At 64.0% G+C, this 42,630-nt stretch carries 51 protein-coding genes and 2 tRNA genes; 28 read left to right on the top strand and 25 right to left on the bottom strand.

From position 1 onward, the window contains the following. Positions 1–226: 226 nt before the first annotated feature. The 4 genes from EKH81_RS13775 to EKH81_RS13790 all read right to left on the bottom strand — a co-directional run bounded on the left by EKH81_RS13775 (position 227) and on the right by EKH81_RS13790 (position 2,066). On the bottom strand, positions 227–715 hold the full coding sequence (locus tag EKH81_RS13775) for a Tfx family DNA-binding protein (RefSeq protein WP_238392190.1): 489 nt from the start codon (positions 713–715) through the stop codon (positions 227–229). Between the two features lie 163 nt (positions 716–878). Beyond that, positions 879–1,346: a TRAM domain-containing protein gene (locus tag EKH81_RS13780; protein ID WP_132059021.1), complete on the bottom strand. Its 468-nt coding sequence runs from the start codon at positions 1,344–1,346 to the stop codon at positions 879–881. A gap of 217 nt (positions 1,347–1,563) precedes the next feature. Next, a complete protein-coding gene (locus EKH81_RS13785) occupies positions 1,564–1,746 on the bottom strand; it encodes a hypothetical protein (RefSeq protein WP_132059022.1) in 183 nt (60 codons plus the stop codon). 110 nt (positions 1,747–1,856) lie between these two features. Next, positions 1,857–2,066, bottom strand: coding sequence for a DUF6684 family protein (locus EKH81_RS13790; protein WP_132059023.1), 210 nt, complete (start codon positions 2,064–2,066; stop codon positions 1,857–1,859). A gap of 293 nt (positions 2,067–2,359) precedes the next feature. Here EKH81_RS13790 and EKH81_RS13795 point away from each other — a divergent pair, with 293 nt between their 5' ends. Further along, a complete protein-coding gene (locus EKH81_RS13795) occupies positions 2,360–2,668 on the top strand; it encodes a hypothetical protein (RefSeq protein WP_132059024.1) in 309 nt (102 codons plus the stop codon). Between the two features lie 60 nt (positions 2,669–2,728). Here the strand turns inward: EKH81_RS13795 and EKH81_RS13800 are convergent, their stop codons facing one another. After that, on the bottom strand, positions 2,729–3,076 hold the full coding sequence (locus tag EKH81_RS13800) for a hypothetical protein (RefSeq protein WP_238392191.1): 348 nt from the start codon (positions 3,074–3,076) through the stop codon (positions 2,729–2,731). Positions 3,077–3,295: 219 nt separating this feature from the next. Here EKH81_RS13800 and EKH81_RS13805 point away from each other — a divergent pair, with 219 nt between their 5' ends. Further along, complete coding sequence (locus EKH81_RS13805; protein WP_132059026.1) at positions 3,296–4,081, top strand: SDR family oxidoreductase; 786 nt, start codon at positions 3,296–3,298, stop codon at positions 4,079–4,081. Next, complete coding sequence (locus EKH81_RS13810) at positions 4,082–4,753, top strand: adenine nucleotide alpha hydrolase (protein WP_132059027.1); 672 nt, start codon at positions 4,082–4,084, stop codon at positions 4,751–4,753. A gap of 23 nt (positions 4,754–4,776) precedes the next feature. On the opposite strand, the gene EKH81_RS13815 is transcribed toward EKH81_RS13810, so the two are convergent. From EKH81_RS13815 to EKH81_RS13825, 3 genes are read right to left on the bottom strand one after another with little or no spacing between them, the layout of a single operon-like run. Further along, positions 4,777–5,046 (bottom strand): hypothetical protein, encoded by a 270-nt coding sequence (locus EKH81_RS13815; RefSeq protein WP_132059028.1) that lies wholly within the window; start codon positions 5,044–5,046, stop codon positions 4,777–4,779. A 60-nt stretch (positions 5,047–5,106) separates the two neighbouring features. Continuing rightward, positions 5,107–6,114, bottom strand: coding sequence for a mannose-1-phosphate guanylyltransferase (locus EKH81_RS13820; RefSeq protein ID WP_132059029.1), 1,008 nt, complete (start codon positions 6,112–6,114; stop codon positions 5,107–5,109). A gap of 6 nt (positions 6,115–6,120) precedes the next feature. Then, positions 6,121–6,399: a DUF7091 family protein gene (locus EKH81_RS13825; RefSeq protein ID WP_132059030.1), complete on the bottom strand. Its 279-nt coding sequence runs from the start codon at positions 6,397–6,399 to the stop codon at positions 6,121–6,123. 128 nt (positions 6,400–6,527) lie between these two features. Between EKH81_RS13825 and EKH81_RS13830 the strand changes: the two genes are divergently transcribed. Beyond that, entirely contained in the window at positions 6,528–8,684 is a 2,157-nt protein-coding gene (locus EKH81_RS13830) for an alpha-amylase family glycosyl hydrolase (RefSeq protein ID WP_202935149.1), read from the top strand. A gap of 66 nt (positions 8,685–8,750) precedes the next feature. On the opposite strand, the gene EKH81_RS13835 is transcribed toward EKH81_RS13830, so the two are convergent. Further along, the gene (locus tag EKH81_RS13835) at positions 8,751–9,002 is read right to left on the bottom strand and encodes a DUF7322 domain-containing protein (protein ID WP_132059031.1); all 252 of its coding nucleotides are present in this window, start codon (positions 9,000–9,002) and stop codon (positions 8,751–8,753) included. Between the two features lie 226 nt (positions 9,003–9,228). Here EKH81_RS13835 and EKH81_RS13840 point away from each other — a divergent pair, with 226 nt between their 5' ends. From EKH81_RS13840 to EKH81_RS13850, 3 genes are all read left to right on the top strand, one after another. Beyond that, positions 9,229–10,164 (top strand): replication factor A, encoded by a 936-nt coding sequence (locus EKH81_RS13840; RefSeq protein WP_132059032.1) that lies wholly within the window; start codon positions 9,229–9,231, stop codon positions 10,162–10,164. After that, positions 10,165–10,797, top strand: a complete 633-nt coding sequence (locus EKH81_RS13845) for an RPA family protein (protein ID WP_132059033.1) — start codon at positions 10,165–10,167, stop codon at positions 10,795–10,797. 534 nt (positions 10,798–11,331) lie between these two features. Next, positions 11,332–11,562, top strand: a complete 231-nt coding sequence (locus EKH81_RS13850; protein WP_132059034.1) for a hypothetical protein — start codon at positions 11,332–11,334, stop codon at positions 11,560–11,562. Between the two features lie 36 nt (positions 11,563–11,598). Here the strand turns inward: EKH81_RS13850 and EKH81_RS13855 are convergent, their stop codons facing one another. Further along, on the bottom strand, positions 11,599–12,021 hold the full coding sequence (locus tag EKH81_RS13855) for a universal stress protein (RefSeq protein ID WP_132059035.1): 423 nt from the start codon (positions 12,019–12,021) through the stop codon (positions 11,599–11,601). A gap of 167 nt (positions 12,022–12,188) precedes the next feature. Here EKH81_RS13855 and EKH81_RS13860 point away from each other — a divergent pair, with 167 nt between their 5' ends. Both EKH81_RS13860 and EKH81_RS13865 read left to right on the top strand, forming a co-directional pair. Continuing rightward, positions 12,189–12,719: a DoxX family protein gene (locus EKH81_RS13860; RefSeq protein WP_132059036.1), complete on the top strand. Its 531-nt coding sequence runs from the start codon at positions 12,189–12,191 to the stop codon at positions 12,717–12,719. A 10-nt stretch (positions 12,720–12,729) separates the two neighbouring features. Beyond that, a complete protein-coding gene (locus EKH81_RS13865) occupies positions 12,730–13,023 on the top strand; it encodes a DUF7521 family protein (RefSeq protein WP_132059037.1) in 294 nt (97 codons plus the stop codon). A gap of 1 nt (position 13,024) precedes the next feature. On the opposite strand, the gene hutH is transcribed toward EKH81_RS13865, so the two are convergent. From hutH to hutU, 4 genes are read right to left on the bottom strand one after another with little or no spacing between them, the layout of a single operon-like run. Next, positions 13,025–14,599: a histidine ammonia-lyase gene (gene hutH, locus EKH81_RS13870; RefSeq protein ID WP_132059038.1), complete on the bottom strand. Its 1,575-nt coding sequence runs from the start codon at positions 14,597–14,599 to the stop codon at positions 13,025–13,027. Next, positions 14,592–15,812, bottom strand: a complete 1,221-nt coding sequence (gene hutI, locus EKH81_RS13875) for an imidazolonepropionase (RefSeq protein WP_132059039.1) — start codon at positions 15,810–15,812, stop codon at positions 14,592–14,594. The genes hutH and hutI overlap by 8 nt, the downstream gene beginning before the upstream one ends. Beyond that, positions 15,809–16,753 (bottom strand): formimidoylglutamase, encoded by a 945-nt coding sequence (gene hutG, locus EKH81_RS13880; RefSeq protein ID WP_132059040.1) that lies wholly within the window; start codon positions 16,751–16,753, stop codon positions 15,809–15,811. Before hutG ends, hutI begins: the two co-directional genes overlap by 4 nt. Then, positions 16,750–18,522, bottom strand: a complete 1,773-nt coding sequence (gene hutU / locus EKH81_RS13885; protein WP_132059041.1) for a urocanate hydratase — start codon at positions 18,520–18,522, stop codon at positions 16,750–16,752. The genes hutG and hutU overlap by 4 nt, the downstream gene beginning before the upstream one ends. Before the next feature lie 93 nt (positions 18,523–18,615). On the opposite strand from hutU, the gene EKH81_RS13890 reads away from it, so the two are divergent. Then, complete coding sequence (locus EKH81_RS13890; protein WP_132059042.1) at positions 18,616–19,260, top strand: helix-turn-helix domain-containing protein; 645 nt, start codon at positions 18,616–18,618, stop codon at positions 19,258–19,260. A 27-nt stretch (positions 19,261–19,287) separates the two neighbouring features. Here the strand turns inward: EKH81_RS13890 and EKH81_RS13895 are convergent, their stop codons facing one another. The 3 genes from EKH81_RS13895 to EKH81_RS13905 are packed head-to-tail and all read right to left on the bottom strand — an operon-like array spanning position 19,288 to position 22,531. Continuing rightward, positions 19,288–20,106, bottom strand: a complete 819-nt coding sequence (locus EKH81_RS13895) for a mechanosensitive ion channel family protein (RefSeq protein ID WP_162224631.1) — start codon at positions 20,104–20,106, stop codon at positions 19,288–19,290. A gap of 42 nt (positions 20,107–20,148) precedes the next feature. Beyond that, positions 20,149–21,102: a cytochrome d ubiquinol oxidase subunit II gene (locus EKH81_RS13900; RefSeq protein ID WP_132059044.1), complete on the bottom strand. Its 954-nt coding sequence runs from the start codon at positions 21,100–21,102 to the stop codon at positions 20,149–20,151. After that, positions 21,095–22,531: a cytochrome ubiquinol oxidase subunit I gene (locus EKH81_RS13905; RefSeq protein ID WP_132059045.1), complete on the bottom strand. Its 1,437-nt coding sequence runs from the start codon at positions 22,529–22,531 to the stop codon at positions 21,095–21,097. The genes EKH81_RS13900 and EKH81_RS13905 overlap by 8 nt, the downstream gene beginning before the upstream one ends. Before the next feature lie 254 nt (positions 22,532–22,785). Between EKH81_RS13905 and EKH81_RS13910 the strand changes: the two genes are divergently transcribed. Then, on the top strand, positions 22,786–23,196 hold the full coding sequence (locus EKH81_RS13910) for a DUF8146 domain-containing protein (protein ID WP_132059046.1): 411 nt from the start codon (positions 22,786–22,788) through the stop codon (positions 23,194–23,196). 24 nt (positions 23,197–23,220) lie between these two features. On the opposite strand, the gene EKH81_RS13915 is transcribed toward EKH81_RS13910, so the two are convergent. Continuing rightward, entirely contained in the window at positions 23,221–23,676 is a 456-nt protein-coding gene (locus tag EKH81_RS13915; RefSeq protein WP_132059047.1) for a DUF5814 domain-containing protein, read from the bottom strand. A gap of 140 nt (positions 23,677–23,816) precedes the next feature. Between EKH81_RS13915 and EKH81_RS13920 the strand changes: the two genes are divergently transcribed. Both EKH81_RS13920 and EKH81_RS13925 read left to right on the top strand, forming a co-directional pair. Then, positions 23,817–23,889, top strand: a tRNA-His gene (locus tag EKH81_RS13920). 170 nt (positions 23,890–24,059) lie between these two features. Then, positions 24,060–24,287, top strand: coding sequence for a hypothetical protein (locus tag EKH81_RS13925; RefSeq protein ID WP_132059048.1), 228 nt, complete (start codon positions 24,060–24,062; stop codon positions 24,285–24,287). 157 nt (positions 24,288–24,444) lie between these two features. Here the strand turns inward: EKH81_RS13925 and EKH81_RS13930 are convergent, their stop codons facing one another. Both EKH81_RS13930 and EKH81_RS13935 read right to left on the bottom strand, forming a co-directional pair. Beyond that, entirely contained in the window at positions 24,445–25,065 is a 621-nt protein-coding gene (locus EKH81_RS13930; RefSeq protein WP_132059049.1) for a hypothetical protein, read from the bottom strand. A 3-nt stretch (positions 25,066–25,068) separates the two neighbouring features. Beyond that, positions 25,069–25,524, bottom strand: a complete 456-nt coding sequence (locus tag EKH81_RS13935) for an ArsR/SmtB family transcription factor (RefSeq protein ID WP_132059050.1) — start codon at positions 25,522–25,524, stop codon at positions 25,069–25,071. A 137-nt stretch (positions 25,525–25,661) separates the two neighbouring features. Between EKH81_RS13935 and EKH81_RS13940 the strand changes: the two genes are divergently transcribed. Continuing rightward, a complete protein-coding gene (locus EKH81_RS13940) occupies positions 25,662–25,916 on the top strand; it encodes a vWA domain-containing protein (protein WP_132059051.1) in 255 nt (84 codons plus the stop codon). 45 nt (positions 25,917–25,961) lie between these two features. Here EKH81_RS13940 and EKH81_RS13945 read toward each other — a convergent pair whose 3' ends face one another. Next, entirely contained in the window at positions 25,962–26,453 is a 492-nt protein-coding gene (locus EKH81_RS13945; RefSeq protein ID WP_132059052.1) for a hypothetical protein, read from the bottom strand. Positions 26,454–26,855: 402 nt separating this feature from the next. Between EKH81_RS13945 and eif1A the strand changes: the two genes are divergently transcribed. Then, positions 26,856–27,140 carry a translation initiation factor eIF-1A gene (gene eif1A / locus EKH81_RS13950; protein WP_132059053.1) on the top strand — a complete coding sequence of 95 codons (285 nt, stop codon included), beginning with the start codon at positions 26,856–26,858 and terminating at the stop codon, positions 27,138–27,140. Positions 27,141–27,462: 322 nt separating this feature from the next. Here the strand turns inward: eif1A and EKH81_RS13955 are convergent, their stop codons facing one another. After that, complete coding sequence (locus EKH81_RS13955; protein WP_132059054.1) at positions 27,463–28,161, bottom strand: SOS response-associated peptidase; 699 nt, start codon at positions 28,159–28,161, stop codon at positions 27,463–27,465. 17 nt (positions 28,162–28,178) lie between these two features. Continuing rightward, positions 28,179–29,366, bottom strand: coding sequence for a CBS domain-containing protein (locus EKH81_RS13960; RefSeq protein WP_132059055.1), 1,188 nt, complete (start codon positions 29,364–29,366; stop codon positions 28,179–28,181). 165 nt (positions 29,367–29,531) lie between these two features. Between EKH81_RS13960 and EKH81_RS13965 the strand changes: the two genes are divergently transcribed. From EKH81_RS13965 to EKH81_RS13975, 3 genes are all read left to right on the top strand, one after another. Further along, on the top strand, positions 29,532–30,740 hold the full coding sequence (locus EKH81_RS13965) for an RNA-guided endonuclease InsQ/TnpB family protein (protein WP_132059056.1): 1,209 nt from the start codon (positions 29,532–29,534) through the stop codon (positions 30,738–30,740). 78 nt (positions 30,741–30,818) lie between these two features. Beyond that, on the top strand, positions 30,819–31,757 hold the full coding sequence (locus EKH81_RS13970) for an ATP-grasp domain-containing protein (RefSeq protein ID WP_162224632.1): 939 nt from the start codon (positions 30,819–30,821) through the stop codon (positions 31,755–31,757). 334 nt (positions 31,758–32,091) lie between these two features. After that, positions 32,092–32,466, top strand: coding sequence for a cupin domain-containing protein (locus EKH81_RS13975; RefSeq protein WP_132059058.1), 375 nt, complete (start codon positions 32,092–32,094; stop codon positions 32,464–32,466). Here the strand turns inward: EKH81_RS13975 and EKH81_RS19405 are convergent, their stop codons facing one another. Further along, positions 32,467–32,640 carry a hypothetical protein gene (locus EKH81_RS19405; protein ID WP_202935150.1) on the bottom strand — a complete coding sequence of 58 codons (174 nt, stop codon included), beginning with the start codon at positions 32,638–32,640 and terminating at the stop codon, positions 32,467–32,469. Between the two features lie 205 nt (positions 32,641–32,845). Here EKH81_RS19405 and EKH81_RS13980 point away from each other — a divergent pair, with 205 nt between their 5' ends. Next, the gene (locus EKH81_RS13980) at positions 32,846–34,900 is read left to right on the top strand and encodes a DEAD/DEAH box helicase (RefSeq protein WP_132059059.1); all 2,055 of its coding nucleotides are present in this window, start codon (positions 32,846–32,848) and stop codon (positions 34,898–34,900) included. Between the two features lie 49 nt (positions 34,901–34,949). Here the strand turns inward: EKH81_RS13980 and EKH81_RS13985 are convergent, their stop codons facing one another. Beyond that, positions 34,950–35,171, bottom strand: a complete 222-nt coding sequence (locus EKH81_RS13985; protein ID WP_132059060.1) for a hypothetical protein — start codon at positions 35,169–35,171, stop codon at positions 34,950–34,952. A 107-nt stretch (positions 35,172–35,278) separates the two neighbouring features. Here EKH81_RS13985 and EKH81_RS13990 point away from each other — a divergent pair, with 107 nt between their 5' ends. The 9 genes from EKH81_RS13990 to EKH81_RS14030 form a co-directional block, all read left to right on the top strand. After that, positions 35,279–35,578 (top strand): HalOD1 output domain-containing protein, encoded by a 300-nt coding sequence (locus EKH81_RS13990; protein ID WP_162224633.1) that lies wholly within the window; start codon positions 35,279–35,281, stop codon positions 35,576–35,578. A 134-nt stretch (positions 35,579–35,712) separates the two neighbouring features. Next, positions 35,713–37,524 carry an SLC13 family permease gene (locus tag EKH81_RS13995; RefSeq protein ID WP_368407715.1) on the top strand — a complete coding sequence of 604 codons (1,812 nt, stop codon included), beginning with the start codon at positions 35,713–35,715 and terminating at the stop codon, positions 37,522–37,524. A gap of 94 nt (positions 37,525–37,618) precedes the next feature. Beyond that, positions 37,619–37,691: transfer RNA gene (locus EKH81_RS14000), tRNA-Pro, on the top strand. A gap of 124 nt (positions 37,692–37,815) precedes the next feature. Continuing rightward, positions 37,816–39,912 carry a minichromosome maintenance protein MCM gene (locus EKH81_RS14005; protein WP_132059061.1) on the top strand — a complete coding sequence of 699 codons (2,097 nt, stop codon included), beginning with the start codon at positions 37,816–37,818 and terminating at the stop codon, positions 39,910–39,912. Further along, positions 39,913–40,242, top strand: a complete 330-nt coding sequence (locus EKH81_RS14010) for a DUF7854 family protein (RefSeq protein WP_238392192.1) — start codon at positions 39,913–39,915, stop codon at positions 40,240–40,242. A gap of 119 nt (positions 40,243–40,361) precedes the next feature. Beyond that, positions 40,362–40,994 (top strand): DUF7504 family protein, encoded by a 633-nt coding sequence (locus EKH81_RS14015; protein ID WP_238392193.1) that lies wholly within the window; start codon positions 40,362–40,364, stop codon positions 40,992–40,994. Positions 40,995–41,030: 36 nt separating this feature from the next. Then, complete coding sequence (locus EKH81_RS14020; RefSeq protein WP_132059062.1) at positions 41,031–41,369, top strand: DUF7855 family protein; 339 nt, start codon at positions 41,031–41,033, stop codon at positions 41,367–41,369. Continuing rightward, positions 41,366–42,205: a DUF7856 family protein gene (locus EKH81_RS14025; protein ID WP_132059063.1), complete on the top strand. Its 840-nt coding sequence runs from the start codon at positions 41,366–41,368 to the stop codon at positions 42,203–42,205. The genes EKH81_RS14020 and EKH81_RS14025 overlap by 4 nt, the downstream gene beginning before the upstream one ends. A gap of 32 nt (positions 42,206–42,237) precedes the next feature. Next, a partial coding sequence (locus EKH81_RS14030) for a DUF7857 domain-containing protein (RefSeq protein WP_449405108.1) occupies positions 42,238–42,630 on the top strand: 393 nt, incomplete at its 3' end.

The raw sequence follows: 42,630 nt of genomic DNA on the forward strand, positions 1-42,630 counted from the left end.
GTGGGCTCTGGTTTTTTTCTGTTTTGTCGGGGGGGGGGTGCGGGGGGGGGGGGGCGCCCCCCCGGGGGGGGGGGCCCCCCCCGCCACTGATTCGACACTGCTGGCTGACTCGCCAGCTATCTGCTCGCAACCGCGGGAGGACAGTTCGTCCTCCGCGCGAAACGTCCAGTTCGGGTTGGTCCCGGCTTCGTATGTAAAATTTCGTGTACGGTACGAAACGGGAAACTCACCGCTCGCGACTCGCGTCCATAGATTTCCGAACCGTCATCTCGCCGTCGGTCGTGACGCCGAGGAGGAGGTCCTCGCGGACCGCCCGGTTCTCGACCGCGCTTCCGGCCTCGTCGCTGACGCGTTTCATCAGTTCCGGCGCGGCGTGGTTGACCTTCACGCCCGCCTCGTCGCAGGCGTCGTACACCCGAGAGGGAACGTCGTAGAGGTCGGTTCCCGCCTCGACCACGATTCGGACCGGTGCGTGGAGCGCCTCCGAGAACGCCACCGTCTCGCGCGCCTTCCGGACGTTTTCGCGCGCGCTCGCCTCGATACTGGAGACGTTCGCGCGCGAGGTGCCGAGGCGGTCGGCGATGGCGGCCTGCGCGGCCCCGCGCTCGCGGAGCGCCAGCACCTCGGCCTGTCGGCGGGTCAGGACGTTCGTCTCGGCGTCGAAGCCCGCACGGTCGAGGAGTTCGTCGGGGTCGAGGTCGGAATCGTGGCTCACGGTCGGCCCTCCGAGCTTCGAAGTCGATTCATGCTCTCTCCTACGCGCTCGGACTGAAAAAACCCGCGGCGTGAAACGCCGTCGGTTCGGGTGCATGACCCCGTTCGAGTGCAGGCGCGAAACGCAGTTCGGACTGTCCACCCGTCCCGCACTCGAACGGAAGCTAGCTTCCCCAGAAGTTGTCGCGGCTTCCGAGTTGAGGCCGCGACGGCCCGTCGTCGCGCTCGGTCTCGTCCGTCTCGGCGTCGGTCGAGTCGTCGGCGTCCTCGGTCGTGTCGGTCTCGGCGTCCTCCTCGTCCATCGGGAGACGCTCGATGGGGTCGGCGCGGGCGTGATTGCTGTGGACGTTCGTTATCTCCACCTTCGCGCGGGCATCGGGCAGGATGCCATCGACCATGACGATGAAGCCGTCCTCGGTTCGACCGACGCCCGCACCGCTCTCGTGGATGTCGTCGATGTCCACGACGACCTCCTCACCCAACTTGACAGGCGCGGTCTTGAGTTCCTTGATTGGCTGGCTGTAATGGCTGCACCACTCGGCCCCGCCGCGGTCGCCGTAGTGTTGGCACCCCATCCCCTCGATTCGCTCCTGAAAGCTCGGGCATTCGTCGGCGAGTGGACAGTCCGGCATGGCTGTGGCTACTTGCCCGGTGGCCTAAACTGTTACGTACCGCCTTTTACTGCGGTTCGGGCTGCGCTTTGCGCGGCCCGCCGCCGGGAAAAGCTGTCTTGCCGAGCGTAGCGAGGCAAGGCTCGTCAGAACTTTGCTCTGACGGTGGACCAAAAACCACCGGCAGAGCTTCGCTCGCGGTATGACCCCCTGAATGTGCGACCGCACCGCCAGCGGCCTACTCTCCTGCGACGAGGAACGTCTTGCCGCCCTTGTGTTCGAGGTGGACGTCGGGAACGTCGGCGAACCACTCGACGGCGTACTTCTCGACGCGCTCGGTTTCGACGCCGGACACGTCGAGTACCGCAGGGCCGCCGTCGTCGGCTTGGGTCCGTTCTCCGTGAGCGAACTCAGCTATCATACCTACGACTTATCGGGTACACTAATGAAACTCATCCATCCGGAGTGAAAGTGAAACTGTACGACAGAGGCCCTGTGCAAACAGCTATCACGGGAGAGACGGGATTGGATTCAGATGTAGTGGGCCGCGACGTAGGTCAGGAGCGCGAGAAGTACGAACGGAATTACGTGAAGCATGAGGCTGATGACCACCACGAACGGGTCCGGCGGCCACGCCGACCCGACGAGAAGCATCACCACGAAGAACGCGATGATGAAGAGCGGGATGATGTTGACCGAGATGTCGAGCAGCGTCTCGCGGTCGAACACGGAGTCTGCCATGCTCCATCGAAACCACGGCATCCGGGATAACGACATCGGCCGCTTCGGCCCGAAGACGTCCGTTTCGGCACCGAGGAGAGCGACGAGTTCGGACGTGTTTTTCTATCTGAAACACCAGTATGAAAATACAAATAGGATAATCCGGCATCCTGGCCCCTCCTCTCTTATATCACCTAATTTTAAAATACCGATTCTATATTCTCACAAATACTAATTTTTGCACAGATTTCGCCACTATCTCTCTGCAGAAAACTTTTACGGCTATAAATTATAATTGAAGCCGGTACTACACCATGACCAATACGAATACACGCATACTCGGAGTCCTCCTCGGTTTCGTCGTACTCGGACTCGCGTTCACCGGAGGGGCGACCGCCGCCCCGATTACCGCCGAGGCTCCCGGTGCGGAGGCGACTCCGATTACTCACGACCGACCGATTACGCAGTCGCCGATTACGGGTCCCATCACGGCTGACGGACCGATTACGGCCGACGCTCCGATTACCCACGACGTGCCCATTACCCAGGATGGGCCAATCACGCAAGACGGACCAATCACCCACGACGCCCCCATCACTCAGGGCGCGCCGATTACCCGGTAATTTCGAACCGCCGCCACTGTCCCCTTTTTTCCGACGCTCGCCGAGTCCGGTCTCGGTTCCTCAGAGGAAATCCCGCACGTCCGAGTACCACATGTCGTGGCTGTCCACGGCATCGACTCGCCGGGCGATGGCGACCGCGATGACGTGCCAGCAGAGGTCGGTGGGGTCGTCGGGGTCGAGGTTGTACTCGCTGTCCCGACACCCACAGCCTTGCCCCTCTACGACGTACTCGTCATCGTGGCCCACGACGACCGTGAAGTCGCGGTACTCCTTGACCCGTCCCTCGGAAACCGCCTCGATAGCCTGTGCGCCGCGGTCGTCGTGGACCGACAGAATCCGGTCGGTGACGTCCGGCGTCAACTGTCCGGCCGCCGCGAGGTCCGTCTGCCACTCTTCGACCTCGCTCACGGACACCGCCTCCCGCGAGAGTGCGAACGGTCGCGTTCGGTGGCGTGGGCCGGGAACACGGACGGGTGATTTGCAGGGTGCGCGTAAACACGTTCCGGTGTCCCGCGTTCGTCCGTCTCGCCCTCGCTCGATATCTTCGCCCTCGTTCGGCCGTCTGCGTTCCGAGCAAGCGCGTCCGGGTCCCCGAGAGCTTTGAGGGTGGCCCGCCAACGACCCGACATGGACCTCGGATTAGCGGGCGATTCGGCACTGGTGACGGCGAGTTCGAGCGGTCTCGGCCGGGCCTCGGCGAAGGCCCTCGCGGCCGAAGGCGCGAACGTCGCACTCTGTTCGCGCGGCGGCGAGAAACTCACCGACGCCGAGAAGGAAATCGACGCCGCGGGCGACGGCGACGTGCTCGCGGTCGAGTGCGACATCACCGACCCCGACGAAATCGAGGCGCTGGTCGAGGCGACCGTCTCGGAGTTCGGCGGCTTGGACCACGTCGTGACCTCGGCGGGCGGCCCGCCGAGCGGGTCGTTCCTCGACACCACCGAGCGCGACTGGTACGAGGCCTACGACCTGCTCGTGATGAGCGTGGTCTGGCTGAGCAAGGCCGCCCATCCCCACCTCGTCGAGAGCGATTCGGGCACCATCGTCAACGTCACGTCCACGAGCGTCCGGGAGGCCATCGACGGTCTCGTCCTCTCGAACGCGGTCCGCCGGGGCGTCATCGGCCTGATGAAGACCCAGGCCCGCGAGTGGGCTCCCGACGTGCGGGTCAACGCGGTCCTCCCCGGCGCACACGAGACGCCCCGAATCACCGACCTCGTGGACGCCGCGGTCGAGCGCGGCGAGTACGACACCTACGACGAGGGGCTCGCAGCGTGGTCCGAGGACATCCCGATGGACCGCGTCGGCGACCCCCGAGAACTCGGAGACACCGTGGCGTTCCTCTCCAGCGACCGCGCGAGTTTCGTCAACGGCACCGCGCTCCCCATCGACGGCGGCCGACTCCGAAGCTGAATGGCGACGGTCCTCTCGTGGAGCGGCGGCAAGGACGCCGCGTTCGCGCTCCGGGAGATGCGCCGGTCCGACGCCGACGTGGTCGAACTCCTCACGACCGTTTCGGCCGCAAACGACCGTTCCAGCATGCACGGCGTCCGCCGGAATCTCTACGAGCGCCAAGCCCGTGAACTCGGGCTTCCGATTCGGTTCGTGGAGATTCCCGAAGACGCATCGAACGAAGCGTACGCCGAGGCGATGGCCGACGTTACCAGAGAGTACGAGCGCCGGGGAATCGACCGACTCGCGTTCGCCGACCTCTACCTCGAAGACGTGCGCGCCTACCGCGAGGAACGCCTCGCGGATTCCGCAGTCGAGGGCTACTGGCCCGTTTGGGGTCGCGACACCGAGAGTTTCGCCCGCGACTTCCTCCACGCCGGTTTCGAGGCGACTGTCGTCGCGGTCGATGGCTCTGCGCTCGACGCCTCCTTCGCGGGCCGACGACTCGACGCTGATTTCCTCGCGGACCTCCCCGAGGAAATCGACCCCTGCGGCGAGAACGGGGAGTTTCATACCTTCGTCCACGGCGGGCCGATTTTCGACGGCTCGGTTTCGATTCGAACCGGCGAGACGGTCACGAAGGAAGTCGGCGGTGGACAGTTCCACTACTGCGACCTGCTCGCGGGTGACTGACGACGCGGGTCCTGCCCGGCCGACTACGACTCGATTTTCTCCACGATTCGCTCGGCCTGCTCCTCGGCTTTGTCCTCGCCCACGTTCTTCTTTATCAGGACGCTCTGGACTTCCCAGTCGTCGCTGTCCTTTCGCTTGCCGGTCCGAACTTCGGAGCCTTCGGACACGTCGCGGGCGGCGTTCGCGGCCCAGTCCGGAGTCCGAATCGCCTCGAAATCGTCCGGGTCGCGGAACCGAACGTGAATAAATTCGTCTTCGGTCTCGACGGTCTGAACGCTTGGTGTGTCGGCCATGCCACGCGCGATACGCCGCCGAGCGTCAAAATTCGAGTGGCCGTCGGAATCGGCGTCTCATTAGAACCGCCCCTGCTTGCGCAGTTCTGCCACGACCTCGCGCACGCGCTGGGCGTTGTCTTTCGGTACGACCACCACTCGGTCGTCGTACGCCGCGACGACCAAGCCCTCGACGCCGACCGCGCTGACGTGCGTGTCGCCGTCGGTGGCGACGACGTTGTCCTCGGCGTCGATTGTCAGCGCGTCCCCCAAAACTGCGTTGCCGTCGCCGTCGCGCTCGACCACGCGCTCGATTGCGTCCCACGCGCCCACGTCGTCCCACTCGAAACTCGCGGGCACGACGTAGGCGCTCTCTGTCCGCTCCAGCACCGCGTAGTCGATGCTGACCGACTCGACCGCTTCGAATCCGCGCTCGGGGTCGCCCTCCTCTAGGGCCGCGACGAGCGGCGCGAGCCGCGAGTCGCGGGCCTCCCCGAGCAGGGCGTCGGGCGTCCACGCGAACAGGCCCGCGTTCCAGTAGAAACCCCGCTCCACGAACTCCCGCGCGGTCTCGGCGTCGGGCTTCTCGCGGAACTCCGCGATTTCGGCGTACTCGTCCCTCGTCTCGCCCGGTTGGATGTAGCCGTATCCCGTGGCGGGTCGCGTCGGCTCGACGCCGAACGCGACCAACCCCTCGGTTTCGACTGCGGCCCGGACCGCGGTCCGGGCCGCAGTCTCGAATTCGCCGGAAATCAGGTGGTCGCTCGGCACGCAGAGGACGACGCAGTCGCCGACCTGCTCGCGGATTCGGTGGGTCGCGTACGTCAGCGCGGGACCGGTGTCCTTGGCCTCGGGTTCCACGAGGACGCCGGCCTCCGGAACTTCTTCGCGAACTTTCCCGGCGTGGTCCTCGCCGGTCGAGACGTAGATTTCGTCGGCGAATCCGACGCGCTCGACGGTCTCGGCGAGGAGGGAGTCGTCGCCCCCGCCGAGCGAGAGGAACTGCTTGGGTCGGTCGGCCCTGCTGGCGGGGTAGAGTCGAGTGCCGGTGCCCCCGGCCATCACGAGCGCGACGAGTGGTTTGCTCATCTTCGCTCACCACGTCTCGACGCGGCCGTCGCGCACGTCCTCGACACAGCCCCGGCAGTCGGGATGGTCGGGGTCGAAACAGGCGGGCCGGACCTTCGCGTCGAGCGAGACGGCCCGGCGCTCGACGTACCGGCGACAGACGATTCGGGCGCGGCCCTCGTCGTCTTGGGGGAGGTCCGCGAGCGTGGCCTGCCGGGCGTCCCGATACGCCCGCTTGGCGTCGGCGTACTGTCGCCCCGCGGAGCGAAACGTCGAGCGGAGGAACTGTTCGAGGCGGTCGTCCATTTGGGAGTACGTTGTGCGCGGGGAAAGATAGGTTTGTTCGTCAGCCGAGACGAACTGGCAGTTCACGGCGCACTATTATTTTACACTTCCCGGGGTAAGATTTAAAATGTTTGTTGAACACATTCTACATGGATTTCACAATGGATTTGGAACGACGAACGCTGCTCAAGGGACTCGGCCTGACGACGGTCGGTTGGGCCGGAAGCAACGCCGTCCAAGCACAGGAATCGAGCGACTTGGCGTACTCCACCCAAGAAGCGGGAACTGTTGGGAGTACGGTCAACTACACCGACGACGTAATCTACCAAATCGTCACGGACCGCTTCCAAGACGGCGACTCGGGCAACAACCCGGACGGGGACCTCTACAGTAGCGACTGTTCGAATCTCCGGAAGTACTGCGGCGGCGACTGGCAGGGAATCATCGATAAGATACGGGACGGCTACCTGACCGAGATGGGAATCACGGCGCTGTGGATTTCGCCGCCGTTCGAGAACGTCACGTCCGTCGACGCGGACATCGGCACCTCATATCACGGCTACTGGGCGCGAGACTTCAAAGACACGAACGAGTTCTTCGGCGACATGAACGTGTTCGAAGAGTTGGTGAGCGTGGCCCACGACAACGGCATCAAGGTGGTCATGGACTTCGTTCCGAACCACACCTCGCCCTCGACTGCTGACAACAGCATGGAGGACGGGGTTCTGTACGACGACGGCGACTACGTCACGTCCTACAGCGACGACCCCGACGACTACTTCCACCACAACGGCGGCACCGACTACTCCAACTACGAGGACCAGATATATCGGAATCTGTACAATCTCGCGGACTTCGACCAGCAGGAAGCGTACATCGACCAGTATCTCAAAGACGCCATCCGAAGCTGGCTCGACAAGGGCATCGACGGCATCCGAGTCGACGCGGTGGCCCACATGGCTCCGAAGTGGCAAAAGACCCTGATGGACACGATTTACGACCACAAACCGGTCTTCACCTTCGGCGAGTGGTTCCTCGGTACCGGCGAGTCGAATCAGCGGTACTACGACTTCTCCAACGACAGCGGGATGAGCCTGCTTGACTTCCGATTCGGGCAGGAAATCCGGGAAGTCCTCCGCGAATTCAACGACGACTGGGAGGACTTCTGGGACGTAATCGAGGAGACCGCGAGCCAACACGACCAGGTCATCGACCAGGTCTCGTTCATCGACAACCACGACATGGAGCGATTCACCGTCGCGGGCGAGGAGGCCAACACCGACCTGGCGCTGGCGGTACTGCTGACTTCGCGCGGAACGCCGACGGTCTACTACGGAACCGAGCAGTATCTGACCGGCGGTAACGACCCGGAGAACCGGAAACCGATGCCGTCGTTCGACCAGTCTACGACGGCCTACCAGATAATCCAGAAGCTCGCGCCGCTGCGTCAGTCGAACGCCGCGCTCGCGTACGGCGACACCCAACAGCGGTGGATAAACAGCGACGTGTTCTTTTACGAGCGCGAATTCGGCGACAACGTCGTGCTAGTCGGCATCAATCGGAGTCAAGAGTCGTACGACATCAGCGGCCTGCTTACCGCGCTTCCGGAGGGGAGCTACGACGACCAACTCGACGGATTGCTCGGCGGATTTGGCACGTCCGTCAACGGTGACGGCTCTATCGACTCCTTCTCGCTCGACCCCCGAACTGTCTGCGTGTGGGAATACACCGGAAACACCACCGAGCCGGCGCTCGGCCACGTTGGACCGACGATGGGCCAAACCGGCCACACCGTGACTGTCAGCGGCGAAGGGTTCGGGAGTTCGGCCGGGTCGGTTCAGTTCGGTTCGACCGACGCCCCCGTCGTCTCGTGGAGCGATTCGAAAATCGAGGCGGAGGTTCCGGCGCTTGCCGGAGGTTTCTACGACGTCACCGTCACGGACACCGACGGCGTTCAGAGCGATGCGTTCGCCGACTTCGAGGTGCTGACCGACGACCAAGTATCGGTTCGGTTCGTCGTCAATAACGCCGAAACCGACCCCGGCGAGAGCGTCTACGTCGTCGGCAACGTCCACGAACTAGGCGAGTGGAACACCGACCGGTCGGTCGGCCCGTTCTTCAATCAGGTCGTCTACGAGTACCCGAACTGGTACTTCGACGTCAACGTTCCCGCCGAAACGAGCATCGAGTTCAAATTCGTCAAAATCGACGGAGACGGCAACGTGACGTGGGAGTCGGGGTCGAATCGCACGTACACGACGCCGAGCGATTCGACCGGGGAGTACGTCGGCGACTGGCAGGCGTAGTCAGTCGGAGATGCGCCACAGGGACCGGCAGACAGAATCGCTCCGGAGCACACCAGTCTCTCGGACTCACCGCCGCCGATAGACTGCGAGCGCCACCCCGAGCGACACCGTTCCGCCGACCACCAGCGCGCCGCCCACCGTCCGCTGGCCGCGAAACGCGACCAACATGGCTCCGAGACTCCCCGCGAACAGCCCCGCCTGGACCAACACCGCCACGACGATGAATCGGCGAAGGGTGTCCTGGGAAATCTCTTGGACCTTCCCCTGAAGGTCGGCCACGTCGTCTTCGCCCTCCGGCGGGAACGGGTCGAGGAACACACTCGGAGCGTGGCGTCGGAACCGGATAACTGTGTGGTCGGAGTCGCGGTTCGCGACCGGTCGCGAATCGCGACCGTCACGTCTCTCCGAAACCCGACAAAACCGGGGATAGAGGCGCTCTCGGCTTCACTTTCACTTTCACTCCGGCCTCACCGAGATTTTTATACCATAGCGCGCAAACCCTTCACATGTCTCCCGAAGAAAACGACGCGGAGACGGATACCATATGAGCGATGTGCGACAGCACGCCGAAGAGATACGCGAACAGTTCTCCGACCATCTGGAAGTCACAGTCGAGGAGGTCGAACAACGCCTCGACAACCTCGTCAACGAATACCGGGTGCCTCTCGAAGAGGCGCGCCGGAGCGTGGTGAGCCACTACCTCGACGAAGCGGGTCTCGACCGCGACGAGATTCGAACCGGCGGCGGCGGAACCGAGCAGGTCAACGTCGAGGACGTCGACCAGGACGAGATGTGGCTCGGCCTCACCGCCAAAATCGTGGACCTCTGGGACCCGCGAAGCGACGCCGTCGGGCAGGTCGGTCTGCTCGGCGACGAGACGGGGCGAATCAAGTTCACCAAGTGGGCCGACTCCGACCTCCCGGAACTCGAAGAAGGGAAGGTCTACCGCTTCGGGAATCTCGTCTCCGACGAGTACCAGGGCGACTACTCGGTGAAACTCAACCGCACGACCACCGTCGAGGAACTCGACGAGGATATCGAGGTCGGCGACGACACCGCCGAGGTCGAAGGCGCGCTCGTGGACATCCAGAGCGGGAGCGGCCTCATCAAGCGATGTCCCGAGGAGAACTGCACTCGCGTCCTCCAGAACGGTCGGTGTTCCGAACACGGTGAAGTCGAAGGCGAGTTCGACCTCCGAATCAAGGGCGTCTTGGACGACGGCCGGGAGGTCCACGAGACCATCTTCAACAAAGAGGCCACCGAGGAGTTCACCGGCATCGGCCTCGAAGAAGCACAGGACATGGCGATGGACGCGCTCGACACGACCGTCGTCGCCGAAGAGATGCGCGAGAAGACTCTCGGCAAGTACTACCGAGTCGCCGGTCCCACGATGGGCCGGTACCTCCTCGCCAACGACGTGGAGGAACTCGGTGCGCCGACGGATGCCGAGGACGTTCTCATCAAAGCGAGGTCGATGTAAATGAGCGGAACACCAATGCGAGAGGTCGCCCGCCGCGTCTTCGCGGGGGAGTTCAACGACGCGACCCACACGTTCAAGGAATCGGACGAGGAGCGCGCCCCGGTGTACGTCCTGCTGCCGACCGGAGAGCGAGCCAATCGCATCTTCATCGTCGGCACGCTGACCGAGACCGAGGACGTGGGCGAGGACAGCGAGTACTGGCAGGGCCGGGTCGTGGACCCGAACGGCGACCCGTTCTTCGTCTACGCGGGCCAGTACCAGCCCGAGGCCGCGAGCATGCTCCGGGACCTCGAACCCCCGGCGTACGTCGCCATCACCGGTAAGCCGCGAACCTACGAGACCGACGACGGCAACACCAACGTCTCCGTGCGACCCGAGTCGATTACGCTGGTCGATGCGGCCACCCGCGACCGGTGGGTGGTCGAGACGGCCGAGCAGACCCTCGACCGGATTCAGGCGTTCGAAGACGACACCAACGAGTACGCCCGGATGGCCGAGGAGCAGTACGACCTGCCGCTCGACAGCTATCGGCAGACCGCCATCTCGGCGCTCGAAAGTCTCGAAGACGAGCAGGCCGAAGCCGACGAGAACGACGACCGAACAGACGAAGCCGAGACCGAACCGCAGGCGTAGCCGCGCGGCTACGCCTGCGGTCCGGCGAACGGCGTCGAGGATAGCACCGACGCGAAACCGACTTCGGCGAGAGCCGACGTTCCGGGGGGAACGGGAGAGAGACGACGACACATCGGCGAGAGAATCGGCGACCGACTAGCCCAGCGGCCGCGTTACGAAACGCGTCCGGGTGGTACCAGCACCCGCACGCTGGGCGTGACTCTGAGACGAGCAGCCCAATGGCTACGAATACATCACGGTTACAAGAAAGTACCGGGACCGTCACCGGCCCGCATCTCGGTTTCGACCGGGACGGCGGACTCGACCACCGCTACTGGCGGTGCGAGCGGTGCGGTCTCGAAAGCACAGACTCGCGACTCCGCGAGGGGTGTTTCCGGTGTCGGGCGTCCGCGGCGCGTCGCGCCGCGGACGCCGAACGCGAGGAGACGTCCCGCGACTCGAACGAGACTCGTCGCGACCGAAATGCGACCCATTGCGACCAGAACGAGACGCACGACCGACACAAAATCCATGACCAAAACAGCGAGGAGACCGATGCCCGACGAGCGTGAGTCGCCGAGCGCGGGGTGGCGCGAGACGTACCGCGAGATGGGCGCGGACACGAGCGCGGAGGAGGCCACCGCCCGGTGTCCCGACTGCGGACGGGCCTGTCGAAACGTCACTCGGGACGTGTACGACTGCGGGGAACACGGTCTCTTTCGACCCACCGAGCGGTCGGACGACGCCGACCGATTTCGAAATTGGACACGGGGGACGGCGGACTGACGTGGGCCGCGGACTGACGTGGGTGACGGCGACTGATTACTCGCCCGCGTCGTTTTCGCCGTCCGGACCACCTGCACCGCAAACCAGCACCGGTCGATTCGTGTCGAGGAGCACCTGCTGGGTCACGCTCCCGAACAGCGCCTTGCCGGTCGGGGTTCGCTTGCGGGGCGCGAGACAGAGCAGGTCGGCGTCGATTTCGGCGGCGGTTTCGAGGATAGTCTCGGCGGCGGGGCCGCTCGATTCGGCGTAGTGGACTTCGATACCGTCGGCTTCGAGTCGCTCGGCGGCCCGTCGAACTGCAGCGACTTGGTGGACCGACGCGCCCGCGGGGTTGTCGGTGAAGTCGTGGAACAGCGTGACCGATACCTCGGAGTCCGAATCGGGCAGGTCGGCGATTGCGTCTGCCTGTTCGAGCGCGCGGTCCTCGTCGTCGCCGATAGCGGCCAGTATCCGGTACATGTGCGAGGGTACGTCTGCCCGACTGATAAGTAATCGTTCCGACTCCCACTCACCGGAAACGACCGCAACGCATTTTACTCGAATTCGATCCGATTCCCGGGAACTGGGATTCAGATTCGCGTTTGAAGGGCGCCGCTCGACAAGGTTCGCCTGTGAGGTGAACGAGGATGACTACTCGCACACTCGAAGCCGAACTGTTCGGTCGCCGCACGACGTTCGAATACTCCGAGACGTGGGTCGGCTACGCCCTGCTCGCACTCCGGGTCGTGATGGGGTGGACGATGTTCTACGCCGGAATCACGAAAGTCCTCGACCCCGAGTGGAGCGCGGCGGGATTCCTGCTCAACGCGATTCCGGAGGGCAACCCCTTCGGCGGGATGTGGGCCACGCTGGCGAACGACTGGCTCTGGCTCATCGACCCGCTGAACGCGTGGGGCCTCACGCTCGTCGGTCTCGCCCTGCTCGTCGGCGCGTTCGTCCGGTGGAGCGCGTTCTGGGGCGCGGTGATGATGCTGTTCTACTGGGCGGCCAGCCTCCCGCTCGAAAACGGCATCGTCATCGACGACCACGTGGTGTACGCGCTGTTGCTGTTCGGTCTCGGCGCGTTTGGCGCGGGCCGAATCTTCGGTCTCGACGAGTACCTCGAAGATATCGGCGTCGTGAACCGCTATCCGGCACTCCGGTACTTCCTCGGGTGATGTGAGGAGGATGTCGAACCTCGCCACACTCCTCCTCGCGCTCGACGCCGTGACGCTGGCGATCGGCGGGGTCGTGACCTCGTTCACGTACCGGGCGTTCCGCCGGACCGACTCGCCGGGGCTTCGACTCGTCTCGATTGCGGTCGGTATCGTCACCCTCGGGACCGTGCTCCCCGGCGCGGCCCATCTGCTCGCGGGGAGCGACCCGACGCTCGGACTGGTCGCCGGAACGGCGCTCGTGACGCTCGGATTCGTAGTCGTCACTTACGCGCTCTACGCCGAGTATCCGAGCGAAGCCGCGTGAATCACTCTAGCGACTCGCCCAACGCTTCTTCGACGCGCTCTTCTAACAGCGCCGACGCGACCAGCGCGTCGGCGCGTTCGATGTCGTCGTGGATGGGTCGGTCCTCGACTAGCGGGGCCACCACGTCGCGGACCGCCTCGTAGGTCGCCGCGGTGCCGACGCCGTGGTCGAGTTCGTCGGGCAGAAACTCCGCGGCCTGCGCGCCACAGAGGAGTTCGATGCCGAGAACCGTGGTCGCGTTTTCGACCGCCGAACGTGCGTCGAACGCGCTCTGGGCGCTCATGCTCACGTGGTCCTCCTGATTGCCGCTTACGGGCGTGTTGTCCATCGAGGGCCGCCCGGTCGCTCGGTTCTCGTTTACGAGCGCCGCCGCCGTGTACTGGGCAATCATGTAGCCCGAGCGCAGACCGCTCCCCTCGGTGAGGAAGGGCGGCAGGTGTGGCTCCTGCACGTTCGGATTCAGCATTCGGTCCACCCGGCGCTCGGAGATGGCCGCGAGTTCGGTAATCGCGTTCGTCAGATAGTCGAGCGGCATGGCGAGCGGGTCGCCGTGGAAGTTCCCGCCCGAGAGGACCGCGGCGTTCTCGGTGCCCGACGCCCGGTCGTCGGCGTCGGCGGCGTCGAAGATGAGCGGATTGTCGGTCGCGCTGTTGAGTTCGACTTCGACCGCCTTGCGGAGGTGGGCGACCGCGTCCCGAACCGCGCCGTGGACCTGCGGCGCGCACCGAATCGAGTAGGCGTCCTGCACCCGGTCGCAGTTCCGGTGGGACTCCACGACTTCGGAGTCGGCCGTGAGTCGCTTGAGGTTGCGCGCGCTCTCGGCGTGGCCCTGATGGGGTCGGACCGCGGCGATGGACTCGTCGGCCGACGCGGTCGTGCCCATCGTTACCTCGGTCGTGAGCGCGCCCGCAACGTCGGCGGCCCGAATCGCTCGCTCGGCGTCCACAACCGCGAGCGCGGCGAGACCGGCCGTGAGTTGCGTGCCGTTGATGAGCGCGAGACCCTCCTTCGCTCGGAGCGTCAGGGGTTCGAGGTCGGCGGTCGCGAGCGCGTCCGCGCCGTCCATCCGCGCTCCGTCCACGTCGGCTTCGCCCTCCCCGACGAGAACGAGCGCGAGATGCGCAAGCGGCGCGAGGTCGCCGCTCGCGCCGAGGCTTCCTCGCGATTTGACGACCGGGTGGATGCCCTCGTTGAGCATCGCGACGAGGTGGTCCACGACGACCTCACGAACGCCCGAATGCCCCTTCACGAGCGCGTTGACCCGGCCGAGAAGCATCGCCCGGACCTCCTCGCGTCGGAGTTCTCGACCTGCTCCCGCGGCGTGGCTCCGAACCAGATTCAGCTGTAACTGCGCTACGTCCTCGCGGGGGATGCGCTGGTCTACAAGTTCGCCGAAGCCGGTGTTGAGTCCGTAGACGACCTCCCCGCTCTCGACCACCTCCTCGACGCGCTCGCGGGCCGTTCGGACCTTCTCGCGGGCCTCGTCGGAGACGGCCACGCGGGCGTCCTCGCGGGCGACCGCGGCCACGTCCTCGGGCGCGAGGGTTTCGCCGTCCGGTCGAATCGGCTCAGGCACGGTGGACCACCTCCCCGGCCTTCAGCACCGTCTCGACCGTGTTCACGCCGAAGTTGTACGGGACGTGGACGTAACTCGGCGCGTCGATGACGGCCACGTCGCCCGGCGCGCCCTGTTGGAGCGTTCCCACGTCGTCGGCGAGGTCGAGCGCGCTCGCGGCGTTGGCGGTCGAAGCCACCAGCGCCTCGGCGGGGGTCATCCCCATCTCGACGCAGGCGAGCGAGGTCGCGAATCCCATGCTCTGAGAGTGGCAGTTCGGATTGAAGTCGGTCGCAATCGCCACGTCCGCGCCCGCGTCGAGGAACGCTCGGGCGTCGGCGTAGGCGGCACCGAGACCGAACGCGGTGCCGGGGAGCAGGACCGGAACCACGTCGCTCTCGACGAGCGCCGCGATGTCCTCCGCCGTGGCGTGGAGCAGGTGGTCGGCGCTCGCGGCCCCGATTTCGGCCGCGAGCTTCGTGCCGCCGATGTGCGAGAGCTCCTCGGCGTGGACCTTCGGGGTGAGTCCGGCGTCCCTTCCGGCCTCCAAGACGCGCCGGGACTGAGCCACGTCGAAGACGCCCTCCTCGCAGAACACGTCGCAAAATCGGGCGACGCCCTGCGATTCGACCGCGGGAATCTGCTCGGCGACGACTTCCTCGACGTAGTCGTCCGTCTCTCGGTCCTGCGGGACGGCGTGGGCACCCATGAACGTCGGAACCAGGTCCACCGGATGTTGGTCGTCGGCCCGGTCGATGATTTCCAACATTCGGAGTTCGGTCTCGGTGTCGAGACCGTAGCCCGATTTCACCTCGACCGTGGTGGTGCCGTGGGCCAGCATGGTGTCGAGGTGGCCGACCAGATTGTCGAGGAGTCGCTCGTCGCTGGCTTCGCGGGTGTCCCGGACGGTTCGGAGGATGCCGCCGCCATCTTCGAGAATCTCCTGATACGTCTTGCCTCGGAGTTTCGCTTCGAACTCGTCGGAGCGGTCGCCAGCGAACAGCGCGTGGGTGTGGGGGTCCACGAACCCCGGAACCGCGGCCTTTCCGGTCGCATCGACGGCGTGAGTCGCGTTCTCGGGCGGGAACTCGCGGGTCACGGGACCGGTCGGTCCGACTCGGACCACTTCGCCGTCCTCGACCGCGATTGCGGCCTCCTCGTAGACGCCGAGTTCGCCGTCCTCCGCTATCGTGACGACCTCGGCGGCGTCGTGAACGACTGCGGTCAGGCTCATCGCTCCCCCCTCGTTTGGCGGGCGCTTAGGAGGTGGGCGATCGTCCTCGCCCCGGCGGTCGCGGTCAGATTCGCGGTCCCCGATTCGAGCGGCGGCGCGCACTCCACGACCTCGAACCCGGCGAGTCGGTTTTCGGCTCCCAGCAGGCGGACCATTCGGAACAGTTCTCGGGTCGAAATCCCGCCCGGCGTCGGCGCGCTCACGCCCGGTGCGGCCGTGGCGTCGAGCACGTCCAAGTCCACGCTGACGTAGATTCGGTCCACGTCGTCCATCGCATCGAGTGCTCGGTCCACCGCGCCGATTGCGTCGTCACCGACCTCCTCGCTCGTGACGACTTCGCCGTCTCGCTCGCGGACGAACTCGGCGTAGGACGTCGAGGTTTCGAAGTGTCGAGCGCCGACGCAGGCGTAGGCGTCGAGCCCCGCGTCGTAGAGCTGGCGGTACGGCGTCCCGCTCGTTGGGTCGCCCCTCACTTCGCGCACGTCGAGGTGGGCGTCGAAGTTCACGACGCCGAGCGTGCCCGAGTCGAGCAGGGGCGCGGCGTTCGGGAACGTCAGGGAGTTGTCGCCGCCGAGGAACACCGGGAAGGCGTCGGCGTCGTGGACCTGCGAAGCGACCGCTCGGACCCGGTCTTGGAGGTCCAGCACCGACTCGGGGTCGGCGTCGCCGAACGTCACGTCGCCGAGGTCGGCGACCGATTCGACCGGCCCGGCGTCGAAGTGGTGGGTCTTGGTCCCGGCGAGTCGCTGGCGGAGCGCCTTGGGACCCTCGGCCGCGCCCTTCCGGCCGATGACCGCCCTGTCGAACGGTTCGCCCACCAGCACGGCGTCGAAGCGGTCGGCGTCGTCGATGCTCGCGAGTTCGACCACGTGGCCGAACTGTTCGTCGTTGGAGTCGTTTGAGGTGCCCATCCAATCGAAAGGTGGTTCGAACGCGGTCATTTTGCCTCACGGTCCCGCATCGGCACGGCCACGCCTGACGATTCGGCCTCGCCGATTGCGTCGTCGTAGCCCGCGTCGGCGTGGCGAATCACTCCCATCCCGGGGTCGGTGGTGAACACGCGCTCGGCCTTCCTCGCGGCGAGGTCCGACCCGTCGAGGACGACGTGGTTGTTGGCGTGGAGCGCGTTTCCGATGCCGACGCCGCCGCCGTCGTGGACGCTCACGATGTCTGCGCCCGCCGCACAGTTCAGGAGTGCGTTCAGGATTGGCCAGTCGGCAATCGCGTCCGACCCGTCCTTCATGGCCTCCGTCTCGCGGTTGGGGCTGGCGACGCTCCCCGCGTCGAGGTGGTCGCGCGTGACGACCACCGGAGCCGAAATCTCCCCGTCGGCGACGAGGTCGTTGATTCGGAGCGCGAACTTCGCGCGCTCGGTGAGTCCGTCCTCCGAATCGGTTTGGTAGCCGAGCCAGCAAACGCGCGACGGAAGCCCCTGAAATTCGACCTGCTCGCGCGCGAGGTCTATCCACCTGTGGAGGCTTTCCTTCTCGGGGAACAACTCCGTGACGGCCTCGTCGGTCCGGTGAATGTCGGCCTCGTCGCCCGACAGCGCGACCCACCGGAACGGTCCCTTCCCGCGACAGAACAGCGGCCGGATGTACGCCGGAACGAACCCCGGATAGTCGAAGGCATCTTCGAGGTCGCGGTGGTCCTCGACCTGCCCGCGGATGTTATTGCCGTACTCGAACGCCACGCTTCCTTCGTCTTGGAGGTCGAGAAGCGCTTGGACGTGGCGCTCCATCGTGTCCAGACTCTCGGCGACGTACGTCTCGGGGTCCTCCTCGCGGAGTTCGTCGGCTTCTGCGACGGTGTAGCCCGACGGGTAGTACCCCTCCAGTTCGTCGTGGGCGCTGGTCTGGTCAGTCACGACATCCGGGACGAACCCGCGTTCGAGCATCCCTTCGAGCATGTCGGCCGCGTTCACGTGGACGCCAATCGAGTAGGCTTTGCCAGCCTCGGCCGCGGATTTCGCCTTCTCGATGGCCTCGTCCAAGTCGTCGGTCTTCTCCTGACAGTACCCCGTCTTGATGCGGCGGTCGATTCGGTCCTCGTCCACCTCGGCGGCGATGCAGACGCCGTGGTTCATCGTGACCGCGAGGGGTTGTGCGCCGCCCATTCCGCCGAGTCCGCCCGTGACGACGATTTCCCCTTGCAAGCCCTCGCTGTCCGGGTAGTGCTGGCGCGCCAGTTCGGCCAGCGTCTCGTAGGTGCCCTGAATGATGCCCTGCGTGCCGATGTACGCCCACGACCCCGCGGTCATCTGGCCGTACATGATGAGACCCTCGGCTTCGAGTTCGTGGAAGTGCTCCCAGTCGTCCCACTTCCCGACGAGATTCGAGTTGGCGATGAGGACCCGCGGAGCCATCTCGTGGGTCCTGAATCGCCCGACGGGCTTGCCGGACTGGACGAGCAGGGTTTCGTCGTCGTCGAGGTCTCGCAATTCTGCGAGGATGGCGTCGTAGGCGTCCCAACTCCGGGCCGCTCGGCCGGTCCCGCCGTAGACCACCAGTTCCTCGGGCTTCTCGGCGACTTCGGGGTCGAGGTTGTTGTTCAGCATTCGGAGGGCGGCCTCCTGACGCCACCCTTCGCACTCGATGTCGCTGCCGGTGGGTGCGCCCCGGTACTCGCGCCACTGTTCGCTCGGTTCGCCGACGCCCGCGCCGGCGCGGGCGTCGGCGGAATCGGTCTCGGCTTGCGGGGTATCGCTCATGATGTATACGTACTCTTCGTGCGCGAGACGCAAATAGCTGAATCCCGCCTCAAGGAGGGTACTTTAAATACAACGCGGGGAAATCCCTGACCGATGCACGAGGCGCTCCTCGGAATCGAACAGCCGGGCGCGTACGCCGACGCGACCGCGGGCACCGACACGACCGTCGAACTCTGGTGTAACGACCACTGTGACCTCCTCCACGTGAGCGGGGCGGGCGGCGAGCGAGTCGTCGCGCACGTCGAGGGCGCGGTCGGCGTCGGCGAGCGACTCGCCGAGGGCGACGAGCAGGTGGTCATCACCGACGACTGCCTCCGGGCGCACGACGACGACAACATCGAGACGATGCTCGCGGCCCACGACTGCCTGCTCGTTCCGCCGCTCCGGTACTCCCGGGGCGCGAAGTGGTGTCGCGTGCTGGCGCTCGACCCTGCGAACCTGAGCGCCTTCTACCGGGACGTGGCCGCCGAATACCCCGTCACGGTCGAATCGAAGCGCGAGGTCGAGTCGGTCGCCGCGGACCGGCCGCTCCTCACGCTCGATTCGGCGCTGCCGGACTTCTCGCCCCGCCAGCGCGAAGCCCTGTTGACCGCGCGCGAGATGGGCTATTATCGGATTCCGCGCGACGCGACCACCGCCGAAATCGCGGCCGAAGTCGGCGTCGAGCGACGGACGCTCGAAGAACACCTCCGACGCGCCGAGAACAAACTGCTCGGGGCGCTCGGTGAGTACCTCTGACCGGCGGATTTGCAGACGATTCTCCGACTACCAATCTTGCGGGAGTTCGATACCCTCATCCGCAAATCGCTCGCTGACTCGCTGGAGGTACTCGGACCGGATGGCGACGAACGCCTCGCGCGAGGGCCGGTCTATCCAGAACCGAGCTTGCACGCCCGCCAGACTGTTGTCGAGTTCGACCACTCGGACCGTGGGCGTCGGTCGGTCGAGAACCTCGTCGTGGCGCTCGGCCTCGGCGACAAGAATATCGGCGACTCGGCCGAGGTCGGCGTCGTTGCTCACGTGGAAGGTGTGGGACACGCGCCGGGGGGACTTCGCGACTGCGTTCACGACCGCCGTGGTCGCGAGCTGGGAGTTCGGCACCGTCAGGAGTTCGTTGTCGAACGTTCGGACGCGAGTCACGCGGAAGCTGATGTCCTCGATGACGCCCTCGTTGTCGCCCCACCGAATCCAGTCGCCGATGTTGAACTCCGGGTCGGTCACGATGAACACGCCGCTCACGAGGTTCGAAGCGATGTCTCGACTCGCGAAGCCGACCGCGACCGTGAGCGCGGCGATGACGGTCGGCGGAAGCGACAGCAGGTAGCCGTAATCGGCCACGTCGAGTCCGATGCGGACGGCCGCGACCAGGACCGCGACGTGGACGAGCTTTAGGAATGCGTTCGCCGCGGTTCGCTGGACGTGCTGGATGCTGAGTACGCGCTCGAACGCGGGTTCGACGACCCAGCGACCCACCGCGTACGTCGCCGCGAACGCGACGGCGAACTCCACGATGCTCCACGCGACATCGAGATACCGACCGACGACCGCTTCGGGCACACCTATCTGAAGGGCGACACCAGTCACCTCCGAACCCACGACCGGGAGCGACCTGAAAATTCCGGCCAGTCAGTACGTCTCGCCCGGTTCTATTGGTCCGCGGAACACCGAGTAGAGCATCACGAAGTACGTCGCCACGAGCGGGAGCAACAGCACGCTCGCGCCGGTGAGGAGTTCGATGGACGGCGACCCGACCGCGGCGTCGGCGACGGTCAGCCCCGTCGCGGGGTCGGCGAGCGGGTAGAGCCACGCGCCGACGAGTGCGACGAGTCCGGCGGTCAGTCCGCCCGCAGTCGCGAGCGCGAGGTGGTAGCGTCCGCGTCGGAGCGCGAGGACGTACCCGCCTGCGAGCGCGACCGAGAGCGCGACGAGGAAGAGGGTCGTCGGGCCGAACGCGAGTCTCGGCGCGGCGAGCGCGAGCGCGACGACCACCAGCGCGAGGTAGGCGACCGCCGCGCGCGGCCCGTAAGCGGTCGTCTCCTCGCGGAACGACCCTCGTGTTTTCACCCCGAGAAACGCCGCCCCAGAGACGACCGTGAGCGCGACGACCGCGAGACCGACGACCACGGACGCCGGAGCGATTCCGGAGACGCCGAGCACCCAGTTCGCGGTGAACACGCCGAGCAGGAACGGCGCGCCCACGCTTCCCGCGACGAACGCGCGACCCCACCACCGGTGCCACCGCTCGTCCTCGCGTTGCTCGTAGAACTCCGGGGCGAGTCCGCGCAGGATGAGCGCGCCGAGCACGCCGAACAGCAGGAGGTAGTGTCGGCTGAACAGTCCAGCGTACACCGGCGGGAACGCCGCGAACAGGCCGCCGCCGAACACCACCAGCCACACCTCGTTACCGTCCCAGAACGGCCCGATAGCCGCCAGCAGTTGCTCGCGCTCGGTGGCGTCGGTCCGGAGCGCGAAGATGGCCCCCACGCCGAAGTCGAACCCATCGAGGAACAGGAACGCCGCGAGGAACGCTAGCACGATGCCGAACCAGAGGTCGGCGAGCGCAATTGGAAGCTCAATCATCGGTGACCTCCGGGGCGGGGTCGATGGTCGACGTCTCGCGGCCGGATTCGGCGTCGGACTCCGGGGGCTTCGGCCCGCGGCGAACGATGCGCGCGATGACGTACGTGTAGACCGTGAGCAGGCCGAGGTACACCGCCGCGAACCCGCCGAGCGTCAGTGCGGCGTCAGTTCCGGTGAGACCGGGCGACACTCCCGCGGTGGTTTTCATCACGCCCTGAATCACCCACGGTTGGCGTCCGACCTCGGTGACTATCCACCCGAGCTCGACGGTGAACACGCCAGCGAGCGCCGACACCATCAGCGCCTTGTGGAGCAGGCGGTCGTCGTAGAGCTCTCCGGAGTACCACCGGTAGGCGCTCCAGAACGCGAGCACCACGAACCAGAACCCCAGCGCGACCATCGCCCGGAACGACCAGAACACGACGGCGACCGGCGGCGATTCCTCGAACTCGTTCAGCCCGGTTATCTCGGCCGAAGCGTCGCCGCCGCTGGCGAGCCACGACGCCCCGCCCGGAATCCCGATGCCGAACAACTCCTTCGCGCGCGGGTCGGTCAGGTCCTCGACGCTGGTGGGGAACGCGATTAGGTACTCCGGGACGTAGCTGTCGGTCTCCCAGACCGCCTCCATCGCGGCGAACTTTTGCGGTTGGGTCTCGGCGACGTGACGGCCGTAGGCGTCGCCGTGAATCACCTGAAACGGCGCGGTGACGATGAGCACGACCAGCGCGACTTTGAGGGTCGCGCGCCAGAACTCGGCGTCGTAGTTGCCCGAATCGACCACGCCGAGGTGGCGGCGACGGTAGATGTGATACGCCGCCACGCCCGCCATGAACAGCGCGACCGACAGCACCGCGGCGTTCTGCATGTGGACGAACATCCACGGGAAGCGGGGGTTGGCGTAGGCCGCGATGGGGTCGGTCAGCGCCACCACAGGGTGGCCGTTCTCGGTCACCATCTCGAAACCCCGAGGCGTCTGCATCCACGAGTTCGCTATCAGAATCCACACCGCCGACAGCCACGTTCCGAGACCCACGAACACGCTGGAGACGAAGTAAAACCGGTCGGAGACGCGCTCGCGGCCGAACACGAACACGCCGAGGAACGTCGCCTCCAGCATGAACGCCATCATCCCCTCGACCGCGAGCGGGCCGCCCATCAGTGCGCCTACCGTCTCGGAGAACGCCGCGAAGTTGGTCCCGAACTCGAATTCGAGGACGAGACCCGTCACGGTTCCGACCGCGAAGCTGATGGCGAATATCTTGGTCCAAAACCGCCTGAGTCGGACGTAGAGCGCCTCCCCGGTTCGAACCTCCTTCCACGTGAAGTAGACGAGGAAGGGCGCGAGTCCCATGCTCATCACCGGGAAGATGATGTGGACGATGGTCGTCAGCGCGAACTGAAGCCGACTTGCGAGCGCGGGGTCTATCACGTCGCCACCTCCCGGAGCCGGTTCGTCGTCGGTGCCACGCCGCGGGGGTCGGCGGGGGTCGCTGTTCGGCCCATCGTGAATATGTTCGGGTCGAATAGGCATGACTCGCGGGCCGATTCTCAGCTCGTGGGAATTGCCCTCGGCTTTCGATTCCGGCCGAGATACGGTCGTTTCCGTGCCGCAGGTCAGTCCGAGTCGCTCCCCCGAGTGTCTGACGAAAATTTAAGTGTCACGCCCCGCCAACTACGCCCGAGATGGGCAACAAGAACAAGACGATTTCCTTCCGGGTCAACGAGGACTCCTTCGAGACCCTCCGGGAAATCGCCGAGGAGCGCGACCTCTCGCTGTCGGCGGTGTTCCGCGACTACGTGGACATGCTGGTCGCCCACGACGGCCGAGTCACAGTCGTGCCCGAGAACGAACTCGGCGAGGAGACCGACGGCGAGGAGTTCCCGCCGAAGGTCGAGGTGCCCAAGAGCTTCGTCCGCGAACACGAGCGACTGGAGTTGGAGGCAGAACACCTCCGCGAACAGTTACAGGAACACAAACAGTACGTCACCAGACTCCAGCAACAGGTCGAGAGCGTCGAGGGCGTCGAAGAAGTCGTCCAGTTGGAGGAACTCGACGACGAACTCGACACCGACGAGACGTATCGACTCGGGTGAGCCGATACGTCTCGTTTGACTAAATCACCCCGAGAGGTGCTTTTTCTTCCGGCGCGCCTCGTCGGCCATCTCGCGGTCGCCCTCCACGTCCGCGAGTTCCTCGACCGCTTCGAGCGTCCGAACCGAGTTGTCGAGGAACGACAGCACGTCGCCCGAGTAGGCGTACACCATGTAGTCGTCGCTCATCACGTCCACGATGGCGTCCGGGCCGAGACCCTGCTCGCGGAGTTCGAGCAGGTAGCGCATGAACTTCCGCTCGGGACACCCGCAGTACGGATTGCTCTGACAGTCGCAGTCCAGGAAGTCCTCCGCGAAATCGAGGACGCGCTCTTGGGTCGTGTCGTTCAACTTCGCGAGGTTCTCGCCCTGAAACAGCATGTCGAGCGTCGCGCCCTTGAACGCCCCCTTCGGGATGTTGGTCTCCAACTGGGAGCCGATTTGGCGGTGGTTCTTGACGTAGATTTTGTCCGTGATAGCCACGGTTACGCCGAAATTGGTGCGTGAGGCTCAAAAGCGTGTCGTCGCGCTCTCTTCGATTTCGGGTGGGATGCGTGGCATCGACACGCTACGAGCCGAGTCGTAACGTATTTTAATCCCAGACGGCTAGGTGAGGATGCGTGTCCGGGTTGGGGTAGTGGACCATCCTTCAGCCTTGTGGAGGCTGAGACGCGGGTTCGATTCTCGCACCTGGACCTACGCTGAATTTCCTTCGCGGCTTTTTTGGCCTCTACGACCTCTGACAGCCATTTAACGGTCGTCCGAACGGTCCACGGTTTCAATGCCTTGGCGGCTTTTCTGGCCTCTGGCTCTTCTCTCAGCCACCCAGCAACGAGCTCGACGACAACATAATTTCCGAGCGTCAGTTGGAGCGAATCGCGGACGCCGCAACGGGGAACGCTCGCGATGCAATTGGGGTGCTCGGGAAGGTCGCCCGTGCGGCCCGCGAGAACAGTGCAGACATAATTTCAGACGAGTTCGTGAAGTACGGTATCAAGCAAATCCAATCTGAGGTTCGGAAGCCCATTGACAAGTTCTCGCCTCACTATCAGATGCTCTACGCTATTGCTGAGGAGGAAGGTGAAGTGATGTGAGGCGAACTTTTCGAGCAATACCGTGAGCGGATGGCCGCCCCGAAGACCAAGAGAATCGTGAGAAAGTATCGGATGAAGCTGGCATATTATAAACATCTGGACGAAGTAGAGGAGGGACGACAGACCGTTGTTCGAATCCAATGCACCTGAGGTGCGACTACGGCATTTGATTGTGTGATTCCTCTACTATGCCGAAATCTCCGTGTTGTCCGAACCCAAGATTGTAGGTGTACTCAAGGAACCACTGTGCTCGTTGACCCACAGTAGCAACCTCCGCGAATTTCTCCATGTAGGTAGACCGAGTGAAATCCTCTTCTTCCGGGAAGAAATACTGCTTAACCTCAAAACCTTTCACACGATTCTGCCGGGTATAGTAGGTTTCTTGCCATACTGGATAACTGCTCATAATATCCCGAAGCCGGAAGTCGATATCGTTCGAATCCTCCTTGCTAACATCGTCGAGGATATTGATTGCAGCCCACTCTTGGATAGACATGTCATCTACGCCTTCAACGGGATCTGCGTATCTCCGTGCACTTTCTTCGTCAAGAAGAGCCTCTATTTCTCGAGCCATATCATATGAGTACCTGATTTGGAAAGGCGTGCTTTCCCATTTAATAGCGTATATGAATGGCTGCCTGTCCATTTGTATCCCGAACCCAGAAGCCTTCTCGTCCGCGTCCTTGAAATCAGATTCGTCAATATCTCCGCCCATTGGCAAACCGATTGAATGGTGATATTCCTTTACAGTATCTCGGGCGTGTTCAAGTTCGGACATATGTCATTCCGGGATGGGGTCTATAGGGTCTATTTTTTCACGGAGGACTCGGGGGCTGCTACTATGATCCTTTAGGTGCACTTCCTCTGGATCAAACGGGATCTCGCCAGTAGAACCCTGATCCGGGATCTCCTGGCTGTGACTAAGCAGACTCGCTTGAGCCTTTCCCAATGCCTTCGAAACCTCGCTCTCCTTATTCAACTGGTACTGAGGAGCGTTTCCTACTTTCCCTGATTGTTCAACGAGATCTGCATCTTGGAGGACACGAATATTCCTCGTCACGGAGCTTCGGTCAATACCTGCTAAGTCTGCGATCTCTTGGGTAGTCAGCTCCTCGTAGTGCTTGCCAAGGAGGACGTCGATAATCTTGACCCTACTTGGAGTCTTCAGTAGGCGGACGAACGGCGACGCCTGTGTATACGTACCGTCTCCGGGACGGTCACCGCTCATTTGGGTCATACCGGGACTATAATGTATAGCCGCATAAGTCTATTGCATCAATGCAACAGTCGAGACAACACAGTTTTGATTGCTGAAGAGTACTAAAGCTAGTAGGAATGGACCATCGCAATCCCCGGGAGGAAAGGAATCTAAAGGTGGACCTCCTGGAAAGATTGCTAGGTGGAAATTATATTATCCCTGATGATATCGAAGTGATGGAGATCTCGGAGGACTGGTTCAGTTACAAGGAAACGGACACGGCTAAGGAATTAGTAGACGAACTCGTATCCAATCCGGACTGTCCACTCGAGTACTCCCCCGGTCCTGTTACTGAAGTATGGCTGTTAGACCAGGAAGATACTGAAGACTTTATCAAAGAACTACGTGACATCCCTTGGTACGAACTGTAGGAGCTGTGATTCGTCGAGAAACACAGTCTGGCATAGAGTGATAAATTACAGGAAATATCCGACTACGCCCGACGCAACTGCTCCAAGGATAAAACTACAAACCCCGACTAAAATGCTTGTCCGCTGGCGTCTCCGGGCTTCAGAACGCCAATCCTTCGCCGCCTCATCCATCTTACCCAGCTCATCTTCGAGAACCCTTATCTGCTCCTGAAGATCAGAACTTGAATCCGCTGTCGAAGAGTCTGATTGTTCCCTATCTGTATCATGAACAAGCTCCCAAGAAATACTGCCTTCGACTGACTGAAGATACCCCCTAGCTGCCTCCATACTTGTTAACTGAATACTATCTCTTCCACCAACACTTTCCAAAGGAGAATTAGGCTGTTTGAGTAGCTCTTCGATGGATTTTTCAACAATCTTTCGCTGGCGGCTTGGAAACCAGGAGGTTACTGTTCGTTTCTGTTTCTTGTGTGCACCGACTACCCCCTGCTGTATCATCTTCCGGATTAGCCGCTGTTTTATCTCTTCGCTGTCCATTCAGCTTCTCTTAATTCTGAAATGCTGTAAAAGTTGAGTTATGGTTCGGATGTCCTGTAGTACCCACAGTGGCAATTATATCGATAAGAACCGCATTGGACACCGTCCATCACCTGTCATTCTAAATACTAGAAAATACCTGAAATTGCCTCTCTCCTAGTTCTCTGACGGCGAGCGTGCGTGACGCCGGAGAATGTCGCAGATTCCAGAAAAGCCACGAAGGCATTGAAACGGATAAGATAAGGGGGGCCTCGCTTCGCTCGACCCCATCGCAGAAGTCGAAAAGACAAGACGGCAGTGCGCTCGCTCGAAAGTCCGCCGAAAATTCACGAAACTCCCGAGTTTGTCAAACGTTACCACGTCTCTCCAATCATTTATCCGTGCGTCGTTCCTATACTGATTGTGAGCGAAGAATCCGGGCGTCGGAACCTCCGAATGCCCAACAAAGACGAGATGTTCGCGGTCGTCACCGAACACAACGGTGGCAACCACGTTCGCGTCCGCTGTGAGGACGGCAAGAACCGAATGGGTCGCATTCCCGGCCGGATGAAGTACCGGACGTGGATTAACGAGGGCGACGTGGTCCTCGTGGAACCGTGGGACTGGCAAGACGAGAAGGCCAACATCGAGTGGCGTTACAAGGGCCAGGACGCCGACCAGCTTCGGCGCGAAGGCCACATCGACTGAAAATCGAATTTTCCGGCTGTCTCGACCCGCCGAGCCGAAGCTCTCGCCAAAATTCCATCTCACAGCCCGCCGTTCAGGTTCGGTCTGACACCGCACAGCCGACGCCTACGCCGCCGAACACGGCGCATAACAAAGTCCGAACCCGCCAAAGAAGTGTACGCGCCCGGCGGTCGGGCGCAGAGCGTGCAACTGCGCGGCGGAATCCGGCGGTGCCGGAGGCGCTGGTGGCGGGCTGGCCTCCCGTCAACGTGTCACCAATCCTCCCACGAAAGTTCTCGTCCCGGGTCGCCGTAGCGTTTCACTACCTTTCCTTTCGACGCCGTCACCCGAAGTCGCCGAGTCCCGTCTGGACGTCCTCTTCGGCCGGGACTTCCTCGATGACCGCGGGCGAGTCGTTACCGGGGTCGTTGACCGCCGACGAGACCGGGTAGGCGCGCATCTCAGCGGCGGGGTAGGGGTCGAGCAGGTCGGAGTCGCCGCCTTCGAGCCACCGCTGTTCCTCGCCGGGCGACAGCATCACGGGCATCCGGTGGTGGACTCGCTCGACCACCGCGTTGGGTTCGGTGGTGACGACGGTGAACGTCGCGCCGTTTCGGTTTCCGGTGTTCGGGTCCTCCGCGCCCTCCGTGCCGGGTTCCCAGAGGCCCGCGAACGCGAACGGCTCGCGGTCTTCGCGCTCGATTCGGTAGGGCTGTTTTCCGGTCGGCGTCTGCTTCCAGTCGTAGAAGCCGTCGGCGAGGACGAGACACCGGCGCTCGGCGAACGCCTCCCGAAAGCTCGGCTTCTCGGCGAGCGTCTCGGCGCGGGCGTTGATGTGGCCCGACCCGCCCGACCCGTCGCTCCATCGGGGCACGAGGCCCCACGTCGGGAACCGAATCTCGTCTGGCGCGTCGTTTCGGACGACGGGGTGTTCCTGCCCTGGAGAGACGTTGTACCGGGGTTCGAGCGGTCGAACGGGGTCGGCGTCGAAGCGTTCGCGGACGACTTCGGCCGACGCGAAGAGCGAGGTTCTGCCGCACATAGTTGTGAGAACGGTGTCTATCGTGAGAACTGTTCGGTTTCGTGTGACCGCCCTTCTGTCGGCGCGACGTCGCTCACGCGCCCGCTCTGCTGGATGATGTCGAAGGCGGTCATCAGGTCGGTCCGGGAGATGAGACCCGCGAGTTCGCCGTCGGCGTCGATGACGAGCAGGCGACCGATGCCGTGTTGCTGAATCTGCTCGAACGCGGTCATCGCGTCGTCGGAGGCCGGAATCGTCTTCAACTCCTTCGACATCACGTCCTCGACCCGGTAGGCGTCGCGTTCGACTTCGGGAACGTCGCGGGCGTCTTCGAGCGTGACCATCCCGACGAGTTCGCCGTTTTTCACCACCGGAAAGCCGGTGTGGCGCTCGCGGAACATGGCTTCGAGCAGGTCGGCGACCGAGGTTTCGGGCGTCACCACGTCGAGTTCGTCGCCCCCGGTCATGATGTCGCGGACTCGGACGTTCCGAAACGCGGTGTTCATCACGGTCTGTTGGGCCTCGCTGGTCGCGCCGATGTAGATGAAGAAAGCGATGCCGATGAGGATGATGTTGAACTGGAAGATGCCCAGCAGGCCGAGCAGGACCGCGAACATCTTCCCCACTTCGGCCGCGATTCGGGTCGCGTCGGCGAACGGCCGATTCCGGGCAAGGAGCGCGCGAAGCACGCGCCCGCCGTCCATCGGGAACCCCGGTAGGAGATTGAACGCCGCGAGGATGAGGTTCATGAGCGCGAGGTAGCTCACCACGAACCGAACCGTCGGGAGACTCGCCGGAATCACGAACAGCGCGGCGTACGACAGCACCCCGAGCGCGATACTGACGGCGGGACCCGCGATGGCGATGGTGAACTCCTCGCGCCAGTCCTCGGGCTGGTCGGAGAGTTGGGCGATGCCGCCGAAAATCCAGAGCGTGATGGAGTCGATGGGGAAGCCGTAGCGCATCGCCACGAGCGAGTGACCGAGTTCGTGGAGGACGACGCCCGCGAACAGACCGACCGCGGCGATAGTGCCGAGTATCCAAGGCGTCGTGCCGACGGTCAGCACGTCAGCGTCGAGATTCACGCCCCAGAGCAGATTCAGATTATCGACCCAGAGACCCACCTGCGAGCCGATAACCCACGCGAACACCGGTAGGATAAGCAGGAACGTGAGGTCGAGTTTGATGGGGATGCCGAACATCCGCCCGACGGTGAAACTCCTCATATCTGTGTGTTACCGTGCCATACCCTTAACACTGATTGGTGGTCCCTCTCGTCTCTCGAATCTGACACGGGAATCACAATTTTTCGCACAGTTCCGGGCTACGGTTTCACTGTTCGACCGCCAACCCAAGTATTCAAGAGGCCCCCGGAGACACAGACGTACAACGTGGCAGACACCGAGTACAGCAGACGGACGGCGGTCACCGGTCTCTCCGTGTCGCCGACGGACGCCACACGACTCCGCGAGTTGGTCGAAGAGTGGAAACGCGGCTGTCAGCTCGCGGTCAACGAGGCGTGGGGTGTCTGTCACACGCGGAGTGAGGTCCAACAGCTCACCTACGACTTACTCCGTGAACGCACCGACCTCGGGAGCCAGCACGCCGTGCTGGCGACCCATCGCGCGGCCGAGGCCATCAAGCGCGCTGGCGAGTCGGGAACCAAGCCCGAGTTCACCAGCCCCACGGTCGCGTTCGACACCCGGACGATGACGGTGTTCGACGACCGGACGGTCAGCCTCACGACGACCGACGAGCGGGTCCGATGCGACCTCGAACTCCCGCCCGACGGCGGCTATCAGTCCAGATTCCTCGACGACGAGACGTGGGAACCGGCCAAGAGCGCGCTCCACTACCGCGACGGCGAGTTCGTCTTTCATCTCGGCTTTCGGACGCCGACGCCGGGCGTCGAACCCCCGACGGAGGGCGCGACCGTCCTCGGCGTGGACTTGGGCGTCGAGAACCTCGCGGTCACCAGCACGGCGCGCTTCTTCCCCGCGGGCGAACTCACCCACCGCCGCGAGGAGTTCGAAGCGGTGCGCGCGTCACTTGACGCCACCGGCACCCGAAGCGCGGACCGAACCCTCCGACAGGCGGGCTACCGCCTCGACCAGTTCGTGAATCATCGCCTCCACGAGGTCGCCACCGGCATCGTCTCGGAGGCCGACCGCTACGACTGCGCGCTCGTCGCGTTCGGCGAACTGAGCGAGGTCCGCGACCTGCTCCCCGACGCGAGTTCGTACCACGAGTGGCTCTTCTCGCGCCTGCTCTCGCTCGTGGAGTACCGCGCCGCCGAACGGGACATCGCGGTCGTGGAGGTCAACCCCGAGTACACCAGCCAGCGGTGCATGGAGTGCGGGTTCACTCACCCGCAGAACCGGGACCTCGATGCGGGTCAGTTCGAGTGCCTGAAGTGCGGGGCGTCGGCCAACGACGACTACAACGCAGCGAAGAACATCGCGTTCCGGTGCGTGCGGCGCGGCCCGCTGTCGTCTCGTGGCCTGGGCGCGGCGGCCTGCGCGCTCCAGTCGGGCGTGGTCACGCCCGACGACGGATTCACGCCGTACGCCGAACTCTCGGAAGCGCCGCGGTCGGACTGACTGGAGTGTCACGAAAGGACGGAGAGATCTTCCGTCTCGCGGATTAAATTTTTGGTATCTCGGTCGGAAGTAGCCTCCGTGACTGTCGTTCTAATCGGTGACGCCGAGTTGCGCGAGTTCGACCTGATAGCTGACGCTGTCGAGAGCCGAGGCGGTGAGGCGGTCTCTCTAGACGTCCGGGAGTGGCCCGGCGAGACGCCGCTGACCGTGCGGGCAGGGGCCGACGGGACCGTCCTCGGGACAGACCTGTGCTACGAGGCCGTCACCGGCGTCTACGTCGACTCGTACAACCTATTTCGGCCGTACGAACCGCGATTCCGGGAGCGACTCGACGACAACTTGTTGCCCGCTCTGAGTCAGCTCCGGGAACATCGCGGTGCGATAGAGGCTGTCGCGCGCATCTTCGACCATCATGGCGCGGTCGTGATTCCACGGCTCGTGAACCAGCGTTGGCAGGACCGCAAGCCGTGGCAACTTCACTTGTTCGACCGGGCGGACCTCCCGGTCCCCGACACCGTGTTCACCAACTCCCCCGACGAGGTTCGTGCGTTCCTCGACGCTCACGACCGCGTGGTCTACAAGCCCGTCACTCGCGGGGGCACGCCGCGAGTGACGACCGACGATGATCTGGCCGACGAGGCGCTCGACCGACTCTCTACGGCCCCCGTCCAGTTCCAAGAGTACGTCGAAGGCGTCGATTTGCGGGTGTACGTCCTCGACGGTACCGTTGTCGGTGCCGCCCGCTACGAGAGCGACCACTTCTCGTTCAAGCTCGACGTTCGGGATGGCGATCCGGTCGATGCCTATCCGGCCGACATCGATTCGGCCATCGAGGAGACAGTGACGACGGCGGCCGACCTCGCCGACCTTCGGTTCACGGCAGCCGACGTTCGCCGCCGCTCCGACGGATCTCATTCGCTTATCGAACTCAACGAGGCTCCGCGATTCGCGGTCCCTGACGTAAAGGCCGACCAAGACGTAGCAGGTGCGATAGCGGCCCACCTCCTCGGGGCGTAGGTTTGGGACCGCGACCCGGACCGGACGGTCCGCGTGTAACCGCATTCCCTTCGTTATCTCCGAGCGATACCTGATGGGTCGAGTAAAAATTCTGCTGTTCGAATTACCCGCCGAACCACGTAATCGGCGTCGGCGGCGCTTCGTCGGCTTTTCTGTCGGTCTGCTCTACGTCGCTCTCGTTGAGGTCTTCGACAAAGTGTTCCATGCTATCTGACCACAAATAAATTCATATCGTGATTACCTAAATATTTTTCTAAAGAAATTGAACTACTCGCCTGTTCGCTCAGTCGGATCGCGGCACATCTTTTTGTTACGGCTCTCCGTACCCTCGCACATGAGCCAGCAGGCCAAGCCGCTGATTCGCCGGAGCGACGATATCGAGTACGACGACGTGGGTGCCGCCGAGGGCATGCGAAAGGGCGTCCTCGTCAGCGAAGACCACGGCGCGCCCAACTTCGCCATCCGTCGGTTCGAACTCGACGCCGGGGCGTCGGTGCCCGAACACACCAACGAGGTCGAACACGAGCAGTACGTCCTCGCGGGCGAGTACGTCGTGGGAATCGACGACGAGGAGTACACCGTCTCGGAGGGCGATTCCCTCCTCATCCCCGCGGGCGTCGTCCACTGGTACCGAAACGAGGGCGACGAACCGGGAGCCTTCCTCTGTGCGGTGCCGAACGGCGACGACGAAATCGAACTGGTGGAGTAGTTACTCGTACTCCGGGAGGGAGACGAGCGCCGCGATGTCGGCCGAAATCCACGCGTCGGGCGCGGTTCGGTCCTGCATTCGAACCGTCGGCCGTCCCTCGTCGGTTTCCTCGATTTCAAGCATCACTTGCTCGTCGAACCGTCCGGGTAACTGCTCGTTCTGTCTCCCCCTCATAATTGTTCGGTGTCCACGCACTCGCCGGTAGCCACGACACCGGCTTTGTTATTTGCCGATTGCCGAACGGTATTCCAGCAATACCGATGCAGGCCGTCGGTTATTCCGAACTTACCTCCGGGTATCGGCGCGTTTCCGGGTTCGGCGGACGACTCGCATCGAGCGTTCCGAACCGCTCAAATACCGCGAGCCACTATCGGCGGACGTGTCGAAGCAGGTCCCACAGGTGGACACGCTGTTCCTCCACGAGCAGTCCGGCGACCACCACGCGGTCGTCAACCGGGAGGGGTCGCGCGTGTTCCGCGCGAAACTCGAACTCAAGGAGACGAACGCCGGTCCCCGCCCCGCGCGGTTCCGGGTGAAGCGCGGGTCGAGCGAGGAGCCGCGAAGCCCCGAGCAGTTCGTGGAAATCGCCCGGCGAGCCGACCGCATCCGCATCTCTCAGCAGACCTCCGAGGCCGGACGCACCGAGCTACGCGAGATGCTGGACGGCTATCAGCTCGGTGCAAAGGTCGTCCGGACGTGCCGACTCTGTGCGTCGGCGGGCCACTACTCGCCCATCACGTCCGAGACCGCCATCGACTCGGGCGAGGAGTTCATCTGCCCCGACTGCGCGAAAGAGGAACTCGAACGTGAACTCTCGTTCCGGGGCGACTTGACCGGGCAAGCCCAAGACCGCTTGGAGGACCTCCTGCTCAAAGTGCAGGATTTAGAACGCATCAAGAATCTGTTGAAGGGGCAACTCGACCCCGACCTCACGAAGTTCGACGAGATTAGCGCGAACGTCGAGGACGTGGACACGGTCCCCGTCGATTCGCTCGGACTCCACCCCGGCATCCAGAACCTCCTCGAAAATCGGTTCGAGGAACTCCTCCCAGTCCAGAGCCTCGCGGTCCAGAACGGGCTTCTCGACGGCGACGACCAACTGGTCGTGAGCGCCACCGCGACCGGGAAGACGCTCGTCGGCGAGATGACCGGCATCGACCGCGTGCTGAACGGCAAGGGGAAGATGCTGTTTCTGGTGCCGCTGGTCGCGCTCGCGAACCAGAAGCACGAGGACTTCGAAGACGAGTACGGCGATTTGGTGGACGTGACAATCCGGGTCGGCGCGAGCAGGGTTCGGGACGACGGCCACGCCTTCGACCCGAGCGCAGACGTGATAGTCGGGACGTACGAGGGAATCGACCACTCGCTCAGAACGGGCCGGGACTTGGGCGACATCGGAACGGTCGTCATCGACGAGGTTCACACCCTCAAAGAGCAAGAGCGGGGCCACCGCCTCGACGGTCTCATCGCCCGCCTCAAGCACTACTGCGAGACGCGAGCGAACGAGCGCGAGAGCTACGGCGGGGCGCAGTACGTCTACCTCTCGGCGACCGTGGGCAATCCCTCCAGTCTCGCGAAATCCTTGGAAGCCAACCTCGTGGAGTTCGAGGAGCGCCCCGTCCCCCTAGAGCGCCACGTCACGTTCGCCGACGGACAGGAGAAGCCGGACATCGAGAACAAACTCGTTCGGCGCGAGTTCGACACCAAATCCTCGGCTGGCTACCGGGGCCAGACCATCATCTTCACCAACTCCCGGCGGCGGTGTCACGAGATTTCGCGCCAACTGGAGTACAACTCCGCGCCGTACCACGCCGGACTCGACTACGGCCGCCGGAAGAAGGTCGAGCGGATGTTCGCGAATCAGGACCTCGCGGCGGTCGTCACGACCGCCGCGCTCGCGGCCGGGGTGGACTTTCCTGCATCGCAAGTCATCTTCGACACGCTCGCGATGGGCATCGAGTGGCTCTCGGTTCAGGAGTTCCACCAGATGCTCGGGCGGGCGGGGCGTCCGGACTACCACGACCGCGGGAAGGTGTACGTCCTCGTCGAACCCGACTGCTCGTACCACAACAGCATGGAGATGACCGAGGACGAGGTCGCGTTCAAACTCCTCAAGGGCGAGATGGAGAACGTCGAAACGCTGTACGACGAGAGCGCCGCGGTCGAGGAGACGCTCGCAAACATCACGGTCGCGGGCACGGCGACCAAGCGACTCAACGACCGAATGATTGGCGAAGTCCCCACCAAACACGCGCTCGGCAAACTGCTGGAGTTCGGCTTCATCGAGGGCCTCTCGCCGACCGACCTCGGTCGGGTCGTCACGACCCACTTCCTCGCGCCCGACCAGGCGTTCAAGATACTCGACGGAGTCCGAAAAGACCGCGACCCGTTCGACATCGTCGCGGAACTCGAACTCCACGGCGAGGACGACTGAGAGGAGGACGGGACCGGAACGCGAAAACGAGGTCGTCGGCGCTCGTCGCTCAATCCACCAGTGCGAGCAGGCCGATACCGGCAACGACAATACAAAAGCCGAAAAAGATTGTTCCGATGCTTTTCAGCAGTCCCGACTCCACAACGTGAGAAATCGCGGACTCGCTGAGGATGAATGCTGCCGTCGAGACGAACGGAAGCAAAACTTTCGCTCGGAGCGGGTGATTCCACGCCTCGAAGTCGGTGGCGAACACCTTGTTCCGTCTGCTCACCCGAAGCGGTAGCGTCTGTGACAGTTAAATAGATGTCGCTCTGAAAATTAGAACTATATGACTTATCTACAGAGTTTTAATACGGCCCAGTATCAAACTCCGGATTGATGGCGACAGCAGACGGCAACGATTCGCGTTGCGGTTCGTCCCTCGCGTGCGAACTGCACCACGACCTCGACGGCGACCGTCCGATTAGCGCCACGATAATCGACGCCGTCGCCGCCGCGGAGGGCGTCGACCCGACCGATTGCACCGTCGAACTGTACGAGGTCATCGACCTCGAAGCGTTCGACGTTCTCTTCGAGCGCCGGTCGCTCGACGACCACTGGCGGTTCGAGTTCACTGTGAGCGAGTATCGCGTCGTAATCGACGGCCGTGGTCGAGTTGCGGTGCACGACCGCGAGTAGCCCGCTTCTCTCCGTTTTTCGCGCTCGTCGAACCGTCGCAAGCCGCGTCTCGGACGCGGTTGCCCTCCCGGCGGTCCACACCATTTTTGACCTCCCATCGAGTTGTAATCCGTGTGGTACTCTCGGAACTGTCGATGGGAATCGTCGTGGTCTTCCTCGTCGTCTTGGTCGCGCTCGCGCTGTTCGCGACCGAACCCGTCCCCATCGACATCACGGCTATCGGCATCATGGTCGCGCTGATGGTGTTGGAGCCGTGGACGCGAGTGTCGCCCGCCGAGGGGGTCTCGGGATTCGCCAGCACCGCGACCATAACGGTGCTGGCGATGTTCGTCCTGAGCTACGGCGTCCAGCGCACCGGCGCGGTCCAGATTCTCGGCCGGAAAATCGGGGCGTTCACCCGCGACAGCGAGACCCGCCAACTCGGCGCGACCATCGGCGTCGTCGGGTCGATTTCGGGCTTCATCAACAACACCGCCGCGGTCGCCATCCTGATGCCGATGGTGACCGACCTCGCGCACAAGGGGAACACCTCGCCGTCGAAACTCCTGCTCCCGCTGTCGTACGCCTCGATGTTCGGCGGCACGCTCACCCTCATCGGCACCTCGACCAACATCCTCGCGAGCGACCTGTCGGCCCGTCTCGCCGGAGAGTACCCCGAACTCCACGCGTTCTCGATGTTCGAGTTCACCGCGCTCGGCCTCCTCGTCTCGGTCGTGGGAACGGTGTACCTCATGACTGTCGGGCGGTGGCTCACCCCCGAACGAATCCCGGTCAAAGCAGACCTGACCGAGGAGTTCGAACTCGAAGAGTACCTGACCGAGGTGGTCGTCCAGGACGACTCGCCGCTGGTCGGTCGAACCGTCGCCGAGGCCATCTCCGCGACAGACTTCGACGTGGACCTCGTCCAACTCATCCGCGGCGGCCAGACGTTCGTGGGGCCGCTCGGGTCGAAGCAGATTCGAGCGGGCGACATCTTCGCGCTTCGGACCGACCGCGACACGCTCGTGGAACTCATCGACGCCGAAGGTCTCGACCTCCTGCCCGAAGTCGCCGTGACCGACGACGAACTCGAAGGCGGTGGCGAGGACGCCGAACGAAGCCTCGTGGAAGTCGTCATCGCGCCGCGGTCGTCGCTGGTAAACAAGACGCTCGCCTCGGCGAACTTCCGCGACCGATACGACGCCACGGTGTTGGCGCTTCGGCGCGGCCCGGAGTACATCCGCAAGCGCATGGACCACACCAAACTCCAGGTCGGCGACACGCTACTCGTGCAGGCGACCCCCGAAAGTATCTCCCGACTCAACGTCAATCGGGACTTCATCGTGGCTCAGGAGATAGAGCGCCCCGACTACCGCGAGTCGAAGATTCCGCTCGCGGTCGGCATCGTCGCGGCGGTCGTCACGGTGGCCGCGCTCGGCGTGCTTCCCATCATGGTGTCGGCGCTCGCGGGAGCCGTCGTGATGGTCGTGACTGGCGTCCTGGAACCGCCGGAGGTGTACGACGCGGTCGAGTGGGACGTCATCTTCCTGCTCGCGGGCGTCATCCCGCTCGGCATCGCACTCGAAAAGACCGGCGGTGCCGACCTCCTCGCGGACCTCGTGGTCGCGTCGGCGGACCTCATGCCCCCGATTGCGGTGCTGGGACTGTTCTACGTCGTGACCGCGGCTCTCACGAACATCATCAGCAACAACGCCAGCGTGGTGCTGATGATTCCGGTCGCCGCGGAGACCGCGGCCCAACTCGGCGCGAACGCCTTCGCGTTCGTCCTTGCGGTCACGTTCGCGGCCTCGACCGCGTTCATGACGCCCGTGGGCTACCAGACGAATCTGTTCGTCTACGGTCCCGGCGGCTATCGGTTCACCGACTACATGCGCGTCGGCGGGCCGCTCCAGTTGGTGTTCGCGGTCGTGACGACCGCCGGGATTGCGGCGATTTGGAGCGTGTGAGTGCTTTTGGGCGCGTGAGCGCTCTCGCGGCCGTGGTCGGGCGTCCGCGACAAACGAAACTCTTTACAGGCTCTCGCGCGCTATTGAGAGATGCGGGACCGTGGGGTAGCTTGGTATCCTTTCGGCCTTGGGTGCCGATAACCCCGGTTCGAATCCGGGCGGTCCCATCCGACGTTTCTACACTTGGAAACCGACTTCGGGAGATTCGTCCCCCGAAACACGGCTACGCCACGTTCACTTCCGGTTCGCTTTACGAACCTTCTTACCGGATGAAGGACTAACACTGGCTGAATGGCTCGCGCGGAGAACACGGAGCTAGTCGACAATTTCGAGCAGTTCTACCGGCGGTACTACAGCGACGAAATCGGGGACCTCGCCTCGAAGTACCCCGGCGAGAAGCGGTCGCTCTACGTCGATTGGTCCGACCTCTACCGGTACGACGCCGACCTCGCTGACGACTACCTCTCTCAGCCCGAACAGCTACAGGAGTACGCCGAGGAGGCGCTGCGACTCTACGACCTTCCGGTGGACGTGAGCCTCGGACAGGCACACGTCAGAGTCCAGAACCTCCCCGAGACGACCGACATCCGGGCCATCCGCGCCCGGCACGTCAACAAGCTGGTCAGCGCGCAGGGCATCGTCCGGAAGGCGACCGACGTTCGACCCAAGATTCGGGAGGCCGCCTTCGAATGCCAGCGGTGTGGCACCCTCACCTACATCCCGCAGTCCAGCGGCGACTTTCAGGAGCCTCACGAGTGTCAGGGCTGTGAACGGCAGGGACCGTTCCGGATAAACTTCGACCAGTCGGAGTTCATCGACTCCCAGAAGCTCCGAGTGCAGGAGAGTCCCGAGGGGCTTCGCGGCGGCGAGACGCCCCAGAGCCTCGACGTTCACATCGAGGACGACATCACGGGCGACGTGACCCCCGGCGACCACGTGATGGTCACGGGCGTCCTCCACCTCGAACAGCAGGGAAGCGGACAGGAGAAATCCGCGGTCTTCGACGTGTACATGGAGGGCGTCTCGGTGACCATCGAGGACGAGGAGTTCGAGGAGATGGACATCACCGACGAGGACAAGAAGCAAATCGTGGAACTCTCGAACGAGGGCGACCTCTACGAGAAGATGGTCGATTCGATGGCTCCCGCTATCTACGGCTACCGCGAGGAGAAACTCGCGATGATTCTCCAACTGTTCTCTGGCGTGACGAAACACCTCCCCGACAAGTCCCGGATTCGGGGCGACCTCCACATGCTGTTGATAGGGGACCCCGGAACTGGGAAGTCCCAGATGATTTCGTACGTCCAGAACATCGCGCCGCGCTCTGTGTACACCTCCGGGAAGGGCTCATCGAGTGCCGGCCTTACTGCGGCTGCTGTTAGAGACGACTTCGGCGACGGCCAGCAGTGGACGCTCGAAGCGGGCGCGCTCGTCCTCGCGGACCGCGGAATCGCGGCGGTGGACGAACTCGACAAGATGGCTCCGGAGGACCGGAGCGCGATGCACGAGGGCCTCGAACAGCAGAAAATCTCGATTTCGAAGGCGGGCATCAACGCCACGCTCAAGGCTCGGTGTTCGCTGCTCGGAGCCGCGAACCCCAAGTACGGCCGATTCGACCAGTACGAACCTATCGGCGAGCAAATCGACCTCGAACCCGCGCTCATCTCGCGGTTCGACCTCATCTTCACGGTCACCGACCAGCCAGACGAGGAACACGACGCGAAATTGGCCGAACACATCCTCCAGACCAACTACGCGGGCGAACTCAACACTCAGCGCACGGAGATGAGCGCGCCCAACATCTCTCAGGAGGAGGTCGAGAGTCAGACCGAGGAGGTCGCGCCCGCCATCGACGCGGACCTGCTTCGGAAGTACATCGCGTACGCGAAACGCAACTGCTTCCCGATGATGACCGACGAGGCGATGGCCACCATTCGGGACTTCTACGTCGACCTCCGGTCGAAAGGTCTCGACGAGGACGCGCCCGTCCCGGTCACCGCCCGACAGCTCGAAGCGCTCGTCCGACTCGCGGAAGCGAGCGCTCGCGTTCGACTTTCAGATAGCGTCGAGGTCACGGACGCCGAGCGCGCGGTCGATATCACGCGGTCGTGTCTGCAGGACATCGGAATCGACCCCGAGACGGGGCAGTTCGACGCTGACGTGGTGGAGACGGGAACCTCCAAAACCCAGCGCGACCGCATCAAGAACATCAAACAGCTCATCGCGGACATCGAAGAGGAGTACGACGAGGGCGCGCCCATGGACGTGGTGCTTGAACGCGCTGAAGAGATTGGGATGGACCACGCGAAGGCCGAACACGAGATAGACAAACTGAAACAGAAGGGCGAGGTGTACGAACCCTCGACCGACCACTTGCGAACGACGTAGATGGACCGAATCTCCGCCCTCCGGAACATCGAGGACGCGCTCGCGGACTTCGAATCGGGCGATACCGACCTCGAAGCCACCGAGAAGCGCGTCGTGACCGTCTTGCGAACCTTCGCCACCGAGTTCGAAGACGGCGACCTCGCGGCCTACCGAGCGTCCGGTGGGGCGCGAGCGGACGGACTCGTGGTCGTCGCGGAGTCGGCGGCACAAGCGCGCCAGCGGATCAGCGACCTCCTCGACGAGAACGCGGGCAATTCCCCGGACGCCCGTGGCTCGGACGAATCAGAGACCGCTGACGAAACCACGTTCGATATCGAGAAGATCACCTAAATTGTCACCGAACACGGGGGTCTATAGGGGAAAATAAATAAACTAGGTGTTCGAATAAGCAAGCAACGTTCGTGTCTGCCGCGGTCGGAGGCGACACGGGTCATTACCACGAACCACCGATGCAAACGAAGGGACACAACGGAAACGGGTCGCCACTGGACGCGGTCGAACGCGGAGCCAGCGTCCTAGTTCTCGCCCCGTCGTTGCACGAGCCGACGGACGAAGCGTGTCTCGACCTTCTCACACTCGACCGTCCGTCCGAGGAGAACGTCCTCTGGGTCACGTACACGCGGTCGCCCGATTCCTGCATTCAGGACTGGCTCGCACACGCGGGCGAACAACCCCGTAACATGCGGTTCGTGAGCGTCGGTGAAACCACGCGGTCTGCGTCCGCGATGTCGGGCGTGACGGGGAACGGTCGCGGCGAAGTCGTGGACACTCTCTCGAACCCCGGTGACCTGACGGGTCTCGGGATCAAACTCAGCGAGGTCCTCAAGGAGTGGAGCCGAAACGACGCCCCGACGGTCGCCTGTTTCAATTCGCTGACCGCGCTCCTCCAGTACGCCGACCTCCAGACCGTCTACAAGTTCCTCCACGTCCTGACCGGCCGCTTCGCGGCCGCGGACGTGACCGCCCACTTCCACCTCGACCCGGACGCCTGCGACACGCAAACGGTCAGCACCCTGACCTCGCTGTTCGACACGGTGTTCGAACTCGACGAGGACGACGAGTGGGTCGTTCGGACGCGATAAATTACTTTTAAATCCTCACGAAACGAACGTCGGGGCGTGTTGCTGGTCGTGACGTATTCGAAGGCCGCGCGCCAGACGCTCCGAAACGTCTGCAACGCCCACGACGACGCAGTCGTCCAGCGGTTCGGTCGCGCTGCTCTGTTCGACTCGACCCACCTCGGCGCGTTTCTCGCGCTCCGACTTCGCGCGAAACACGACGCCGACGTGCAGGTCGAGCGAACCGCGCCGTTCAACGAGTTCGCGGACGCCCCCGACGCGATTCGGGAGGCCGCGACCGCGTACGAGCGCCGCGAGCATTCGAGTACGCCCTACTCGAAGTTCGCCGCCGGGACCGACCACCCCGACCCCGGTGAGATGGCCGACCGCGAGCTATGAGGCTCCGAATCGGCGGTGAGGTGCGGACCGGTCGAGCGGTGGACCTCCGAGGCGTCGGCGTCGAACCGAGCGCGGTCGCGGCCGCGATTCGCGGCGACGGCTCCGACGCTTCCGTCTCGATTTCTTGTCCCTCGCCCGGACCGGTCCACGAGTACGTCGGCGTGATTCGCCCCGAAATGACGCTGTCGGTTCGGTCGGCGCTCGCGGCGGCCGCCCGGTCGCGGGGCCACGACGCGCCCCAAGACGACGAACTCGCATCGGTCCGCGAGCGTCTCGATGCATTCGACGCGCACGACTCGTCCGACCTCGCCCTCGCGGACGCGCGCCGTCGAGTCGCCGACGCCAGCGGCGCGGAGACCGAGGCTCGCGAGCGGGTCGCGACGCTTCAGGGTCGCGTGCAGGCGCTTCGCGAAACGAACCGCGATTCCGAGCGTCTCCGTGACGCCGAGGCGGAACTGGCCGACGCGACCCGCCGCCTCTCCGACCGCGAAACCGAGCGCATCGCGGCCGAGCAGACGCTCGTCCGCGCCCGCGAACAGGCCCGAGCAGTTCGCGAGGACCGCCGCGAACGCCTCCGACTTCGCGACCGGGCCGACAATCTCCGGCGAACCGCGCGCGAACATCTCGCCGGACTCGTGCGCGAGGAGTTCGAAGCGGCGCGCGAGCGCGCTCCGGGAGACGCCGATTCGGACGGAGAGGCCACCGATTCGGTCGCGTCGGCGCTCGCGGTCGCTCGAATCGCTGCCCTCGGTGCCCCGGTCGTCGTCGCGTGCGACCGCTTCGAGAGCGCGGAGGCGGCCGCCCGGTGGCTCGACGCGCCGGTCGTCCGCGCGTAGATTTATCACCGAAGCCGGGCCGAACCCCTGCCATGGTGTCGCTCGATTGGCGCGTCGAAGCCCGCGCCGGAGTCTCGCTCGTGGAACTGACCGTGACGAATCCGGCCGAAATCGCACGTCGAGTTCGAATCGCAAACCGTCTCGACGGGACGGTGTGGCCGCCGAGACGCGAGGGCGTGCCCGAGGCCGGGTGGGACGACGGCGGCTTCGAGGGCGTGCTCGCGCCCGGCGAGCGCCGGGCGCTCGGCTACGCGAGTCCCGCGCCCGCCCGCGAACCGCCCGCCGAAGTCGTCTGGACCGAGCGCGCCGGAGCGTCCGAGCGCCGCGATTCGACGGACGGGTCGGGCGTCGAAGCGACTCCCGATGGCGTGGTCCGCGCGCTCGGTGACGCCCGGCCGCCAGCGGACGCCGTGCCTCGGCCGCGG

The sequence above is a fragment of the Halorussus amylolyticus genome, from assembly GCF_004143485.2.
Classification (GTDB): Archaea; Halobacteriota; Halobacteria; order Halobacteriales; family Haladaptataceae; genus Halorussus; species Halorussus amylolyticus.

Excerpts from the sequence above, each read along its gene's own strand:
- EKH81_RS13780 (WP_132059021.1), bottom strand. The coding sequence starts at position 1,346 with ATGCCGGACTGTCCACTCGCCGACGAATGCCCGAGCTTTCAGGAGCGA.
- EKH81_RS13785 (WP_132059022.1), bottom strand. The coding sequence starts at position 1,746 with ATGATAGCTGAGTTCGCTCACGGAGAACGGACCCAAGCCGACGACGGC.
- EKH81_RS13790 (WP_132059023.1), bottom strand. The coding sequence starts at position 2,066 with ATGGCAGACTCCGTGTTCGACCGCGAGACGCTGCTCGACATCTCGGTC.
- EKH81_RS13795 (WP_132059024.1), top strand. The coding sequence starts at position 2,360 with ATGACCAATACGAATACACGCATACTCGGAGTCCTCCTCGGTTTCGTC.
- EKH81_RS13805 (WP_132059026.1), top strand. The coding sequence starts at position 3,296 with ATGGACCTCGGATTAGCGGGCGATTCGGCACTGGTGACGGCGAGTTCG.
- EKH81_RS13810 (WP_132059027.1), top strand. The coding sequence starts at position 4,082 with ATGGCGACGGTCCTCTCGTGGAGCGGCGGCAAGGACGCCGCGTTCGCG.
- EKH81_RS13815 (WP_132059028.1), bottom strand. The coding sequence starts at position 5,046 with ATGGCCGACACACCAAGCGTTCAGACCGTCGAGACCGAAGACGAATTT.
- EKH81_RS13820 (WP_132059029.1), bottom strand. The coding sequence starts at position 6,114 with ATGAGCAAACCACTCGTCGCGCTCGTGATGGCCGGGGGCACCGGCACT.
- EKH81_RS13825 (WP_132059030.1), bottom strand. The coding sequence starts at position 6,399 with ATGGACGACCGCCTCGAACAGTTCCTCCGCTCGACGTTTCGCTCCGCG.
- EKH81_RS13830 (WP_202935149.1), top strand. The coding sequence starts at position 6,528 with ATGGATTTCACAATGGATTTGGAACGACGAACGCTGCTCAAGGGACTC.
- EKH81_RS13840 (WP_132059032.1), top strand. The coding sequence starts at position 9,229 with ATGAGCGATGTGCGACAGCACGCCGAAGAGATACGCGAACAGTTCTCC.
- EKH81_RS13845 (WP_132059033.1), top strand. The coding sequence starts at position 10,165 with ATGAGCGGAACACCAATGCGAGAGGTCGCCCGCCGCGTCTTCGCGGGG.
- EKH81_RS13850 (WP_132059034.1), top strand. The coding sequence starts at position 11,332 with ATGCCCGACGAGCGTGAGTCGCCGAGCGCGGGGTGGCGCGAGACGTAC.
- EKH81_RS13855 (WP_132059035.1), bottom strand. The coding sequence starts at position 12,021 with ATGTACCGGATACTGGCCGCTATCGGCGACGACGAGGACCGCGCGCTC.
- EKH81_RS13860 (WP_132059036.1), top strand. The coding sequence starts at position 12,189 with ATGACTACTCGCACACTCGAAGCCGAACTGTTCGGTCGCCGCACGACG.
- EKH81_RS13865 (WP_132059037.1), top strand. The coding sequence starts at position 12,730 with ATGTCGAACCTCGCCACACTCCTCCTCGCGCTCGACGCCGTGACGCTG.
- hutI (WP_132059039.1), bottom strand. The coding sequence starts at position 15,812 with ATGAGCCTGACCGCAGTCGTTCACGACGCCGCCGAGGTCGTCACGATA.
- hutG (WP_132059040.1), bottom strand. The coding sequence starts at position 16,753 with ATGACCGCGTTCGAACCACCTTTCGATTGGATGGGCACCTCAAACGAC.
- hutU (WP_132059041.1), bottom strand. The coding sequence starts at position 18,522 with ATGAGCGATACCCCGCAAGCCGAGACCGATTCCGCCGACGCCCGCGCC.
- EKH81_RS13890 (WP_132059042.1), top strand. The coding sequence starts at position 18,616 with ATGCACGAGGCGCTCCTCGGAATCGAACAGCCGGGCGCGTACGCCGAC.
- EKH81_RS13900 (WP_132059044.1), bottom strand. The coding sequence starts at position 21,102 with ATGATTGAGCTTCCAATTGCGCTCGCCGACCTCTGGTTCGGCATCGTG.
- EKH81_RS13910 (WP_132059046.1), top strand. The coding sequence starts at position 22,786 with ATGGGCAACAAGAACAAGACGATTTCCTTCCGGGTCAACGAGGACTCC.
- EKH81_RS13930 (WP_132059049.1), bottom strand. The coding sequence starts at position 25,065 with ATGTCCGAACTTGAACACGCCCGAGATACTGTAAAGGAATATCACCAT.
- EKH81_RS13935 (WP_132059050.1), bottom strand. The coding sequence starts at position 25,524 with ATGACCCAAATGAGCGGTGACCGTCCCGGAGACGGTACGTATACACAG.
- EKH81_RS13945 (WP_132059052.1), bottom strand. The coding sequence starts at position 26,453 with ATGGACAGCGAAGAGATAAAACAGCGGCTAATCCGGAAGATGATACAG.
- EKH81_RS13955 (WP_132059054.1), bottom strand. The coding sequence starts at position 28,161 with ATGTGCGGCAGAACCTCGCTCTTCGCGTCGGCCGAAGTCGTCCGCGAA.
- EKH81_RS13960 (WP_132059055.1), bottom strand. The coding sequence starts at position 29,366 with ATGAGGAGTTTCACCGTCGGGCGGATGTTCGGCATCCCCATCAAACTC.
- EKH81_RS13975 (WP_132059058.1), top strand. The coding sequence starts at position 32,092 with ATGAGCCAGCAGGCCAAGCCGCTGATTCGCCGGAGCGACGATATCGAG.
- EKH81_RS19405 (WP_202935150.1), bottom strand. The coding sequence starts at position 32,640 with ATGAGGGGGAGACAGAACGAGCAGTTACCCGGACGGTTCGACGAGCAA.
- EKH81_RS13990 (WP_162224633.1), top strand. The coding sequence starts at position 35,279 with ATGGCGACAGCAGACGGCAACGATTCGCGTTGCGGTTCGTCCCTCGCG.
- EKH81_RS13995 (WP_368407715.1), top strand. The coding sequence starts at position 35,713 with ATGGGAATCGTCGTGGTCTTCCTCGTCGTCTTGGTCGCGCTCGCGCTG.
- EKH81_RS14005 (WP_132059061.1), top strand. The coding sequence starts at position 37,816 with ATGGCTCGCGCGGAGAACACGGAGCTAGTCGACAATTTCGAGCAGTTC.
- EKH81_RS14010 (WP_238392192.1), top strand. The coding sequence starts at position 39,913 with ATGGACCGAATCTCCGCCCTCCGGAACATCGAGGACGCGCTCGCGGAC.
- EKH81_RS14015 (WP_238392193.1), top strand. The coding sequence starts at position 40,362 with ATGCAAACGAAGGGACACAACGGAAACGGGTCGCCACTGGACGCGGTC.
- EKH81_RS14025 (WP_132059063.1), top strand. The coding sequence starts at position 41,366 with ATGAGGCTCCGAATCGGCGGTGAGGTGCGGACCGGTCGAGCGGTGGAC.